This is a genomic window from Niallia sp. FSL R7-0271 (genome assembly GCF_038005785.1).
GTDB lineage: Bacteria > Bacillota > Bacilli > Bacillales > Cytobacillaceae > Niallia.
In genome coordinates, this window is sequence record NZ_JBBOTZ010000001.1 from 15001 (window position 1) to 72671 (window position 57671).

At 39.3% G+C, this 57671-nt stretch carries 55 protein-coding genes, 4 tRNA genes, 5 rRNA genes, 1 other RNA gene and 1 other annotated feature (1 of these 66 running past the window's edge); of the genes, 57 read left to right on the top strand and 8 right to left on the bottom strand.

Going from position 1 to position 57671, the window contains the following annotated elements; genetic code table 11:
- Positions 1-536 (top strand): 23S ribosomal RNA (locus MKX82_RS00060) (it extends 2400 nt beyond the left edge of the window).
- Between the two features lie 116 nt (positions 537-652).
- Positions 653-769: ribosomal RNA gene (gene rrf, locus MKX82_RS00065) — 5S ribosomal RNA — on the top strand.
- A gap of 58 nt (positions 770-827) precedes the next feature.
- On the opposite strand, the gene MKX82_RS00070 is transcribed toward rrf (MKX82_RS00065), so the two are convergent.
- Positions 828-1778, bottom strand: coding sequence for a YaaC family protein (locus tag MKX82_RS00070; RefSeq protein ID WP_341074442.1), 951 nt, complete (start codon positions 1776-1778; stop codon positions 828-830).
- Between the two features lie 113 nt (positions 1779-1891).
- Here MKX82_RS00070 and guaB point away from each other — a divergent pair, with 113 nt between their 5' ends.
- The 5 genes from guaB to MKX82_RS00095 all read left to right on the top strand — a co-directional run bounded on the left by guaB (position 1892) and on the right by MKX82_RS00095 (position 7646).
- The gene (gene guaB / locus MKX82_RS00075; protein WP_192486479.1) at positions 1892-3358 is read left to right on the top strand and encodes an IMP dehydrogenase; all 1467 of its coding nucleotides are present in this window, start codon (positions 1892-1894) and stop codon (positions 3356-3358) included.
- Between the two features lie 163 nt (positions 3359-3521).
- Positions 3522-4853 carry a serine hydrolase gene (locus tag MKX82_RS00080; RefSeq protein WP_311315985.1) on the top strand — a complete coding sequence of 444 codons (1332 nt, stop codon included), beginning with the start codon at positions 3522-3524 and terminating at the stop codon, positions 4851-4853.
- Positions 4854-5212: 359 nt separating this feature from the next.
- Positions 5213-5800: a pyridoxal 5'-phosphate synthase glutaminase subunit PdxT gene (pdxT, locus tag MKX82_RS00085; protein WP_192486477.1), complete on the top strand. Its 588-nt coding sequence runs from the start codon at positions 5213-5215 to the stop codon at positions 5798-5800.
- Between the two features lie 61 nt (positions 5801-5861).
- Positions 5862-6088, top strand: a binding site (T-box leader).
- 81 nt (positions 6089-6169) lie between these two features.
- On the top strand, positions 6170-7444 hold the full coding sequence (gene serS, locus MKX82_RS00090) for a serine--tRNA ligase (protein ID WP_192486476.1): 1275 nt from the start codon (positions 6170-6172) through the stop codon (positions 7442-7444).
- Between the two features lie 109 nt (positions 7445-7553).
- A tRNA-Ser gene (locus tag MKX82_RS00095) sits at positions 7554-7646 on the top strand.
- A 111-nt stretch (positions 7647-7757) separates the two neighbouring features.
- Here MKX82_RS00095 and MKX82_RS00100 read toward each other — a convergent pair.
- The 4 genes from MKX82_RS00100 to MKX82_RS00115 form a co-directional block, all read right to left on the bottom strand.
- Positions 7758-8426: a deoxynucleoside kinase gene (locus tag MKX82_RS00100; RefSeq protein WP_192486475.1), complete on the bottom strand. Its 669-nt coding sequence runs from the start codon at positions 8424-8426 to the stop codon at positions 7758-7760.
- Positions 8404-9063 carry a deoxynucleoside kinase gene (locus tag MKX82_RS00105; protein ID WP_192486474.1) on the bottom strand — a complete coding sequence of 220 codons (660 nt, stop codon included), beginning with the start codon at positions 9061-9063 and terminating at the stop codon, positions 8404-8406. The genes MKX82_RS00100 and MKX82_RS00105 overlap by 23 nt, the downstream gene beginning before the upstream one ends.
- Positions 9064-9224: 161 nt before the next feature.
- Entirely contained in the window at positions 9225-10508 is a 1284-nt protein-coding gene (locus tag MKX82_RS00110; protein ID WP_192486473.1) for a glycoside hydrolase family 18 protein, read from the bottom strand.
- Between the two features lie 39 nt (positions 10509-10547).
- Positions 10548-11111, bottom strand: a complete 564-nt coding sequence (locus MKX82_RS00115; protein ID WP_192486472.1) for an isochorismatase family cysteine hydrolase — start codon at positions 11109-11111, stop codon at positions 10548-10550.
- 117 nt (positions 11112-11228) lie between these two features.
- Here MKX82_RS00115 and tadA point away from each other — a divergent pair, with 117 nt between their 5' ends.
- The 12 genes from tadA to rrf (MKX82_RS00175) all read left to right on the top strand — a co-directional run bounded on the left by tadA (position 11229) and on the right by rrf (MKX82_RS00175) (position 21025).
- Positions 11229-11747, top strand: a complete 519-nt coding sequence (tadA, locus tag MKX82_RS00120; protein ID WP_341079333.1) for a tRNA adenosine(34) deaminase TadA — start codon at positions 11229-11231, stop codon at positions 11745-11747.
- A gap of 77 nt (positions 11748-11824) precedes the next feature.
- Positions 11825-12089: signal recognition particle sRNA large type (ffs, locus tag MKX82_RS00125), an RNA gene on the top strand.
- A 160-nt stretch (positions 12090-12249) separates the two neighbouring features.
- Positions 12250-13965 carry a DNA polymerase III subunit gamma/tau gene (gene dnaX / locus MKX82_RS00130; protein WP_233319453.1) on the top strand — a complete coding sequence of 572 codons (1716 nt, stop codon included), beginning with the start codon at positions 12250-12252 and terminating at the stop codon, positions 13963-13965.
- A gap of 85 nt (positions 13966-14050) precedes the next feature.
- Positions 14051-14371, top strand: coding sequence for a YbaB/EbfC family nucleoid-associated protein (locus tag MKX82_RS00135; RefSeq protein WP_233319451.1), 321 nt, complete (start codon positions 14051-14053; stop codon positions 14369-14371).
- A gap of 11 nt (positions 14372-14382) precedes the next feature.
- Positions 14383-14979 (top strand): recombination mediator RecR, encoded by a 597-nt coding sequence (gene recR / locus MKX82_RS00140; RefSeq protein WP_185764898.1) that lies wholly within the window; start codon positions 14383-14385, stop codon positions 14977-14979.
- Between the two features lie 18 nt (positions 14980-14997).
- Positions 14998-15216, top strand: a complete 219-nt coding sequence (locus MKX82_RS00145; RefSeq protein ID WP_233319449.1) for a YaaL family protein — start codon at positions 14998-15000, stop codon at positions 15214-15216.
- A 77-nt stretch (positions 15217-15293) separates the two neighbouring features.
- Entirely contained in the window at positions 15294-15557 is a 264-nt protein-coding gene (locus MKX82_RS00150; protein WP_341074448.1) for a pro-sigmaK processing inhibitor BofA family protein, read from the top strand.
- Positions 15558-15919: 362 nt separating this feature from the next.
- Positions 15920-17468, top strand: a 16S ribosomal RNA gene (locus tag MKX82_RS00155).
- An 83-nt stretch (positions 17469-17551) separates the two neighbouring features.
- Positions 17552-17628, top strand: a tRNA-Ile gene (locus MKX82_RS00160).
- Between the two features lie 22 nt (positions 17629-17650).
- A tRNA-Ala gene (locus MKX82_RS00165) sits at positions 17651-17726 on the top strand.
- 130 nt (positions 17727-17856) lie between these two features.
- A 23S ribosomal RNA gene (locus MKX82_RS00170) occupies positions 17857-20792 on the top strand.
- A gap of 116 nt (positions 20793-20908) precedes the next feature.
- Positions 20909-21025 (top strand): 5S ribosomal RNA (gene rrf, locus MKX82_RS00175).
- Together the 16S, 23S and 5S rRNA genes with 2 tRNA genes alongside form the textbook arrangement of a ribosomal RNA operon.
- A gap of 46 nt (positions 21026-21071) precedes the next feature.
- On the opposite strand, the gene MKX82_RS00180 is transcribed toward rrf (MKX82_RS00175), so the two are convergent.
- Positions 21072-21287, bottom strand: a complete 216-nt coding sequence (locus tag MKX82_RS00180; protein WP_282581411.1) for a sigma factor G inhibitor Gin — start codon at positions 21285-21287, stop codon at positions 21072-21074.
- A 177-nt stretch (positions 21288-21464) separates the two neighbouring features.
- Here MKX82_RS00180 and MKX82_RS00185 point away from each other — a divergent pair, with 177 nt between their 5' ends.
- The 10 genes from MKX82_RS00185 to rsmI all read left to right on the top strand — a co-directional run bounded on the left by MKX82_RS00185 (position 21465) and on the right by rsmI (position 28729).
- Positions 21465-22898, top strand: coding sequence for an aminotransferase class I/II-fold pyridoxal phosphate-dependent enzyme (locus MKX82_RS00185; protein ID WP_233318838.1), 1434 nt, complete (start codon positions 21465-21467; stop codon positions 22896-22898).
- 10 nt (positions 22899-22908) lie between these two features.
- Positions 22909-23547: a dTMP kinase gene (gene tmk, locus MKX82_RS00190; RefSeq protein WP_233318829.1), complete on the top strand. Its 639-nt coding sequence runs from the start codon at positions 22909-22911 to the stop codon at positions 23545-23547.
- A 105-nt stretch (positions 23548-23652) separates the two neighbouring features.
- Positions 23653-23982, top strand: coding sequence for a cyclic-di-AMP receptor (locus tag MKX82_RS00195; RefSeq protein WP_127742579.1), 330 nt, complete (start codon positions 23653-23655; stop codon positions 23980-23982).
- Between the two features lie 84 nt (positions 23983-24066).
- The gene (locus tag MKX82_RS00200) at positions 24067-24504 is read left to right on the top strand and encodes a YaaR family protein (RefSeq protein ID WP_233318827.1); all 438 of its coding nucleotides are present in this window, start codon (positions 24067-24069) and stop codon (positions 24502-24504) included.
- A gap of 13 nt (positions 24505-24517) precedes the next feature.
- Positions 24518-25525: a DNA polymerase III subunit delta' gene (gene holB / locus MKX82_RS00205; RefSeq protein ID WP_341074451.1), complete on the top strand. Its 1008-nt coding sequence runs from the start codon at positions 24518-24520 to the stop codon at positions 25523-25525.
- Complete coding sequence (locus tag MKX82_RS00210; protein ID WP_233318824.1) at positions 25518-26345, top strand: PSP1 domain-containing protein; 828 nt, start codon at positions 25518-25520, stop codon at positions 26343-26345. The genes holB and MKX82_RS00210 overlap by 8 nt, the downstream gene beginning before the upstream one ends.
- 12 nt (positions 26346-26357) lie before the next feature.
- Positions 26358-26735 carry a DNA replication initiation control protein YabA gene (gene yabA, locus MKX82_RS00215; RefSeq protein WP_233318822.1) on the top strand — a complete coding sequence of 126 codons (378 nt, stop codon included), beginning with the start codon at positions 26358-26360 and terminating at the stop codon, positions 26733-26735.
- Between the two features lie 132 nt (positions 26736-26867).
- Positions 26868-27611, top strand: a complete 744-nt coding sequence (locus MKX82_RS00220) for a tRNA1(Val) (adenine(37)-N6)-methyltransferase (protein ID WP_233318819.1) — start codon at positions 26868-26870, stop codon at positions 27609-27611.
- Positions 27598-27885 (top strand): GIY-YIG nuclease family protein, encoded by a 288-nt coding sequence (locus MKX82_RS00225; RefSeq protein ID WP_233318817.1) that lies wholly within the window; start codon positions 27598-27600, stop codon positions 27883-27885. Before MKX82_RS00220 ends, MKX82_RS00225 begins: the two co-directional genes overlap by 14 nt.
- Positions 27863-28729 (top strand): 16S rRNA (cytidine(1402)-2'-O)-methyltransferase, encoded by an 867-nt coding sequence (gene rsmI, locus MKX82_RS00230; RefSeq protein ID WP_233318836.1) that lies wholly within the window; start codon positions 27863-27865, stop codon positions 28727-28729. Before MKX82_RS00225 ends, rsmI begins: the two co-directional genes overlap by 23 nt.
- 45 nt (positions 28730-28774) lie before the next feature.
- On the opposite strand, the gene MKX82_RS00235 is transcribed toward rsmI, so the two are convergent.
- On the bottom strand, positions 28775-29059 hold the full coding sequence (locus tag MKX82_RS00235) for an AbrB/MazE/SpoVT family DNA-binding domain-containing protein (protein WP_233318815.1): 285 nt from the start codon (positions 29057-29059) through the stop codon (positions 28775-28777).
- Between the two features lie 559 nt (positions 29060-29618).
- On the opposite strand from MKX82_RS00235, the gene metG reads away from it, so the two are divergent.
- The 28 genes from metG (at position 29619) to MKX82_RS00375 (ending at position 57118) form a co-directional block, all read left to right on the top strand.
- Complete coding sequence (gene metG, locus MKX82_RS00240; RefSeq protein WP_233318813.1) at positions 29619-31613, top strand: methionine--tRNA ligase; 1995 nt, start codon at positions 29619-29621, stop codon at positions 31611-31613.
- Positions 31614-31751: 138 nt separating this feature from the next.
- The gene (locus tag MKX82_RS00245) at positions 31752-32519 is read left to right on the top strand and encodes a TatD family hydrolase (protein WP_233318811.1); all 768 of its coding nucleotides are present in this window, start codon (positions 31752-31754) and stop codon (positions 32517-32519) included.
- Between the two features lie 238 nt (positions 32520-32757).
- Entirely contained in the window at positions 32758-33945 is a 1188-nt protein-coding gene (locus MKX82_RS00250) for a G5 and 3D domain-containing protein (protein WP_233318834.1), read from the top strand.
- A 263-nt stretch (positions 33946-34208) separates the two neighbouring features.
- Positions 34209-34769 carry a ribonuclease M5 gene (rnmV, locus tag MKX82_RS00255; RefSeq protein ID WP_233318809.1) on the top strand — a complete coding sequence of 187 codons (561 nt, stop codon included), beginning with the start codon at positions 34209-34211 and terminating at the stop codon, positions 34767-34769.
- Entirely contained in the window at positions 34762-35637 is an 876-nt protein-coding gene (gene rsmA, locus MKX82_RS00260; RefSeq protein WP_233318806.1) for a 16S rRNA (adenine(1518)-N(6)/adenine(1519)-N(6))-dimethyltransferase RsmA, read from the top strand. The genes rnmV and rsmA overlap by 8 nt, the downstream gene beginning before the upstream one ends.
- Positions 35638-35817: 180 nt before the next feature.
- Positions 35818-36696: a sporulation peptidase YabG gene (gene yabG, locus MKX82_RS00265; protein WP_192486456.1), complete on the top strand. Its 879-nt coding sequence runs from the start codon at positions 35818-35820 to the stop codon at positions 36694-36696.
- A 284-nt stretch (positions 36697-36980) separates the two neighbouring features.
- Entirely contained in the window at positions 36981-37244 is a 264-nt protein-coding gene (gene veg, locus MKX82_RS00270) for a biofilm formation stimulator Veg (protein WP_192486457.1), read from the top strand.
- 148 nt (positions 37245-37392) lie between these two features.
- The gene (locus MKX82_RS00275) at positions 37393-37572 is read left to right on the top strand and encodes a small, acid-soluble spore protein, alpha/beta type (RefSeq protein WP_192486458.1); all 180 of its coding nucleotides are present in this window, start codon (positions 37393-37395) and stop codon (positions 37570-37572) included.
- Positions 37573-37981: 409 nt separating this feature from the next.
- On the top strand, positions 37982-38851 hold the full coding sequence (ispE, locus tag MKX82_RS00280) for a 4-(cytidine 5'-diphospho)-2-C-methyl-D-erythritol kinase (protein WP_192486459.1): 870 nt from the start codon (positions 37982-37984) through the stop codon (positions 38849-38851).
- A gap of 58 nt (positions 38852-38909) precedes the next feature.
- Positions 38910-39734 (top strand): pur operon repressor, encoded by an 825-nt coding sequence (gene purR, locus MKX82_RS00285; RefSeq protein ID WP_192486460.1) that lies wholly within the window; start codon positions 38910-38912, stop codon positions 39732-39734.
- Between the two features lie 13 nt (positions 39735-39747).
- Positions 39748-40122, top strand: a complete 375-nt coding sequence (ridA, locus tag MKX82_RS00290) for a 2-iminobutanoate/2-iminopropanoate deaminase (RefSeq protein ID WP_192486461.1) — start codon at positions 39748-39750, stop codon at positions 40120-40122.
- 158 nt (positions 40123-40280) lie between these two features.
- A complete protein-coding gene (gene spoVG / locus MKX82_RS00295) occupies positions 40281-40571 on the top strand; it encodes a septation regulator SpoVG (protein ID WP_101658244.1) in 291 nt (96 codons plus the stop codon).
- Between the two features lie 308 nt (positions 40572-40879).
- Positions 40880-42250 (top strand): bifunctional UDP-N-acetylglucosamine diphosphorylase/glucosamine-1-phosphate N-acetyltransferase GlmU, encoded by a 1371-nt coding sequence (gene glmU, locus MKX82_RS00300; protein WP_192486462.1) that lies wholly within the window; start codon positions 40880-40882, stop codon positions 42248-42250.
- 100 nt (positions 42251-42350) lie between these two features.
- Positions 42351-43307 (top strand): ribose-phosphate diphosphokinase, encoded by a 957-nt coding sequence (locus MKX82_RS00305; RefSeq protein WP_341074474.1) that lies wholly within the window; start codon positions 42351-42353, stop codon positions 43305-43307.
- Between the two features lie 176 nt (positions 43308-43483).
- Entirely contained in the window at positions 43484-44122 is a 639-nt protein-coding gene (locus MKX82_RS00310; protein ID WP_192486464.1) for a 50S ribosomal protein L25/general stress protein Ctc, read from the top strand.
- 228 nt (positions 44123-44350) lie between these two features.
- The gene (gene pth / locus MKX82_RS00315) at positions 44351-44914 is read left to right on the top strand and encodes an aminoacyl-tRNA hydrolase (RefSeq protein WP_341074475.1); all 564 of its coding nucleotides are present in this window, start codon (positions 44351-44353) and stop codon (positions 44912-44914) included.
- A 97-nt stretch (positions 44915-45011) separates the two neighbouring features.
- On the top strand, positions 45012-45242 hold the full coding sequence (locus tag MKX82_RS00320; RefSeq protein WP_192486466.1) for an anti-sigma-F factor Fin family protein: 231 nt from the start codon (positions 45012-45014) through the stop codon (positions 45240-45242).
- 234 nt (positions 45243-45476) lie between these two features.
- A complete protein-coding gene (gene mfd / locus MKX82_RS00325) occupies positions 45477-49019 on the top strand; it encodes a transcription-repair coupling factor (RefSeq protein WP_233318802.1) in 3543 nt (1180 codons plus the stop codon).
- A gap of 415 nt (positions 49020-49434) precedes the next feature.
- Positions 49435-49971 (top strand): stage V sporulation protein T, encoded by a 537-nt coding sequence (gene spoVT, locus MKX82_RS00330; protein ID WP_192486470.1) that lies wholly within the window; start codon positions 49435-49437, stop codon positions 49969-49971.
- Positions 49972-50101: 130 nt separating this feature from the next.
- Complete coding sequence (locus MKX82_RS00335) at positions 50102-50482, top strand: GntR family transcriptional regulator (protein WP_341074478.1); 381 nt, start codon at positions 50102-50104, stop codon at positions 50480-50482.
- A gap of 2 nt (positions 50483-50484) precedes the next feature.
- Complete coding sequence (locus tag MKX82_RS00340) at positions 50485-51585, top strand: DUF1648 domain-containing protein (RefSeq protein ID WP_251648014.1); 1101 nt, start codon at positions 50485-50487, stop codon at positions 51583-51585.
- 126 nt (positions 51586-51711) lie between these two features.
- Positions 51712-53316 carry a putative polysaccharide biosynthesis protein gene (locus MKX82_RS00345; RefSeq protein WP_233318797.1) on the top strand — a complete coding sequence of 535 codons (1605 nt, stop codon included), beginning with the start codon at positions 51712-51714 and terminating at the stop codon, positions 53314-53316.
- 1 nt (position 53317) lies between these two features.
- Positions 53318-54790, top strand: coding sequence for a nucleoside triphosphate pyrophosphohydrolase (gene mazG, locus MKX82_RS00350; protein ID WP_237940516.1), 1473 nt, complete (start codon positions 53318-53320; stop codon positions 54788-54790).
- A 13-nt stretch (positions 54791-54803) separates the two neighbouring features.
- A complete protein-coding gene (locus MKX82_RS00355) occupies positions 54804-55061 on the top strand; it encodes an RNA-binding S4 domain-containing protein (protein ID WP_233318792.1) in 258 nt (85 codons plus the stop codon).
- Positions 55062-55203: 142 nt separating this feature from the next.
- Positions 55204-55506, top strand: a complete 303-nt coding sequence (yabP, locus tag MKX82_RS00360; RefSeq protein WP_233318790.1) for a sporulation protein YabP — start codon at positions 55204-55206, stop codon at positions 55504-55506.
- Positions 55503-56129 (top strand): spore cortex biosynthesis protein YabQ, encoded by a 627-nt coding sequence (gene yabQ, locus MKX82_RS00365; protein ID WP_233318788.1) that lies wholly within the window; start codon positions 55503-55505, stop codon positions 56127-56129. Before yabP ends, yabQ begins: the two co-directional genes overlap by 4 nt.
- Positions 56130-56147: 18 nt before the next feature.
- Positions 56148-56525: an FtsB family cell division protein gene (locus MKX82_RS00370; protein WP_237940518.1), complete on the top strand. Its 378-nt coding sequence runs from the start codon at positions 56148-56150 to the stop codon at positions 56523-56525.
- A 116-nt stretch (positions 56526-56641) separates the two neighbouring features.
- Positions 56642-57118, top strand: coding sequence for a S1 domain-containing RNA-binding protein (locus MKX82_RS00375; RefSeq protein ID WP_233318785.1), 477 nt, complete (start codon positions 56642-56644; stop codon positions 57116-57118).
- Between the two features lie 154 nt (positions 57119-57272).
- On the opposite strand, the gene MKX82_RS00380 is transcribed toward MKX82_RS00375, so the two are convergent.
- Positions 57273-57346 (bottom strand) — tRNA-Met (locus MKX82_RS00380).
- Positions 57347-57671: the final 325 nt, after the last annotated feature.

Here is a 57671-nt window from a genome sequence, read left to right on the forward strand (position 1 = left end):
CGAGCAGGGACGAAAGTCGGGCTTAGTGATCCGGTGGTTCCGCATGGAAGGGCCATCGCTCAACGGATAAAAGCTACCCCGGGGATAACAGGCTTATCTCCCCCAAGAGTCCACATCGACGGGGAGGTTTGGCACCTCGATGTCGGCTCATCGCATCCTGGGGCTGTAGTCGGTCCCAAGGGTTGGGCTGTTCGCCCATTAAAGCGGTACGCGAGCTGGGTTCAGAACGTCGTGAGACAGTTCGGTCCCTATCCGTCGTGGGCGTAGGAAATTTGAGAGGAGCTGTCCTTAGTACGAGAGGACCGGGATGGACGCACCGCTGGTGTACCAGTTGTCTTGCCAAAGGCATAGCTGGGTAGCTATGTGCGGAAGGGATAAGTGCTGAAAGCATCTAAGCATGAAGCCCCCCTCAAGATGAGATTTCCCATAGCGTAAGCTAGTAAGATCCCTGAAAGATGATCAGGTTGATAGGTTTGAGGTGGAAGCGTGGTGACACGTGGAGCTGACAAATACTAATAGATCGAGGACTTAACTAAAATAGGAAAGCGGAAGAAGCTTTGGCTTCTGCAGCTGGACATGAATGATTGCTTGGTTCTTGTTTTTCTTCGAAGATGATTTAGTTTTGAGAGAACAACTCATAAAAACATAATAGTCTGGTGGCGATAGCGAGAAGGTCACACCCGTTCCCATACCGAACACGGAAGTTAAGCTTCTCAGCGCCGATGGTAGTTGGGGGCTCTCCCCCTGTGAGAGTAGGACGTCGCCAGGCACTTTAAAAAAAGCATCTAGTTTAACTAGGTGCTTTTTGTTTTATTAGGAAATCTAAGCTACATTTTGTTTGCTAAAAATTGAAAGATAAGCTGAGGCCCCTTTTTGGCAGCTATTGATAAAAAGGATTCAATATATGGATAATCTTGATTAGGCATCGTCTTCATCAGTTCACTCCACCACTCTATTTCATACCTGGCAATCATGCTCAAATTATATAATAATAAATAATGCACAAGAATTTCAGGCAGCTGTACACTGCGTTTTTCTACCGGAATATAGTATTGAGCATCCGTTACATGGAAGTAGAACGGAGCAGCCGGCTGCAAGCTATCTGAAAAAGAAATATTAAGACTAGTTTTATTCGTGCTTATCCCCTTAATAGGATTTCCTAACTGGTCTTCTAAGTACTGCTGAAAACGGCCTTGACTCATAAAGTAACTATCTAGCACTTTAGAAGGGATGGTTGCTTCTGTACTGGAAAGGGTAACCGGCAAAAAGGTTGGACTTCCTGTGAATATATGGAATAAGTCATTAAGTTCAGGTATTTGTTTTAATAGTTCACCCATATTAAACTTCTCTCCTTCAATTGAAGGAAGCTTAAACATATTCTCCGACATACATGCAAATAATCCGTTTTTTTGAATTTTTATTTCATCCTTAAAAAATAAGTATTGTTGTTTTTTTCTTTTTCTTGTTGAGACACCATGAGCTAGTACAGAGGTACTGCTTGGATAGGCAGGATCTATTGTAAGGAGACAAGCTTTTATTAGATGAACAAACCCATAAAAAAGTAAAACTGGCTGGATATTTATTGGTGAGTTTAGGGCTTGTTGATAATAGAGCTTACCATGCTCAAGAAAATAAATAAATGGATAGCAGTTTTGATAGCTCTTCGTATCGACATCACTGGTATGTAGTAATTTATAGCATTTTTTTAGAAAAAGCTGGGAATATTCTGCGGAAAAAAAGCAGCTAAACGAGTCCCAGTCCTTATAAGAACTGTACATATGTTTGCCTCCTGAATTTTTTGAAAAATGAAACTTATTGAACTAACCTTGACAGTATTTTGTCCAATTGATAACCTACTAATAATATTTTTTTACTAATTGGAGGCGTTAAAATGTGGGAAAGTAAATTTGCTAAAGAAGGTTTAACCTTTGATGATGTTTTATTGATACCTGCCAAATCAGAAGTATTGCCAAGAGATGTAAGCTTAAAAGTAGAATTGGCGTCTAATTTAAAATTAAATATCCCATTGATTAGTGCGGGTATGGATACTGTAACAGAGGCTGAAATGGCAATCTCAATCGCTAGACAAGGCGGAATGGGAATCATTCACAAAAATATGTCAATTGAACAGCAAGCTGAGCAAGTAGATAAAGTTAAACGCTCTGAGAGTGGTGTAATTACTGATCCATTTTTTCTAACTCCAGACCATCAAGTATTTGATGCAGAACATCTGATGTCAAAATATCGCATTTCAGGTGTACCTATCGTTAATAACCATGATGAGCAAAAACTTGTAGGTATCATAACAAACAGAGACCTTCGTTTCATTGAAGACTTTTCCATTAAAATTAGTGATGTAATGACTAAGGACAACTTAGTAACGGCTCCAGTAGGTACAACATTAGAGGAAGCAGAAAAAATTCTGCAAAGACATAAAATTGAAAAGCTGCCTCTTATCAATGAAGAGGGCGTTTTGAAAGGCCTTATTACAATTAAAGATATTGAAAAGGTTATTGAGTTCCCTAACTCTGCTAAAGATGCACAAGGTAGATTGCTTGTAGGTGCTGCTGTAGGCGTAACGAGCGATGCTATTAAAAGGGTTGAGCTTTTAGTTAAGTCCCAAGTAGATGCTATCGTTATTGATACTGCTCATGGACATTCTAAAGGTGTTCTAGACGGTATTAGAGATATAAGGAATGCTTTCCCTGATTTAACTATTATCGCTGGGAATGTAGCTACTGCTGAAGGTACAAGAGCACTTATAGAAGCAGGAGCAGATGTGGTGAAGGTAGGAATCGGACCAGGATCAATCTGTACGACTAGGGTTGTTGCAGGTGTTGGTGTTCCACAAATTACGGCAGTTTATGATTGTGCAACAGAAGCTAGAAAACACGGTAAAGCAATCATTGCTGACGGAGGAATTAAATATTCAGGAGATATCGTAAAAGCACTGGCTGCTGGCGGACATGCTGTTATGTTGGGAAGCCTTCTTGCTGGGGTATCTGAAAGCCCTGGAGAAACGGAAATATTCCAAGGCAGACGCTTTAAAGTATACAGAGGTATGGGTTCTGTATCAGCAATGGAAAAAGGTTCTAAAGACCGCTACTTCCAAGAAGATAACAAAAAATTTGTTCCAGAAGGTATTGAAGGGCGACTTCCATATAAAGGACCTCTTTCTGATACAATTTATCAGCTAGTAGGCGGTATCCGTTCTGGTATGGGATATTGTGGTGCGAAAGATCTTCTTGATTTGAGAGAAAATACACAATTTGTAAAAATGACAGGCGCTGGTTTAAGAGAAAGCCATCCGCATGATGTTCAAATTACAAAAGAAGCTCCAAACTACTCTATTTCTTAAGTAGTTTTGCAATTGTTACGGAATATTACAATAGATGGTGAACTCTATCACCGTCTATTTTTTTTGTTTTTTTTATGGTAAACTGTACAAGGGAAATTCTTAATTTAAAAAAATAATTTAAAGTTTAATAGATAATAATAATGTGTTGGAGGTTTTATCATTGATGCAATTAAAAAAGTGGACGCTGTATGTACTTATGGCCGTGCTTTTCGTGAGCACCGTTGCTGCAGGTCTACCGCAACAAGCAAAGGCAGCTGAGAATGAGGATACTTTAGGATTGGAAGCTGGTGCAGCTATACTAGTTGATGCTGCCACGGGGGAAATATTATACGAAAAGAACGCAGATAAACTAATGGGTGTAGCATCCATGTCAAAAATGATGACAGAATATATTGTCCTTGAAGCAATAAAAGAAGGAAAAATTAGCTGGGATCAAAAGGTTAAAATAAATAATTATATTCACCGTTTATCTGGTGCTCCTGGTCTTTCTAACATAGGATTGACAGAGGGGGAAGAATACACTGTAAAAGAGCTTTACCAAGCGATGGGTATATTTTCTGGCAATGCTGCGACAGTAGCATTGGCTGAACTAATTGCTGGAACAGAAAAAAACTATATTAATGTTATGAATGAAAAGGCAGAGGAGCTCGGGCTTAAAGATTATAAGTTTGTAAACTCATCTGGATTAAATAACAGCGACTTATTGGGCAATCACCCTGCAGGCAGTGAAACAGATGAAAATGAGATGTCTGCGAAAACTGTTGCATCACTTGCTTATCACTTGCTGAATGATTACCCTGAAGTGCTGGAGACATCTGGCATGCCAAGGCTAAAATTCCGTGATGGTAGAACATATGATAACTTTAACTGGCTGTTGCCTTCTTTGGTGTTTGGATATGAAGGAGCAGATGGTCTTAAAACAGGTTCTACAGATTATGCAGGCTACAATGTAACTGCAACAGCTAAACGCGGAGATCAACGTGTTATTGCAGTAATTATGAAGAGCGAAACGAAAAACAGCCGTTTCACAGACGCAACTAAACTGTTGAATTATGGCTTTAACAATTTCAGCACAGAAGAGATTCTTCCTGCGGGTTACACAGTAAAGGGAAATGAATCTGTTAAAGTAACAAAAGGTAAAGAAGACTCTGTAAAAATTCAAACAAGCGATGCTGTTAATTTAGTGATTAAAAAAGAAGATAAAGAAAACTATGTGGCAAAGCTAGTATTGGATGACAAAAAGTTAAACAGCAAGGGTGAACTGGCTGCTCCAGTCAAAAAAGGTGATAAGGTTGGTTATATTACTTTAGAGACAAAGGATGGAAAAGCAGTTCCGTTCTTAACTAGTGATGGATCAGAAAAGGCAAGCGTTGATGTTGTTGCTGCCGAAACAGTTGAAAAAGCAAACTGGTTCGTATTAGCAATGCGTGGCGTAGGTTCATTCTTTGCAAATATTTGGGATAGTGTTTCATCCACAGTAAAAGGATGGTTTTAATAAAAAAAGAAATGGTTCCTGTCTTGACAGGAACCATTTTTTATTGTTTATTTTCATTAGGGAAATTTATACAATACAAATCATATTCTTTTGGTTAATTAAGCAGGCTCTGCGAATAGAAGGCGGAAATAGGGGGCTTTGAATGATTATAGCTACGGAGAAACTGGCAGATAACCATAAGTACATTGTAGTTCGGGATGTTATTAACACAGAATATATAAAAATTCGCTAAAGCCTTAGAACATTACCAAGATGAAGATCTGAAAAAAACTGATTACAGCTATTTGGCGATGAGATTGTAAGTTTGGGGACCAGAAGCGTACATGAAGGAGCATAGCTGGTAATAAGGAGATAAAACTATGACAGATATAAAAGTAGGTGTTCTTGGCCTTCAGGGAGCTGTTAGAGAACATATGAATGCAATAGAAGCTAATGGAGCAACGGCAGTTCTTGTGAAAAATAAAGAAGAACTGAACGAGGTTGACGGTTTGATTATTCCAGGCGGCGAAAGCACAACAATGCGTCGACTTATTGATAAGTATGATTTTATGAAGCCTTTAAAGAAGTTTGCTGAATCAGGAAAACCGATGTTTGGGACATGTGCAGGCTTAATCCTTTTAGCAAAATCAATTGAAGGTTATAAAGAGCCCCATATCGGCGTTATGGATGTTCATGTGGAAAGAAATTCTTTCGGCCGTCAAGTGGACAGTTTTGAAGCAAATTTGGATATAGCTAATGTAGCTGAGGATTTCACTGCTGTATTTATAAGAGCACCGCATATTGTAAGTGCAGGTGAGAATGTGGAAGTACTTGCTAAGCATAACGGCAGGATTGTAGCAGCGAGAGAAGGACAATTTCTTGGTTGTTCCTTCCATCCAGAGCTGACACAAGATCACCGGTTGACAGGATATTTCATTTCTATGGTAGATGAATCAAAAAAGAACTAATTTGTATATAGTGGTTGAACTTTGTTCATAATTATAGTACGATGAAAAAAACTTTTATATGACATCTACACTGATAGGAATCAGTAGCAGGAATACATTATTCTAAAGAGAGCCGATGGCTGGTGTGAATCGGTGAATAAAGCCTGTGAATCCATCCTAGAGTAAAAACAAGGAAAGCCATGTAAGATGGCAAGTAATTGTTTTCGGCTAAAAACCGTTATGTATTTAAGGTGGAAAGCATATTTGCTTTCAACTAGGGTGGCAACGCGGGTAACTCTCGTCCCTTTTTTGGGGACGGGAGTTTTTTGTGTTCTGCTAAAGGGTTTATCGTTTAGAGCATATAGCTAAAAAAGCAAGGAGGAAGAATACATGCTTGATATTAAGTTTGTACGTGCTAATTTTGAATTTGTAAAAGAACAGCTTCAGCATCGAGGCGAAGATCTGTCTGAATTGGATCATTTTGAGGAGCTTGACACAAGAAGAAGAGAGCTGATTGTAGAAACAGAACAACTAAAAAGCAGAAGAAATGAGGTATCCCAACAAGTTGCTGCACTTAAGCGTGAAAAGAAGGATGCTGAATCTTTAATTTTGGAAATGCGTGAAGTTGGTGACAAAATTAAAGGATTTGATGATGAGCTTCGCCAGGTTGAAGAGAGACTGCAGGCAATTATGCTCGGAATACCAAACCTTCCCCACGAAAGTGTACCTGTTGGTGAAACAGAGGATGATAATGTAGAGATCAGAAAATGGGGAGAGGTAAGAAATTTTGATTTTGAACCGAAACCACATTGGGATGTAGCGACAGAGCTGGATTTACTTGATTTCGAAAGAGCAGCAAAAGTTACTGGAAGCCGTTTTGTGTTTTATAAAGGGCTTGGTGCCAGACTAGAAAGAGCACTATTTAACTTTATGCTCGACCTTCATACAGAAGAGCATGGCTACAAGGAAGTTATTCCTCCATTTTTAGTCAATAGAGCAAGCTTAACAGGAACAGGGCAGCTTCCTAAATTTGAAGAAGATGCGTTCTTGATTGAAAAAGAGGATTACTTCCTAATCCCTACATCTGAGGTGCCTGTAACTAACCTGCATCGTGATGAAATATTAGATGGTGATCAGCTGCCAATCAAATATGCTGCTTTCAGTGCAAACTTCCGCTCTGAAGCTGGGTCTGCAGGAAGAGATACAAGAGGGCTAATCAGACAGCATCAATTTAATAAAGTAGAATTGGTTAAGTTTGTTAAACCGGAAGATTCTTACGAAGAGCTGGAAAAACTGACAGCAAACGCAGAGCGAGTATTACAGCTATTAGGCCTGCCATATCGTGTTTTAAGCATGTGCACAGGTGATTTAGGCTTTACAGCAGCGAAAAAATATGATGTTGAAGTATGGATACCAAGCTATGGTTCATATCGAGAAATTTCTTCTTGCAGTAACTTTGAAGCATTCCAAGCAAGAAGAGCAAACATCCGTTTCCGCAGGGAAGCAAAAGGCAAGCCAGAGCATGTTCATACACTTAATGGTTCAGGCCTTGCAATAGGGCGTACAGTGGCAGCAATATTAGAGAATTATCAGCAAGAGGACGGCAGTGTAGTGATTCCAGAAGTACTGCGTCCATATATGGGAAATAGAGAGGTTATAGGCTGATTAATTGGGCATTATAAAATATATAGAAGAAGCGAATGCTTCTTCTATATATTTATTGAATAAATGTTGACAGTAAAAGCTACATATGATATATTGTTATCTGTCTGATGGAGGAATACCCAAGTCCGGCTGAAGGGATCGGTCTTGAAAACCGACAGGCGGGTCAAACCGCGCAGGGGTTCGAATCCCCTTTCCTCCTCCATAGTTATTTTACTAATATCGCGCATAAATATTGGAGATATAAAAGTCTGCTGTTTACAGCAGGCTTTTTTTGTTTTCCTATATAAAAAAAGAAGAGGAATAATCCTCTTCTTTATCTTTTTACAAGATTCTTTTGCTGAAGAATAACAGATATCTTCTCAATTATCGGTTCGATAGCAGAACTTCCTTCTGTTGCATCATAGTCGTTTATGTTCAATCGCAAGACTGGACATGAACTAAAGGAATCAATCCACTTCTCATAGCGAGTATGCATTTCTTGCCAATACTCTACAGGAGTTTCTTTTTCCATAGTCCGTCCTCGTTTGTCAATTCTCGTAAGTATGTCATCTAATGAACCTTCTAAATAGATCAGCAAGTCTGGATGCGGGAAATATGGTGTCATTACCATTGCATCGAACAAGCTTGTATATGTTTCGTAATCTGTTTCAGACATTGTGCCTTTTTCATAATGCATTCTTGCGAAAATACCTGTATCTTCGTAAATAGAACGGTCCTGAATAAAACCTCCGCCATATTCAAAGATTTTCTTTTGTTCTTTAAACCTTTCTGCCAAGAAGTACACCTGCAAATGGAAACTCCATCTACTGAAATCTTGATAAAATTTATCTAAATATGGGTTCGTATCTACCTTTTCAAAAGATGTGCGGAATTGAAGTGCATCAGCAAGAGCATTAGTCAATGTGGACTTGCCGACACCGACTGTTCCGGCAATTGTAATTACAGAATTGCTTGGAATATTATATTTCGTGCGTAGGTTCATGTGTATAGGCTCCTAATTTTAATGTTTGCTTCACTTTATCTATAATAGTTTCAAGATCAGCTTTATTTTTCACAAAGTCTAATGTATCGCCATTGAATGACAGCACCGGGATATGAGGATGCTGTTCTTGGTACTGCTCCATCACTTCATGATAATCGGTTGATAATTGCTCTAAATAAAGAGGGCTAATATTTTTTTCAATATCTCTATCCCTTTGTTGGATACGGTCCATCAGAGTATCTAAACTAGCATGTAGATAGATGATAATGTTTGGCGCAGGTAAATCCTCTGTTAAAACATCATATATACGTATATATTTTGTTAGTTCTTTCTCTTGTAGTGTTCTCTTTGCGAAAATTAAATTCTTTAATATATGATAATCAGCTACCACGGGAATATTCTTGTCCAAGTAATGGGATTGAATATCATTAAGCTGTTTGTATCGATTACATAAAAAGAACATTTCCGTTTGGAAGCTCCATTCATCAATGTTCTCGTAAAATTTACCTAAAAAAGGGTTTTCCTCGACTATTTCCTTTAATAGATGATATTGAAAATGTTCAGAAAGCAGCTTCGCTAAGGAAGTTTTTCCAACACCAATAGGACCTTCTACTGTAATAAAAGGGATATTGTTCAATGCTTGTCCCTCCTGATTTATAAAATATGATAAAAAAAGACATATGAAGTCATTTTAACACATGAAAAGCGGTTATGGACATTAACTAGTGTTAAATAAAAGTGCATATTATTTCCTGGAAAAAGGCTGCCTAACAAGAGGCAGCCTTTGAAGTGTAGTGGTTATCTTTTTGTGACGTTAAAGTTATCTGATATGAGCAGCCAGTTTTGCGGAAACGATAGTCCGAGCTTCCAATAACTTACACCTCTGATATTCAATTCCTTTACTAGATCAAATTTTGCCTGTATAGACCTAGCATCTTCAAACCATACTTCATGCTGCCTTCCTTGTGCATCTGTATAGTTGAAGTGAGGCGCCTGTGCATTTGTATCGTAAAGGATAGCAACATTATTGTCAGCTGCCAGTTGAATGGCGCTCTGAGGACTTAAAGCTTTTGCGACTGAACCCTGTACAAAAGGAAGTGTCCAGTCATACCCGTAAAGGTTTTGACCCATCATTATTTTGTTGGAGGGCATCTCGGTAATGGCATATTCAAGGACATTGCGCACTGGGCCAATGGGAGATACTGCCATAGCTGGTCCGCCGCTGTAGCCCCACTCATATGTCATTATTACAACAAAGTCGACAATTTGCCCGTGAGCACGGTAATCATGAGCTTCATACCATTTTCCTTTCTGCCCAGCGCTGGTTTTAGGGGCTAGAGCAGTGGAAAGCAGCCAGCCTTCCTGTGAGAAACGGGCTTTGGCTTTACGTAAAAACGAATTATAAGCTTCCCGATCAGCAGGACGCAAAAACTCAAAATCAAAATGAATGTCTCTAAAGCCATATTTTTTAGCTGTTGACACAATATTATTTAAAAAGGTATTCTGGATGGCTTGATCATTTAATAATATTCGGCCAAGCTCATCACTGAACTGGTCATTCTCTTGATTTGTGATAACCATCATCAGTACATTATTATTATTTGCTGCAATAGTAGGGAAATTATTAAGTAAAGGTTCCTTCAGCTTGCCATCTCTTAACGCTTGGAAGCTGAAAGGTGCGAGATAGGTGAGATAAGGTGCTGCTTCCCTTGCGGAAGACTCAAGAACAGGAGCTACAGTTGTTCCTCTAGGTTCAACATATGCATTAAACTCTCCTGCGCGTTTAGTTTGCTGTGGTATATATAAACGGTAACCTACTGTTAAAGGACTGTTTGGCGAGATTCTGTTGACGCTGGCAAGCTGTTGATAGGAAATGCCAAATCTCCTTGAGATAGACCATAAGCTGTCCCCTGGCTGCACCCAATAAAACCGCCCGACAATTGGAATAACTAATGCTTGACCTATGACGAGCTTATTAGGGTTAGGCAACTCATTTGCCTCTGCTATATTAGCTGCAGTAGTTCCATAAGCTTGAGCAATGCCTGTCAATGACTGGTTTGCCTGCACAACATGTATTTGCATGGGAAATCCCCTCCTGCTGTTAAAATTACTTATTGCAGTTTATGTTTGAAGTGGGGACGACATGATATTATTTTTTTCATACTTAAATATTTTTGCTTTCATTACGTTCTTCATCATTGTTAAAGCATAAACATTGTCTTTTTCATCGACAGAGGCGATGGCATTGTCAGGAACAATAATAGAGTATTCTCGCATATAAGCATCATTAGCTGTAAATAGGACACAAATATTGCCGGCAATGCCTGTCAGGATAAGCTCATCCACCTTAAGCTGATGGAGAAGTGTGTTTAATGCAGTGCCGTAAAAGGCGGAATGCTTCGGTTTTATTAAAAAGTAATCTGCCTTTTGTGGTGCAATCTTCTCAAGGATGTTGTGGCTGTATTCATTAGAACAATAATCAATGATACTGTTTATATCTGCTTTCCATAAGCTATAATGGTCATTGATATAGATTACAGGAATATTGGACTTATAACAGTACTTCTTTAAAGCAAAAATGTTTTCTGCAATTGCAGCAGCTTTTTCAGCCAAAACTTTTCCATGCTGAAATTGGAAGTCATTAATCATATCAATTATTAAAAGTGCCTTAGATGAAGTGCTCATAGTAACCTCTCTTTATTTAGTTATTAGGAATGATGACATTAGTTTAAGTAACTTTGTGAAAATAAATTACAGTTGGCAAGAAAAATGACAGTATGCACAGGGTGATGAAAAGTGGAAATAGAAAAAAATGATAGATATTTCATGCAGATAGCTATAGAGGAGGCAAAGAAAGCAGGAGCTATTGGGGAAGTGCCGATAGGAGCTGTTATTGTACTCGATGGAGAGGTTATTGCAAAAGCGCATAACTTGCGCGAGGCAGAGCAAACTGCAATTGCTCATGCTGAGCTTCTGGCAATAGATATAGCTTGCAAAGAGACAGGAAGCTGGAGGCTGGATAATGCAGTGCTCTATGTTACTTTAGAACCGTGTGCTATGTGCTCAGGTGCTATCATACTCTCAAGAGTTAAAAAGGTAGTATTTGGTGCAAGTGACCCTAAGGGGGGTTGTGCTGGTACTTTTATGAATCTTCTTCAGGATGATCGGTTTAATCACCAATCTGAAGTAGTATCAGGAGTGCTCAAGGAGGAAACAGGAGAGCTTTTGACTAACTTCTTCCGTGAACTTCGTACAAAAAAGAAAGCTGAAAAGAAGAAGAAGAAGGCTGAAATAGAAATTACAAAAATTAACAGCTTATAATTATTGCTTTTTTGTTTGAATATAAGTATACTTAGTTTGTGTCCAAGATGACACATTAAAATTTGGTATCAAGTTTGTCGTGCTAAGCGGGGAGGTAGCGGTGCCCTGTACTCGCAATCCGCTCTAGCGAGGCTGAATTCCTTTCTGAGGCTAGTGTCCTGTAGGGTCTGCCTTAAGCAAGTGGTGTTGACGTCCGGGTCCTGCGCAATGGGAATCCATGAACTATGTCAGGTCCGGAAGGAAGCAGCATTAAGTGGACACCCCCATGTGCCGCAGGGTTGCCTGGACTGAGCTAACTGCTTAAGTAACGCTTATGGGAGCTAGTCGACGAAAGGTGCACGGCAGTTTAATATTATAATTAAAAGACTCATTCTTCTAAAAGAGTGAGTCTTTTTGATTATATAGTTTTGGATACATAACAATAACAATGTCCATTGTTTTAATGTAAAAATATAATTAGATAAGATATAATAATGAGAGCAGATAGAAAGGAGGGCGGACGATGAATTATCAAGCATTATACCGAGTATGGAGACCACAGCAGTTTATTGATGTAGTAGGTCAGGAACATATAACGAAAACACTCCAAAATGCCCTTCTTCAGCAAAAAACAACTCATGCATATTTGTTCTCTGGACCAAGGGGTACTGGTAAAACTAGTGCGGCAAAAATTTTAGCAAAAGCAGTCAACTGTGAAAGAGCACCAATCAGTGAGCCTTGTAATGAATGTGCCGCCTGTAAAGGAATTACGGATGGTTCCATACCGGATGTAATAGAGATAGATGCTGCTTCGAATAATGGAGTAGAAGAGATAAGAGATATAAGAGATAAAGTAAAATACGCTCCAAGCTCTGTTCCGTATAAAGTTTATATAATAGATGAAGTTCATATGCTCTCTATTGGGGCATTTAATGCTTTGTTGAAAACACTTGAGGAACCTCCTAAGCACGTTATTTTTATATTAGCTACTACAGAGCCACATAAAATTCCATTAACAATCATCTCTAGATGTCAGCGCTTTGACTTTAGACGAATTACTGCCCACTCTATTGTAAAGAGAATGAAGCTAATTATAGATGAATCCGGCATTTCATGTGACGATAAGGCGTTGCAGATGATAGCAAGAGCGGCTGATGGCGGTATGCGGGATGCATTAAGCCTGCTTGATCAAGCCATTTCCTACAGCCAGGAAAGTGTCACTGTGGAAGATGCGCTTACTGTGACTGGGGCTGTTTCCCAAGGGTTTCTTAACGACTTAGCGAAAGCAGTCTATGAAAAAGATACGGTTAAAGGATTACAATCATTAGATGAACTCCTATTTTCAGGGAAAGACCCCTCAAGGTTTATTGAAGACTTTATCTTCTTTTACAGGGATATGCTTCTATATAAGACAGCACCAAACTTAGAAGAGTCATTAGAGCGGGTTATGCTTGATGATGAGTTCAGAAACTTGGCTGACTCGTATGGACAAGAACAAATTTATGAATTGATTGGTTTGCTGAATAAGACGCAGCAGGATATGCGCTGGACTAATCATCCTAGAATTTTCCTAGAGGTAGCAATTGTTAAATTGTGTCAAATGGCTATCTCTTCTCCAACACAAGACACAGGAGCCTTTTCGAACACGGAAATACAAGGGCTTATTTCAAAAATAAACAGTCTCGAAGAGGAACTTGCAAGAATTAGGCAATCAGGAGTAACAAGTTCAGCCGAGGAAGCTGCACCACAGAAAAAGGTGAGAGCAACTCGGAAAGGATTTCAAGCGCCTACTGGTAAAATTAATGAGATACTTAAGCAGGCAACGAAGCAAGAACTCCAAAACATTAAGAGTAATTGGGGTAATATGCTTGGACAGCTTGTTAAAAACCAGATGAGATCTCAAGCTGCTCTTTTAAATGAAGCCGAACCTGTTGCTGCATCTACGGACTCAATCGTTATCAAATTTAAATATGAAATCCACTGTCAAATGGCTTTGGATAATGTTAAATTTATAGAGACAATCACGTTATCTCTTCAGCAGCTGCTAGGCAGAAGGTATAAATTAGTAGGTGTCCCTGAAGAACAATGGCTAAAAATAAGAGAAGATTTTTTAAGCAGTTCCCATCATGCAGGATCCGATGAGGAAAATGAGGGAAATCACGTAAATCAGGCAGATGACCCAGTAGTTGCAGAGGCAAGAAAACTATTTGGTGAAGAATTGCTTGAAGTGAAGGACTGATTGTTGAACGACAGGAGAAATTTGCATATTATATTAAATATGCAAAAGGAATAAATAACTTTAAAATGAAAATGGAGGAATTCTTATGCGCGGAATGGGTAATATGCAAAATATGATGAAGCAAATGCAAAAAATGCAAAAGAAAATGGCGGAAGCTCAAGAGGAACTTGGAGAAAAAAGAATTGAAGGTTCTGCTGGCGGCGGAATGGTAACAGTAATCGTTACAGGACATAAAGAAATAGTGGATGTAGTAATCAAGGAAGAGGTTGTAGATCCAGAAGACGTAGAAATGCTCCAAGATCTTGTGCTTGCAGCTACAAATGACGCATTGAAAAAAGCGGATGAGCTAACAAACTCAACAATGGGGCAATTTACAAAAGGACTTAATCTTCCTGGAATGTTCTAAGGAGGAGTTTCATGCATTATCCTGAACCAATATCAAAGCTGATAGACAGCTTTATGAAATTGCCAGGAATCGGCCCGAAAACGGCTGCTCGACTGGCGTTTTTTGTATTAAATATGAAAGAAGATACTGTTCTAGATTTCGCAAAAGCACTAGTCAATGCAAAACGAAATTTAACTTATTGTTCCGTATGCGGTCATATAACGGATCAGGACCCATGTTATATATGTGAGGATACTAGAAGAAATCGTAAGATAATCTGTGTAGTTCAAGATCCGAAAGATGTCATCGCCATGGAAAAGATGAAGGAATTTGACGGATTGTATCACGTTTTGCATGGTGCTATCTCACCAATGGATGGTATTGGTCCAGAGGACATTAATGTTCCATCTCTCATCAAGCGTTTGCAGGAAAGTGATGTAGAAGAGGTAATTATGGCTACTAACCCAAATATAGAGGGAGAAGCAACCGCTATGTATATCTCCCGTCTGTTAAAACCATCGGGGATTAAGATAACAAGGATAGCGCATGGCTTACCTGTAGGCGGAGATCTGGAATATGCAGATGAGGTTACTTTATCTAAAGCGCTTGAGGGCAGAAGAGAAGTATAATCAGAGGGAGGATAAAGTATGCTTTTTCGCCGAAAAGGAAAGTTGAGAAAAGAATTCGATGAGAAGTTATTAGTTCAGTTTCATGAAACAAAAAAACACTGGCTAAAAGAAAAGTCGATACTCGAAAAAAGCTTTGACCCTTCTGATGAGGTCATTTGTGCTGCAAAACTGACTGAAGCAAAGTATTTCTTTCTTTTTAAAGAGGCTAAAGAGAGAAATGTTAATTTAATGAAATAATAGAAGCACTCCCTAGTTCTTTTTTGTGGTAGTTGGACATACCTTTTAATACAAAAAGAACTAGGGAGGTTTTGTTTGTGAGCCCAGTTGTCATTATTTCTATTATCAGTGGTTTGATTGTCCTTCTTCTGATAATAGGTACTCCCATTAAACCATTGCGTTTTGTAGGACAAGGGTTGATTAAAATTGTAATAGGTGCTCTTTTCCTTTTCTTCCTCAATGCTATTGGGACTAAGTATGGCATACACGTGCCGATCAATATTGCGACATCTACTGTTTCTGGAATTTTAGGTATTCCAGGTGTCGTTGCACTTGTAGCAATTCAACAATATATATTATAAGGGCAAGTTAGTATAAAGAGCAGACTGCTAAGTTTTAGCTGTCTGTTTTTTATTTAACGTCTATTATAAATAAATGTTTAAAAAGTTTAAAAAAGATGTTGACTAGGAAATAACATGCTGGTAATATTATAAAAGTCGCAGCAAGCAATTAATAACTAGTTAAAAATTATTAATTTATCTGTTGACATTTATAATATGTAAATGATAATATATAAAAGTTGCTTCTGATAGCAACGAAAAAATTGCTCTTTGAAAACTGAACAAACAAAACGTCAACAATAATCGTTTTTATAACTTGCGTTATAAAGATGAAAACAAAGTAACAAAAAGCTAGAGTTTAGCAAATGAGCTAATCTTACTCTTTATCGGAGAGTTTGATCCTGGCTCAGGACGAACGCTGGCGGCGTGCCTAATACATGCAAGTCGAGCGGACTTAAAAAGCTTGCTTTTTAAGTTAGCGGCGGACGGGTGAGTAACACGTGGGCAACCTGCCTGTAAGACTGGGATAACTTCGGGAAACCGGAGCTAATACCGGATAATCCTTTTCTACTCATGTAGAAAAGCTGAAAGACGGTTTACGCTGTCACTTACAGATGGGCCCGCGGCGCATTAGCTAGTTGGTGAGGTAACGGCTCACCAAGGCGACGATGCGTAGCCGACCTGAGAGGGTGATCGGCCACACTGGGACTGAGACACGGCCCAGACTCCTACGGGAGGCAGCAGTAGGGAATCTTCCGCAATGGACGAAAGTCTGACGGAGCAACGCCGCGTGAGTGATGAAGGTTTTCGGATCGTAAAACTCTGTTGTTAGGGAAGAACAAGTACGAGAGTAACTGCTCGTACCTTGACGGTACCTAACCAGAAAGCCACGGCTAACTACGTGCCAGCAGCCGCGGTAATACGTAGGTGGCAAGCGTTGTCCGGAATTATTGGGCGTAAAGCGCGCGCAGGCGGTCCTTTAAGTCTGATGTGAAAGCCCACGGCTCAACCGTGGAGGGTCATTGGAAACTGGGGGACTTGAGTGCAGAAGAGAAGAGTGGAATTCCACGTGTAGCGGTGAAATGCGTAGAGATGTGGAGGAACACCAGTGGCGAAGGCGACTCTTTGGTCTGTAACTGACGCTGAGGCGCGAAAGCGTGGGGAGCAAACAGGATTAGATACCCTGGTAGTCCACGCCGTAAACGATGAGTGCTAAGTGTTAGAGGGTTTCCGCCCTTTAGTGCTGCAGCAAACGCATTAAGCACTCCGCCTGGGGAGTACGGCCGCAAGGCTGAAACTCAAAGGAATTGACGGGGGCCCGCACAAGCGGTGGAGCATGTGGTTTAATTCGAAGCAACGCGAAGAACCTTACCAGGTCTTGACATCTCCTGACAATCCTAGAGATAGGACGTTCCCCTTCGGGGGACAGGATGACAGGTGGTGCATGGTTGTCGTCAGCTCGTGTCGTGAGATGTTGGGTTAAGTCCCGCAACGAGCGCAACCCTTGATCTTAGTTGCCAGCATTTAGTTGGGCACTCTAAGGTGACTGCCGGTGACAAACCGGAGGAAGGTGGGGATGACGTCAAATCATCATGCCCCTTATGACCTGGGCTACACACGTGCTACAATGGATGGTACAAAGGGCAGCAAAACCGCGAGGTCGAGCCAATCCCATAAAACCATTCTCAGTTCGGATTGTAGGCTGCAACTCGCCTACATGAAGCTGGAATCGCTAGTAATCGCGGATCAGCATGCCGCGGTGAATACGTTCCCGGGCCTTGTACACACCGCCCGTCACACCACGAGAGTTTGTAACACCCGAAGTCGGTGGGGTAACCTTTTAGGAGCCAGCCGCCTAAGGTGGGATAGATGATTGGGGTGAAGTCGTAACAAGGTAGCCGTATCGGAAGGTGCGGCTGGATCACCTCCTTTCTAAGGAAAAATGGAATTCGTTCCATTCACAGATTGTTGATGATTTTGTTGTTCAGTTTTGAGAGAGCAATGCTTTCTTATATGGGCCTATAGCTCAGCTGGTTAGAGCGCACGCCTGATAAGCGTGAGGTCGATGGTTCGAGTCCATTTAGGCCCACCATATAACATAAAGTAAAGATGAAGGGGCCTTAGCTCAGCTGGGAGAGCGCCTGCCTTGCACGCAGGAGGTCAGCGGTTCGATCCCGCTAGGCTCCACCAATTTTTTTTGTTCTTTGAAAACTAAATCATATAGAAGAAAAACCAAGAAAGAAACCGAGTAATCGCCATCTTAGATTCTCTATTTAATAGAAGAATTTCAGGGTAAAGAGTAACATCTTTAGCCGAAACAAGTTAAGTTAGAAAGGGCGCACGGTGGATGCCTTGGCACTAGGAGCCGATGAAGGACGGTACTAACACCGATATGCTTCGGGGAGCTGTAAGTAAGCTTTGATCCGGAGATTTCCGAATGGGGGAACCCACTATCCGTAATGGGATAGTATCGTTACTTGAATACATAGAGTAACAGAAGGCAGACCCGGGGAACTGAAACATCTAAGTACCCGGAGGAAGAGAAAGCAAACGCGATTCCCTGAGTAGCGGCGAGCGAAACGGGATTAGCCCAAACCAAGAGGCTTGCCTCTTGGGGTTGTAGGACACTCTACATGGAGTTACAAAGGAACGGGGTAGATGAATAGGTCTGGAAAGGCCAGTCATAGAAGGTAAAAACCCTGTAGTCGAAACTTCGTTCCCTCCTGAGTGGATCCTGAGTACGGCGGGACACGTGAAATCCCGTCGGAAGCAGGGAGGACCATCTCCCAAGGCTAAATACTCCCTAGTGACCGATAGTGAACCAGTACCGTGAGGGAAAGGTGAAAAGCACCCCGGAAGGGGAGTGAAATAGATCCTGAAACCGTGTGCCTACAAGTAGTTAGAGCCCATTAATGGGTGATAGCGTGCCTTTTGTAGAATGAACCGGCGAGTTACGATTACATGCGAGGTTAAGTTGAAGAGACGGAGCCGCAGCGAAAGCGAGTCTGAATAGGGCGTAATAGTATGTGGTCGTAGACCCGAAACCAGGTGATCTACCCATGTCCAGGGTGAAGTCCAGGTAACACTGGATGGAGGCCCGAACCCACGCACGTTGAAAAGTGCGGGGATGAGGTGTGGGTAGCGGAGAAATTCCAATCGAACTTGGAGATAGCTGGTTCTCTCCGAAATAGCTTTAGGGCTAGCCTCAAGGTAAGAGTATTGGAGGTAGAGCACTGTTTGGACTAGGGGCCCCCATCGGGTTACCGAATTCAGACAAACTCCGAATGCCAAATACTTATCCTTGGGAGTCAGACTGCGAGTGATAAGATCCGTAGTCAAGAGGGAAACAGCCCAGACCACCAGCTAAGGTCCCAAAGTATACGTTAAGTGGAAAAGGATGTGGAGTTGCTTAGACAACCAGGATGTTGGCTTAGAAGCAGCCACCATTTAAAGAGTGCGTAATAGCTCACTGGTCGAGTGACTCTGCGCCGAAAATGTACCGGGGCTAAACGTATCACCGAAGCTGTGGATTGACATCTAGTGATGTCAGTGGTAGGAGAGCGTTCTAAGGGCGTTGAAGCTAGACCGTAAGGACTGGTGGAGCGCTTAGAAGTGAGAATGCCGGTATGAGTAGCGAAAGATGAGTGAGAATCTCATCCACCGAATGCCTAAGGTTTCCTGAGGAAGGCTCGTCCACTCAGGGTTAGTCGGGACCTAAGCCGAGGCTGAAGAGCGTAGGCGATGGACAACAGGTTGATATTCCTGTACCACCTTATGAATCGTTTGAGCGATGGGGGGACGCAGGAGGATAGGGTAAGCGTGCTGTTGGATTAGCACGTCCAAGCAGTTAGGCTGGTAATGAGGCAAATCCCATTACCGTGAAGGCGGAGCTGTGACGGCGAGGGAAATATAGTACCGAAGTTCCTGATTCCACACTGCCAAGAAAAGCCTCTAGCGAGATTCAAGGTGCCCGTACCGCAAACCGACACAGGTAGGCGAGGAGAGAATCCTAAGGTGAGCGAGAGAACTCTCGTTAAGGAACTCGGCAAAATGACCCCGTAACTTCGGGAGAAGGGGTGCTCTTTTGGGTGCAAGCCCGAGAGAGCCGCAGTGAATAGGCCCAGGCGACTGTTTAGCAAAAACACAGGTCTCTGCGAAGCCGTAAGGCGAAGTATAGGGGCTGACACCTGCCCGGTGCTGGAAGGTTAAGAGGAGGGGTTAGCGTTCGCGCGAAGCTCTGAATTGAAGCCCCAGTAAACGGCGGCCGTAACTATAACGGTCCTAAGGTAGCGAAATTCCTTGTCGGGTAAGTTCCGACCCGCACGAAAGGTGTAACGATCTGGGCACTGTCTCAACGAGAGACTCGGTGAAATTATAGTACCTGTGAAGATGCAGGTTACCCGCGACAGGACGGAAAGACCCCGTGGAGCTTTACTGTAGCCTGATATTGAATTTTGGTACAGCTTGTACAGGATAGGTAGGAGCCTTGGAAGCCGGAGCGCCAGCTTCGGTGGAGGCATTGGTGGGATACTACCCTGGCTGTATTGACATTCTAACCCGCACCCCTTATCGGGGTGGGAGACAGTGTCAGGTGGGCAGTTTGACTGGGGCGGTCGCCTCCTAAAAAGTAACGGAGGCGCCCAAAGGTTCCCTCAGAATGGTTGGAAATCATTCGTAGAGTGTAAAGGCACAAGGGAGCTTGACTGCGAGACCTACAAGTCGAGCAGGGACGAAAGTCGGGCTTAGTGATCCGGTGGTTCCGCATGGAAGGGCCATCGCTCAACGGATAAAAGCTACCCCGGGGATAACAGGCTTATCTCCCCCAAGAGTCCACATCGACGGGGAGGTTTGGCACCTCGATGTCGGCTCATCGCATCCTGGGGCTGTAGTCGGTCCCAAGGGTTGGGCTGTTCGCCCATTAAAGCGGTACGCGAGCTGGGTTCAGAACGTCGTGAGACAGTTCGGTCCCTATCCGTCGTGGGCGTAGGAAATTTGAGAGGAGCTGTCCTTAGTACGAGAGGACCGGGATGGACGCACCGCTGGTGTACCAGTTGTCTTGCCAAAGGCATAGCTGGGTAGCTATGTGCGGAAGGGATAAGTGCTGAAAGCATCTAAGCATGAAGCCCCCCTCAAGATGAGATTTCCCATAGCGTAAGCTAGTAAGATCCCTGAAAGATGATCAGGTTGATAGGTTTGAGGTGGAAGCGTGGTGACACGTGGAGCTGACAAATACTAATAGATCGAGGACTTAACTAAAATAGGAAAGCGGAAGAAGCTTTGGCTTCTGCAGCTGGACATGAATGATTGCTTGGTTCTTGTTTTTCTTCGAAGATGATTTAGTTTTGAGAGAACAACTCATAAAAACATAATAGTCTGGTGGCGATAGCGAGAAGGTCACACCCGTTCCCATACCGAACACGGAAGTTAAGCTTCTCAGCGCCGATGGTAGTTGGGGGCTCTCCCCCTGTGAGAGTAGGACGTCGCCAGGCACTTTAAAAAAAGCATCTAGTTTAACTAGGTGCTTTTTGTTTTTTATTAAGCTTGGCGCCTTTGCATGGCATAATGAGCATCTTTTAACTTATGAATAAAAAATTTATATTTTGTATCACTTGTCTTCGTATTCAACATTTCATGTTCACATTCAGTACAAATCAGTGACTGATACAGATGTATACCTGTTATTTTTTGCTGATCGCAAAATAAACATTTCTCCACATAAGGCTGGATGATTTTCTGCGAATTTATACTCACTGGCTCCACCTCCCTAAAAACAGTCTTGCCAATAATAAATACATGCATACAAAATTCAGATAATTTTAAATTTACCTTTACTTTAAAATAGGTGGCTAAAACACGCATTTTATTCATAGTCAGGCAATGGTACAATAAAATAGAGTTAAAAGGAAATGAGGAAGAACAGTGCATGAAATGACGCCTTTATATAATAGATTGGAAGAGTTTATTCAGAATAAACCTATTTCTTTTCATGTCCCAGGGCATAAAAATGGTTCTTTAATGGACAAACATAACTTGTTAAAGAATGCATGGAACTTTGATGTAACAGAGCTTAACGGGCTAGATGACTTGCATTCAGCAAGTGGGGTAATATTGGAGGCAGAGAAACTGCTAGCAGCTTTATATAACACAAAAAAAAGCTTTTTTTTGGTTAATGGCTCAACAGTAGGCAATTTAGCTATGATTATGTCTGCTGTGAATGAAGGAGACCAAATCCTTGTACAAAGGAACAGTCATAAATCTATTATGAATGGCATTAAACTCACAAAGGCAAAACCTATTCTGCTTAATCCGAGCTATGATTTAGAGTGGAAAGTAGAAGGGACTGTTTCATGTGAAACAATTTTAGAAGCAATAAAAAAATATCCGAGTGCAAAGGTTCTTATTCTCACCTCACCCAATTATTATGGAATGATTGGAGAGTTAGGAAGAATAATTGAAATAGCTCACAAGCATGGGGTAACAGTATTAGTAGACGAGGCTCATGGAGCCCATTTTGCTGGCTCAGCTCACTTTCCTCCGTCTGCTGTAGAATTAGGCGCGGACATAGTTGTCCAATCTGCACATAAAACACTACCTGCATTAACGATGGGTTCATATCTCCATTTCAACTCAGAACGGGTTTCTTTAAATAAACTGCAAATGTATTTAAGCATCCTTCAGTCAAGTAGCCCATCTTATTTAATTATGGCATCCCTTGATTTGGCGAGAAGTTATTTGGGTACTTATAAGGAAGAAGACTTTATATACTTATTAGAAAAGCTTCAAAAGTTTAAAGCTGAATTGTCAACATTAAGTCAACTGAAAGTAATGAATTATGGAAACAAAGCTGGTGACCCTCTAAAATTAACTATTCAAAGCAGGTGTAAGTTAACAGGTTTTGAACTTCAAGAGAAGTTTGAGGAAGCTGGAGTCTATTGTGAAATGGCTGATTTACATAATGTCTTGCTTGTATTGCCTTTGCTGAAGAACAAGATGTCATATCCTTTTGAAGATGCTTTTGAGAAAATTAAGAAGGCTGTAAGTCCATATAAGGCGTTGAATTTGCCAGTGGAGGAAGATAAAGGTGCAGCTATAAATCTATATACTAATATAGTAGAATTAAAGATAAATGAATTGGAGCAACCTAAGTACTCTAAACACGAAATTTTATTAGAAGATTCAATAGACAAAATTAACGCAGATTCTATTATCCCTTATCCACCAGGTGTACCATTGCTGATGCCGGGAGAAGTAATTACTGGTAAACATATTGAAACATTAAAGGTGCTTGTAGCTAATGGCTGTAAGTTTCAAGGGAATTCATCTATATATGAAGGCAGAATTGCAGTTTTTATAAAGAAGTAAGGAGAATAACATGACAAGAGGTATTTTTATAACAATGGAAGGGCCAGAGGGCGCCGGAAAAACAACCATTTTAGAGATGCTGTATAAACACTACAAAGACAAAGGCATCAAGATTGTAAAGACAAGAGAGCCTGGAGGAATTAGGATTGCCGAAAAAATCCGCGAGATTATATTAAACCCTGACCATACAGAGATGGATGGAAGGACAGAGGCGTTATTATATGCTGCTGCTAGAAGACAGCATTTAGTTGAAAAGGTTATACCAGCATTAGCAGAAGGCAGTATTGTTCTTTCTGACCGCTTCATAGACAGTTCTCTTGCTTATCAGGGTTATGCCAGGGGGATAGGCATAGAAGAAATATGGAAGATAAATGAGTTTGCCATTGGCGGTGTAATGCCTGATTTAACCCTGTATTTTGACCTTGATCCAGAACTAGGGCTAGCAAGAATAAATAAATCAAATGAACGGGAAATAAATAGGCTTGATCTAGAGCAATTGGATTTCCATAAGCGTGTCCAAGCAGGATATTACAAAGTTATCGAGAAGTTTCCTGAAAGGCTGCATAAACTAGAAGCTTCACAAAGCATAGAGGATGTATTTGAACAAGCTCAACAAGCCATTAATCAGGTATTGAACAGAAACAGGTAAAGTGAGCTTTCATTTTTCCATTTATATATGCCTGTTTAATTATTTATTGTTATAATAGGAAAAAGCAGTAATTCTGGTAAAACTATAATAAAGGGGTTGGATAAAATGAAGTTAATTTTAACAGTAATCCAAGATAAAGACAGTGCTAAGTTATTGAATGCCCTTGTAGAACATAACTTTAGAGCTACTAAATTAGCTAGTACCGGGGGATTTTTGAAATCTGGGAATACAACCTTTATGATAGGGACAGAAGATATACGCGTGGAAAAAGCTTTGCAAATAATAAAAGAAAACTGCCAATCACGTGATCAGTTAGTTGCCCCTGTTTCACCTATGGGAGGAAATGCTGATTCGTATGTACCGTATCCTGTTGAGGTGGAGGTAGGTGGAGCAACTGTATTCGTGCTGCCTGTTGAACAGTTCAAGCAATTCTAAGGCTTAAGAATATGGTTGGAACTTAAATATATTACCTCTATATATAAAGGATATTTTTAATGATGCTTTTATCGGAGGAAAAAAATGAAAATAAATAAAGACATTCGTGTGAGTACAGATGCTACTAAGCAAGAGATAAAAAGCGGACAAGTGGAAACGAAATTTAGGGAGCTTGTCACAAGGCAGAGTGAAAAGCTTCAATCTGGTCAACTGCAAACATTGATAAAGAGTATAGATGATACTGGCAACAGATTGGGCAGGTCACAAAATCTTAAGGATTTAAACAAGTTCAAATCGCTGGTCAAGCAGTTTGTAAAGGAAGCAGTAGATTACGGCATCGGATTGAAAAAAGATAAATCATGGGATCACTTCGGACAAGGCCGAGATTTGAGTGTTGTTCAGGTTGTGGATGAAAAGCTTGTCGAGCTTACTGAAGAAGTGATGAGTAAAGAAAAAAACAGCCTGAACATTTTAGGGAAAATAGGAGAAATTAAAGGCCTATTAATTAATATATATATGTAAGAGAGTGATCGTGTTGATAAAAACATGGGAACAGCTTGAACAGGAGCAGCCAATTGTTCTAAGAATGGTCCGAAACAGTCTGAAAAAGGACCGACTTGCACATGCTTATCTGTTTGAAGGAATGAGAGGAACTGGCAAAAAGGAAGTCAGCCAAATTCTTACGAAAAGCATACTTTGTACAAGGTTAATAGACGGTTATAAGCCTTGTGAGGAATGCTCTAATTGCAAACGAATAAATAACAGCAACCATCCGGACGTACATATTGTCGAACCGGATGGTTTGTCCATAAAGAAAAACCAGATTCAAAGCCTGCAGGAGGAGTTCTCCAAAACAGGGGTAGAATCAAAACAGAAGATTTATGTAATTGTACATGCTGATAAAATGACTACGAATGCAGCAAACAGTCTGCTGAAATTCCTGGAAGAACCACATGCAGAAACTACAGCAATCCTTTTGACTGAACAAATACATCAGATTCTCCCGACCATTTTATCGAGGTGCCAAGTCTTATCCTTTACTCCTCTTTCCCCAATAAAAATGCAGGAGCAGCTTATAGCAAATGGAATGAAAGCAAGTGGAGCGCCATTAATTGCGCAGATCACTAATGATTATGATGAAGCGTTTCGACTAAGTTCTGATGAATGGTTTGTACAAGCGCAAAAAATAGTGGTAAAATTGTATATGACTCTTAAAGGAAATCCTTTAGAAGCATTAGTTTCCCTTCAAAGAGAGTGGTTTGTTCATTTCAAAGAGAAAGATCAGTATGATAGGGGATTGGATTTACTGTTGCTGCTGTTTAAGGATTTATTATATATTCAACTAGGCAAGCAGGAGCAAATAGTCTATATAAATGATCGGCAACAGTTAGAAGAGCTTGCGCTTAAATCATCATCCCAAATGCTGACAGAGCAAATGACGTCCATCTTTGAAGCTAAACGAAAGCTGCAGGGTAATATGAATCCACAGTTATTGATGGAACAGCTTGTATTGAAGCTGCAGGAGGGATCTTCAGTTGTATAATGTTGTAGGAATCCGCTTTAAAAAAGCTGGAAAAATATATTACTTTGATCCGAATGATATGGATATCCAAAAAGGGGATTTCGTAATCGTAGAGACAGTGCGTGGAGTGGAATATGGAAAAGTTGTCATTGCTCCCAAGCAGGTTGACGAAAATGATGTAGTCTTACCTCTTAAAAAGGTACTCCGAGTCGCGGATCAGAAAGACCAATTAATTGTAGAGGAAAACCGGATTGCGGCAAAAGAAGCATATGAAGTTTGTTGTGAGAAGGTCAATCTGCATGAGTTAGATATGAAGCTTGTAGATGTAGAATATACATTTGATCGCAATAAAGTAATTTTTTATTTTACCGCAGACGGCAGAGTCGATTTTCGTGAACTCGTAAAGGATCTAGCTTCGATTTTCAGGACTAGAATTGAGCTGCGCCAGATTGGTGTTCGCGATGAGGCAAAAATGCTGGGCGGCATCGGTCCATGTGGTAGAATGCTTTGCTGTTCAACATTTTTAGGCGATTTTGAGCCAGTATCAATTAAAATGGCTAAAGACCAAAATCTTTCCCTAAATCCAACCAAAATATCAGGACTTTGCGGCAGACTTATGTGCTGTCTTAAATATGAGAACGATGAATATGAGTCTGCAAAAGAACAGCTTCCAGATTTGGGTGAGTGGATTAATACACCTGATGGAAGAGGTAAAGTAGTAGGTTTAAATATATTAGAACGTGTACTCCAAGTGGAAATTTCTGAACAAGAACGAGTGCTTGAATATACATTAGAAGAAATACTGCAAAAAGATACTGTTTCAGTTCAATCCACGGACTAATGAGGTGGCAGAGTGGATAAAAAAGAAATTTTTGATTCAGTAATTAATATGGAGAGTCAAATCGGCCATTTATATCAGCAATTAGGTGAGCTAAAGCAGCATGTGGCAGAACTGATTGAAGAAAATAATACATTGAAGCTGGAAAACGAAAATTTAAGAAGACATTTGGAGAGCCAGTCACAAAAAGAGAAGGAACAAAAGGAACAGACGAAAAAGAAAAATCGAAAGTCCACCAAGATTTTGGAAGAAAAGAATATGGATATTGGCGAAGGATATGACAATCTAGCGAGGCTTTATCAAGAGGGTTTTCATATTTGTAACCTTCATTTCGGAAGTCCAAGAAAAGATGGAGATTGTTTGTTCTGTCTATCCTTCCTTAATAAAAAATAGGGTGTGTCCTTCTAAATAGGGCACCCTATTTTTTTAGCTGTTAATGATTACAGCAAGATAATTAGAGAATGATTATGATAATATTTGCTTAGGCTAGTATTATGGAATACATATATAGATGGAGGTAACAAATTGGTTCAGCTAGTAGGAGATGAAAGGCTTGATTACTTGTTGGCAGAGAAGCTTAAGATTATTCAAAGTCCAACTGTGTTTTCGTTTTCTTTAGATGCCGTATTATTGGCAAACTTTGCAACTGTTCCTATTGCGAAAGGAAAAATTGTAGATCTTTGCAGTGGAAATGGTGTAATTCCGTTATTTTTAAGTTTGAGAACGAGAGGCTCTATAATAGGAGTGGAAATTCAGGAACGGTTATATGATATGGCTTGCAGAAGTGTTGCCTATAATAACTTAGAAGAAAAAATAAAGATGGTAAATGGTGATATTAAAGAAGCTCCTGCGCAGCTTGGGTTTGAAAAATATGATGCTGTTACTTGCAACCCTCCGTATTTCCAAACAGATTCTGTTGATGAAAGGAATACAAACGAACATTTGGCTATTGCACGACATGAGATTCTTTGCACGCTTGAGGATGCAATTCGAGCTGCAAGTCAGCTTGTTAAGCAGGGAGGAAAGGTTTCATTTGTGCACAGACCAGGAAGACTGCTTGATATTATTACATTAATGAGAGCATATCGACTAGAGCCAAAGCGGATAAGGTTTGTATATCCAAAGGAAGGAAAAGAAGCAAATATCCTGCTAGTCGAGGGAATAAAGGATGGCAAGCCGGACTTGAAAATACTGCCCCCTTTATATGTGTATAAAGGGTTAAATGAGTATACAGAGGAAATGAGCCGAATTTTGTATGGAGACAGCTAATCATTATTTTTATGTCTTACTTTGCAGAGATAATACTTATTATGCTGGATACACAAATAATCTGGAAAAACGCATTAAAACACATAATGAAGGAAAAGGCGCCAAGTATACTAGGGCAAGAAGGCCAGTCCAGTTAATTTATAAGGAAGTTTTTGCAGATAAATCTCAGGCTTTGAAGGCAGAATATGCTTTTAAACAATTGAGCAGGAAAGAAAAAGAGTCTTATATGAGGAAGGAAATTGGTGTTGAACATGTGGCAGCAAAAAAGCTATAAGAATGATAATGGTCTTCTTTATTTAGTCCCTACTCCAATAGGCAACTTGGAAGACATGAGTTTTCGGGCTGTAAGAATTTTGAAAGAAGCAGATGTAATTGCAGCAGAGGATACGAGGAATACAAAGAAACTGTGCAATCATTTTGAAATAACGACCCCAATCGTAAGCTATCATGAACATAATAAAGAAACGAGCGGCCGCAAGCTGATTGAATCATTGCAAGCTGGTAAAACAATAGCCTTAGTCAGCGATGCTGGAATGCCAACCATCGCAGACCCTGGGTATGAGCTTGTAGTGGCAGCAGTAGAAAGCAAGCTTCCTGTCGTTCCACTGCCTGGTGCAAATGCAGCCTTAACTGCTTTAATAGCATCAGGTTTGCCGACACACCCTTTTTATTTCTATGGTTTTCTTAACCGACAAAAAAAAGAGAAGAAAAAGGAGCTAGAGGCGTTAAAGAAAATTTCTGGAACTGTATTGCTATATGAATCTCCTCACAGGTTAAAGGAAACCTTACAGTTGATTAGAGAAATTCTCGGCAACAGAAATATCTCCCTTTGCAGGGAATTAACAAAAATCTTCGAGGAATTTATCAGAGGAACAGTAGATGAAGTTATCGAATGGGCAAATTCAGATGAGATACGAGGCGAATTTTGCATCGTTATTGAAAAGGGAGCTGCAGAAGAGGATCAGGACGAGCAATGGTGGATGAACTTAACAATTGTTGAGCATGTAAATCATTATATTGAAACAGATGGCCTGCAGGCAAAAGAGGCAATTAAGCGTACAGCTGTCGACAGAAGCATGCCTAAGCGGGAAGTATACCAAGAATATCATATAGATTAAAAAAAGCATGGAGCTCATCCCTTGAGCTGCCATGCTTTTTTATTATTACTTAGAAAGTTCAAACGAACTTTTGATTTCATTTATAAGCTGTTCTGCACCTTCACGGCTTAGGATTAGTTTACCGCCTGCTAATGACAGGTTATCATCAGAAACTTCACCAGTAACTTGGCAAGTCATGTTAGGTTTATATTTTTTCAAGATGATTTTTTCATCATCCACATAAATTTCTAAAGCATCTTTCTCAGCAATTCCTAATGTACGTCTTAATTCGATAGGTATTACAACACGACCTAATTCGTCAACTTTACGAACAATTCCAGTAGATTTCATTTCCTTTTCTCCTCCCGATGAACCTTATATATATTTTTTTCGCTAATATTCGACAAATTTCTTTGTTTGTATATATAATACCAGCCATTCCCATATACGTCAATTATTTTATTTTTAAATTGAGATAATTCCATGAAAAACCTATATTTATAGGTTAAACAGCATATTATATATACTTTTAATACCAAAATAAGTGTATAAATGTAAAATGAATTAGAGCCAAAATTGAGAAATGTATTAAAGAGAATTCGACAAAACTCAACATTTTAATGTCGAATCAGCCATTCATTATAGTGAACAAAAATGAGGAGCAGAGAAGCATGCGGCCAGTTGCAAAAACTTTGGATTTTGGGTATATTTTGATGGTATGTAAGGGCACAATGGCAATGATTAGCTGCCATTTTTTATGGCATTTCTTCATTATGTAAGGAAGTCTACAAATATACCATAAAATTTCCGATGCAATTATATGTCTTGTAGTTTTAAGATTAGTGTAAGTATTGATACAATAAGAATTATGCATATTACATAGCATTATTGAATTAGGAGGGAAAAAACGTTGAAAGAGCAAGAAACTTTCTATATAACAACCCCAATATATTATCCTAGCGGGAATCTTCATATTGGACATGCATACACAACGGTTGCTGGGGATGCAATGGCTAGATATAAGCGATTAAAGGGCTTTGATGTTCGTTATTTAACTGGGACTGATGAGCATGGCCAAAAAATCCAGCGAAAAGCAGAAGAAGCAGGTATTACGCCTCAACAATATGTAGACGGAATTGTTGCAGGAATAAAAGAACTTTGGGATATGATGGATATCTCATATGATGATTTCATCCGTACGACAGAAAAAAGACATACAGAAGTAGTTAGCAAAATGTTCCAAAAACTTGTCGATCAAGGTGATATTTACTTGGATGAATATCAAGGATGGTACTCTGTTTCTGATGAAACATATTATACAGAACTTCAGCTTGTAGACCCTGTATATGATGAAAATGGTAAAGTCATCGGCGGAAAAAGCCCTGACAGTGGTCATCCTGTGGAGCTTGTAAAAGAAGAATCCTACTTCTTCCGTATGGGCAAGTATGCAGATCGACTTCTGAAGTTTTATGAAGAGAATCCTGGGTTCATTCAGCCAGAATCACGCAAAAATGAAATGATTAATAACTTTATTAAGCCAGGCCTTGAAGATCTAGCTGTTTCCCGTACAACATTTGACTGGGGAATTAAAGTTCCTGGAGATCCAAAACACGTTGTATATGTTTGGATTGATGCGTTGTCCAATTATATTACAGCACTAGGATATGGTTCAGATAACGATTCACTTTATCAGAAATTCTGGCCTGCAAATGTCCATTTAGTTGGGAAGGAAATCGTACGTTTTCATACAATTTACTGGCCAATCATGCTGATGGCATTAGATTTGCCGCTTCCTAACAAAGTGTTTGCTCATGGTTGGATTTTGATGAAAGACGGAAAGATGTCCAAATCAAAAGGCAATGTTGTTAATCCGGTAACATTAATTGAAAGATATGGACTTGACGCATTGCGTTATTATTTACTTCGTGAAGTGCCATTCGGTTCTGACGGTGTATTCACTCCAGAGGGATTTGTTGAAAGAGTGAATTTTGATTTAGCGAATGATTTAGGAAACCTGTTAAACAGAACAGTTGCTATGATCAACAAGTATTTTGACGGAGTTATTCCTGAATACAAAGGTTCTGAAGGTGGCTTTGAAAAGTCACTAGTAGAAGCTCATCAGGAAACGAAAGCACTGTACGAGAGTCATATGGATAATATGGAGTTTTCGGTTGTGTTAACGAATTTATGGCAGCTTGTCAGCAGAAACAATAAATATATTGATGAAACTCAACCATGGGTATTGGCGAAGGAAGGAAAAACGGATGAGCTTGCAACAGTAATGGTTCATCTAGCTGAATCCTTAAGACGTATTGCTGTCCTTTTAAAACCATTCTTAACAAAAACACCGGATAAGATCTTCCAGCAGCTGAATGTTCAGGAAGAACAGTTAAAAACATGGGCAAGCCTTGACCAGTTCGGTGTAATCCCTGCAGGAACAAAGGTAGAAAAAGGAGAACCTATCTTCCCAAGACTTGATATCGCAGAGGAAGTAGAATACATCAAAAAAGAGATGCAAGGACCTGCTGCTGAAGAGAAGAAGGAATCACAGCCGGCTGAGAAGCAAGAAGTTCCTGAGTCGGAAGAAATTACTATTGATGATTTTATGAAAGTGGATTTACGAGTAGCGCAAGTTCTTCAGGCAGAACCTGTGAAAAAAGCAGACAAGCTGCTGAAGCTTCAACTGGATTTAGGTTATGAGCAAAGACAAGTAGTCTCAGGTATTGCTCAATATTATAAACCAGAGGAATTAGTCGGCAAAAGAGTAATTTGTGTTACAAATTTGAAGCCTGTTAAGCTGAGAGGAGAATTATCTCAAGGTATGATTCTTGCAGGTAGCCAAGATGGTGTTCTAGCACTTGCTTCTGTTGCTGAATCGCTTCCATTAGGCTCAAAAGTTAAATAAAAACTGGTTGAAAAACATAGGAATTGCACTTAAGATGCATATTTCTATGTTTTTCTTTCAAAATAGAGGATATTTAGTCAGCAAGTTGGGGAATAGAAAATAAACATGAATAATTATGGATAAAGAAAGGGTTTCAATATGTTATTTGACACACATACACATTTAAATGCAGAACAATTTAATGACGATTTAGAAGAAGTAATCGGCAGGGCAATGGAAGCTGGAATGGAAAAAATGATCGTAGTCGGCTTTGATCGTCCAACGATTAAAAGGGCCATGGAATTAATCGAGCGTTATGATTTTATATATGCAAGTGTCGGCTGGCATCCTGTTGATGCAATTGACATGACTGAGGAAGATTTAGAATGGATTGAATCATTGGCTAAACATCCAAAAGTTGTAGCAATTGGGGAAATGGGCTTAGATTATCACTGGGATAAATCACCAAAAGATGTCCAAAAGGAAGTATTCAGAAAGCAAATTCACTTGGCAAAAAAAGTGAAGCTTCCAATTGTTATTCATAACAGGGAAGCAACTGCTGATATTGTTGAGATTCTCAAGGAAGAAGGCGCAGCGGAAGTTGGTGGAATTATGCACTGCTATGGAGGAAGTGTCGAGACTGCAAAGGAATGCATCGACATGAATTTTTATATTTCATTAGGTGGGACTGTCACTTTTAAAAACGCTAGAAAGCCGAAGGAAGCAGCAGCAGCAATTCCGTTGGACAAGCTGCTTATTGAGACAGATTGCCCTTACCTTGCGCCAACACCACATCGCGGCAAAAGAAATGAACCAAGCTATGTGAAGCTTGTAGCAGAAGAAATCGCAGCAATAAAAGGAATTAGTTATGAGGAAGTTGCTGCCAAAACAACAGAAAATGCAAAAAAATTATTCGGCATAAAATGATAAGAGATGGTGTCGAATCATTGAAAAGCTTGTCCTAATATTACTTTGTTCTAAGAAGTTCTACATTGCTTCCTTTTCTCATAGAATGTTCATGTCGAGATTTCTTTCTTTCCTTTCATGGAGTTTTTTTGCATAATAGGAGATACGTTCAAAGAATGTAGAAGGGTTGACAGCAGACACGATACTCTATATAATCACTCCGAGAGAAAAGGAGGCGTTTTTCATCGTAATCCAAAACATGAAAAGCCTGTTTTCCAAGTCTTTGAGCAGAAAGAAATGGCCCATTATTATTGCTAGCTTCATAGTTTTTCTAAGTGGTTTAGGATTTGTTGTTTACGAATCAACGAAAAAAACTGTGGCGCTGTCATTAGATGGGAAAGAGAAGGTCATCGAAACGCACTCATCCACTATTCAAGATATATTTGATGAACTTGATATTGCCATACGCTCAGAAGATGAGGTGTTTCCCACGTTAGACACAAGAGTGGCTGACGAGATGGAGGTTGTTTGGAAGCAAGCAAAACAGGTTGAATTGAGCAAAGACGACGAGAAGAAAACGGTATGGACAACAGCAGAAACGGTTAAGGAGTTTCTCGAGGAACAAAAAATCTCTTTGAATGAACACGATAAGATCAATCAAAAGCAGAATAAGCATATAAAGAACAATATGGAGATTGTTGTACATACTGCATTTCCAGTTACACTAGTAGACGCAGGATCGAAAAAAGAACTATGGTCCACTTCGACTACGGTCGCTGACTTTTTAAAACAACAGGAGATATCACTTACGAAATTAGACCGAGTTGAACCAGATCTAAAGGAAGTAGTGAACAAGAAGGACGTTGTAGAAATTACACGTATAGAAAAGGTCACCGATGTAGTGGAACAACCGATTAATTATGCTGTTGTTACCCAAAAGGATGATAGCCTTGAAAAGGGAACAGAAAAGGTACTAAAGGAAGGTAAAAACGGTCTAAAGTCTAAAACCTTCGAAGTTACTTTAGAAAACGGCAAAGAAGTTTCGAGAGAACTGCTTAGTGAAAAAGAAGTTAAGGAAAAACAGGACAAAGTAGTTGCAGTAGGCACAATTGAAGTTACGCAAATTGCTTCCCGCGGTGAAGATGCCAGCGAAGAAGGCACAGAACTTTACGTTAACTCAACAGCTTATACAGCCAGCTGCAATGGATGCTCGGGACATACTGCTACTGGAATTGACCTCAAATCAAATCCGAATGCAAAAGTAATTGCGGTTGACCCAAGTGTTATTCCGTTAGGAACAAAGGTATATGTTGAAGGCTACGGATACGCGGTAGCCGGTGATACAGGCGGTGCTGTGAAAGGTAAGAAAATCGACGTCTTTTTCCCGACGAAGGCAGAAGCCTATCGATGGGGAAATAAACAGGTAAGAATTAAGATTTTGAAGTAACCTTTTTTAAAGCTTCTTACATGCATGTGTTTGTTAGTGTCTGCAAAAACCTAATACACATTGAACATCTACTATTAGCACATCTTTAACAGAGGAGTTATTCCTCTGTTTTTTTCTTTTGAACGGATTTTGTTGAAAAGAAAAATTTGAGCTATAATAACCTTTAGAATTTCATTTAACTCTTTTCTATAATATATAGACGTTTATTGTTACAAAAATGTTTCATTTTTTTTGCAAAACTTAATTTTTTTTTTGGAGGCTTCATGAAACTTAGAGAAATCATTGTAGTGGAAGGAAGAGATGACACTACCGCTGTCAAAAGAGCAGTCGATGCTGATACAATTGAAACAAATGGTTCTGCCATCAATAAGGCAACAATTGAGGCAATAAAGCTGGCTAATGAAACGAGAGGAGTCATAATACTGACTGATCCAGACTTTCCTGGCCAAAAAATAAGAAATACAATAGAAAAGCACATACCTAATTGTAAACATGCATTCATTGCAAAGGAAAAGGCATTGCATAAGCATGGAAAGGGTGTTGGTGTAGAACATGCCTCAGTGGAAGTGATTAGAGAGGCGCTCAAAGAAGCCCATCACATGGAAGAAAGCATTATAGAGCAAATTACTAAAGAGGACTTACTAGATGCACAGCTGATTGGCGGACCTGGATCGAAGGAACGAAGAGAAAAGCTGGGCAAGATATTAAAAATAGGGTATACAAATGGCAAACAGCTTCATAAAAGGCTGATGATGTTTAACATCTCCAAGCAGGACTTTGCAGCAGCGGTTAATGCTATTTGGCAGGAGGAAAAAGATGTATAAAGATATAGCAACACCAGTAAGAACAAAAGCTATCTTAGAGAAATATGGATTTTCTTTTAAAAAGAGTCTTGGTCAAAACTTTTTAATTGATACGAATATATTAAGAAATATTGTAGACCATGCAGAGTTGTCGGAGTCTTCAGGTGCAATTGAGGTTGGACCAGGAATTGGTGCATTAACAGAACAGCTGGCAAAGCGTGCAAAAAAAGTTGTTGCCTATGAGATTGACCAGCGTCTGTTGCCTATTTTGAGCGAAACGCTTGAGCCATATCCGAATGCTAAGGTGATCCATTCGGACGTACTGAAGGCAAATGTAAAGGAAATGATTGAGGAAGAATTCGCAGGTATTGATGATATTATGCTTGTGGCTAACTTACCTTATTATGTAACTACTCCAATCATTATGAAAATTTTGGAGGAGAACTTGCCGCTGCGCGGAATTGTCGTGATGCTCCAAAAGGAAGTAGCTGACCGTATATCAGCTCGTCCAAGTACGAAGGAATATGGTTCCCTATCAATAGCGATTCAATATTACACAGTTCCAGAGGTTGTAATGATCGTGCCTAAGACAGTATTTGTACCACAACCGAATGTCGATTCTGCTGTCATCAGGCTGACGATTAGGGAAAAGCCTTTAGTTGCAGTTAAAAGTGAGGAATTCTTCTTCCGAGTGACTAGAGCTAGCTTTGCTCAACGGAGAAAAACCATTTTAAATAATTTAACAAGCCAGCTTGAAAATGGTAAGGAGAAAAAAGAAGCGATTATAGCTGCCCTTGAAACTGCTGGAATTGAGCCTTCCAGACGAGGAGAATCTCTTTCTATTGAAGAATTTGCTGCACTTAGCGATGCGCTGTATGATTCGTTTTAAACCGTTAATAAACATTGAAGGACCGGCCCTTTTAATTGAGGGGCCGGTTTCTTTTTTATAGGTGACAGGTGAGGGGGTAAATTGTTCCTCACATCTTTCTGGACTTTTGCATAGTTTAATGAGAGGTAGATAAGAAACATTAGCCCATTCATTAGGCAGGGCGTACTGGAGTGACGACTAGTGAGCATAAACATCATGGATATCGTCGGCAGAAAATCCTATCATTGTGATTTAGCTTTTCGAATTATTGATATAAAGGAAGAAAATGGACGCAAATATGCTGTTTTGTATGGGGAGGATTTCCGTCTCATTGCAGACGCTCCTTTTGATGACTTAATTTCTATCAATAAGCCGATGCAGAGAAAGATGGCGCAAGAGATTCAATTTTTAGAGGAACAATCATTAGCACTATTTAGGCAGGATGTAAACCTGCTGAAAAGGAAACAGGAGTATTCTTCTACAGATGCTTACAGTAAACCAATTAACTATTTTCAAATGCCTGGGAAGGTATTGCATTTGGATGGAGATCCTAACTACTTGAAGAAATGCCTTGATCTATATGAAAAAATAGGAATTCCTGTAACAGGGGTTCATTCTAATGAGAAGGAAATGCCGGGTAAAATCGGGAAGCTCCTTGAGTATTATCGGCCGGATATACTTGTAGTAACCGGCCATGATGCTTATTCTAAGTCATTAGGAGACAAGAAGGACATAAATGCGTACCGCCATTCTAAATATTTTGTGCAAACAGTTATGGAAGCAAGGCGGAGAGTTCCACATCTGGATCAGCTTGTAATTTTCGCAGGAGCTTGCCAATCGCACTTTGAATCCCTTATACATGCAGGAGCAAACTTTGCAAGCTCTCCTTCAAGGGTCAATATTCATGCTCTAGACCCTGTGTATATTGTAGCGAAAATAAGCTATACACCATTCATGGAAAGGGTAAACGTTTGGGATGTGCTGCGAAATACGCTCACAGGGGAAAAAGGGCTTGGTGGTATTGAAACAAAGGGAGTGCTGCGCACAGGCATGCCGTTTAACACGAATGCATCTGAATAGTCTAAGGACTTAAGAAAAGTGTATAATACAGAAAAATCACGATATAGATAACAGGTTTTCTCGAAAAGAGGGAGCTTGTTTTTTTTATTTAGAAAGGCTCCTTTATAAAAAAAACTTTAATACATAATTATGGTAGAATGGGAAAAAATAAAATTGTTGAAAAATAGAAGAAAAATAAGAATAAAAAATATTGACAACTTCTAAAAGAGACTGTTATAATTTATATTTTTGTTTGACTCTATTGTGTCAGTGTGATATACTTTACACAGTGAGGTGGACCGAAAATGGCAAAAACATTATCAGATATAAAAAAAGCTCTTGATTCGAATTTAGGGAAAAGATTGATGCTGAAGGCTAATGGCGGTCGTCGTAAAACGATTGAACGTTCAGGTGTATTGGCTGAAACATATCCCTCTGTGTTTGTGGTAGAGTTAGATCAGGATGAAAATGCATTTGAACGGGTATCGTACAGTTATGCAGATGTTTTAACAGAAACGGTTCAAATTACCTTCTATGAAGATACATCAGGACAAGTTGCTCTAAGCTAATATATATTGTAGAGACTAGCAGTTACCACGTGGTTGCTGCTTTTTTCATGGGGAAAATCTGTGATAACTGGAAATAGAAACAGTACATGAAAAAAAAACAGGGTTACATACTATAACTACCGTGAATAATGAAAGGAGAGGTTTAAGGTTGAGTAGACGAAGAGGAATTATGTCAGAAGGGCTAAAAGAAGAAATTGCAAAAGAACTAGGTTTTTATGATGTTGTCCAAAAGGATGGATGGGGCGGCATCCGAGCTAAGGATGCTGGGAACATGGTCAAGAGGGCAATTGAAATCGCTGAGCAGAGTCTTCTAAATAATCAAAAGTGAATTTTGATTCCTTTAAATTAAATCCTGTTTACAAAAATTAACTATCAAGGATTTATTCACGGCATCAGGTTTAACTCTGCACCCTTTTCACTATAGGGAAGGGTGTAGGGTTAGGTCTTTTTTTGCACCTTTTTTCTAACAAGTAAAAAAGCTAGGAAACGAGCGGAAAAAACATAAATGATTCTTAGTATTTTGCTTTAAATGACATATTTTATGGTAAAATCACTATAGCCATAAAATGCTGTGAATTTATTCATTAAACATAAAGCAATCAATAGTTTGCTTCTTTGTTTTTTGTTTCATACATAGAAGAATTGGGTTATTATATCAGTCATTCTTTTTATTTCCTATTGTGTGGTACAATAGGACGAAAAAGCGGACTTATGAAAATGTTAAGTAGGTGGAAATATTGAAGCTTTTGGTGAAGGCACCAGCTAAAATCAACTTATCGTTGGATGTATTGAGTAAAAGGCCGGATGGCTATCATGAGGTAGAAATGATCATGACAACCATTGACCTTGCAGACAGAATTGAACTTATTCTGGAAGAGAAGGATTCCATAAAGATAAATTCCCTTAATCGATTTGTACCCGATGACCAAAGGAATCTTGCTTATCAAGCAGCAAATCTATTAAAGAAAAAGTTTAATGTTAAAAAGGGAGTTACAATTAAAATTGAAAAGAACATCCCGGTTGCAGCAGGACTTGCAGGGGGAAGCAGCGATGCTGCAGCAGTATTGAGGGGTCTAAACAAGCTGTGGGACCTTCAATTGACCCTTGATGAGCTTGCTGAGATTGGAGCGGAAATCGGCTCTGATGTGAGCTTTTGTGTATATGGGGGCACGGCCCTCGCAACTGGCAGAGGAGAAATGATTAAGGAAATCCCTGCTCCGCCTATTTGCTGGGTAGTGTTGGCCAAGCCCTTTATAGGCGTGTCTACAGCGGATATTTACAAAAAGTTGAATGTCTCGCAAATTAATCACCCTGATACTGAAGGTATGATTGAGTGCATTCGCACAGGCGATTATGAAGCAATGTGCAATAATGTCGGGAATGTACTAGAAGATGTAACGTTAAATCTGTATCCTGAGGTGGCTCAAATAAAGGACCAGATGAAAAAGTTCGGGGCAGATGCAGTATTGATGAGCGGCAGCGGTCCGACTGTCTTTGGATTAATCCAGCATGATTCAAGAATGAACCGTGTATATAATGGATTAAGAGGTTTTTGCGACCAAGTATTTGCAGTCCGCATGATGGGGAATCGTCATACCCTTGATTAAATCCGTATAATACTGTAATATTAACTGTAAAATATTCGGATTTTTGGAGGTTCGCCTTATGAAATTTCGTCGTAGTGAACGTTTAATAGACATGACGAATTATTTATTAGAGCATCCAAGGCAATTAGTTTCCTTATCTTATTTTTCCGAAAGGTATGGTTCTGCTAAATCTTCCATCAGTGAAGACTTAGCGATAATAAAAGAAACCTTTGAGGAAAGAGGAATAGGGATTCTGCAAACATTGCCAGGTGCTGCAGGTGGCGTGAAATATCACGCTAAAGTTAATGAAGAGGAAGCAAAAGCATTCATAGAGGAGCTCTGTCAATTAATAATGAAACCTGACAGGCTGCTTCCTGGTGGATATCTTTATATGACAGATATTCTGGGAGATACGGCTCTTGTACAAAGGGTAGGGAAAATCTTTGCGTCTGCTTTTGCTGAAACAAATATTGATGTTGTCATGACAGTGGCAACAAAAGGGATCCCGCTTGCCTATGCTGTTGCTTCATTCTTGAATGTTCCAGTTGTGATGGTAAGAAGGGACAGTAAAGTAACGGAAGGATCAACAGTGAGCATTAATTATGTATCAGGCTCATCCAAGCGGATTCAAACGATGGTTCTTTCAAAACGAAGCTTAGAGCAAGGCTCCAACGTACTTATTGTCGATGATTTCATGAAGGCAGGCGGCACAGTGAATGGCATGATCAGCCTATTGGATGAATTTAATGCTAACGTTGCCGGTATTGCCGTATTGATTGAGGCGGAAGAAGCGGAGGAAAGGCTTGTTGATGATTATTTGTCATTGGTAAAACTTTCTGGTGTTGATGTTAAAGAAAAGAAAATATCTGTTGAAGTTGGAAATTTTTTTGATAAGAACCAATAGGGGGATAATGAAAATGAAAATTGTACAAACAAATGATGCGCCAGCAGCAATTGGTCCATATTCTCAAGGAATTATTGTCAATAACATGTTCTACAGCTCCGGCCAAATCCCTTTGACTGCAGAAGGAGAATTAGTTACTGGTGACGTACAGGAACAAACACACCAAGTATTTAAAAATCTTGCAGCGGTACTGAAAGAAGCAAATGCTTCTTTTGAAACTGTCGTGAAAGCTACTGTTTTCATTAAAAACATGGATGACTTTGCAGCAATTAATGAAGTGTACGGTCAATATTTTAATGTACATAAACCAGCACGTTCTTGTGTAGAAGTAGCAAGATTGCCTAAAGATGTACTAGTTGAAATTGAAGTAATCGCATTAAGTAAGTAACTTTAGGTAGGAATATGTTAGTTTTTGTAACTAAAGTTAGCGTTTTTTAGGATTTTATCTTAAATATTCTAAAAAATTTTGCTGATTAAGAAGGAGTTATGGAAATTCTGTTGAATTACTTAACTAGATTTTATCTTCTAGTAAAGGTGGTGAACAGAATGGAAGTAACTGACGTAAGACTACGCCGAGTCAATACGGATGGACGAATGAGAGCCATTGCCTCTATTACTCTAGATAATGAGTTTGTTGTTCACGATATTAGGGTCATTGACGGAAATAACGGTTTATTTGTCGCAATGCCTAGCAAACGGACACCAGATGGTGAATTTAGGGATATTGCTCATCCGATTAACTCCGGGACAAGAGGTAAAATCCAGGAAGCTGTTTTAACAGAGTACCACCGTTTAGGTGAATTAGAAGTTGAATTTGAAGAAGCTGGTGCTTCCTAAAGAATAATGAGCAGCTAGAGCCTACTTCCGAAGAGTAAGGCTCTTTTTTTGCGACTACAGATAGTTGAAGCATAATTTTATATAGATATAGAAATAATTTGCACATGTGAATTATTACAGTGGAAAAAAGGTAAGCGGATTCTTAGCATCCGTAAGAAAAGTAAATAAAAAAATCATTGATGAGAAACCCTTATACACCTTATTATTTCAGCTGTTTTTCATATATTTGGATACAAACATTCCTTGAAATCATGCTGTAATTAGGATATATTTTTAATGGATAAAAAGGTTAAATTGGAGGCCCGTTAATGATAAATCGATACGCAGTGATTTTGGCCGCAGGACAAGGAACAAGAATGAAGTCTAAGCTATATAAAGTGCTTCATCCAGTTTGCGGCAAGCCGATGGTGCAGCATGTAGTCGATCAAGTATCAAAGCTTCAAATGGAGCGTATTGTAACTGTTATAGGCCACGGTTCGGATCAAGTTAAAGCACAGCTTGGAGATAAAATCAGTTATGCTTATCAGGCTGAACAGTTAGGAACTGCACACGCAGTTATGCAGGCTAAGGAGTTTCTTCAAGATAAAGAAGGAGTCACAGTCGTTGTTTGCGGCGATACACCTTTGATTACATCGGAGACGTTAGAGGCTCTTTGCAGTTATCATTTAGAAGTTTCCGCTAAAGCAACAGTATTGACTGCAGTTGCAGACGACCCGACAGGTTATGGACGGATTGTACGGAACGATATTGGTGAAGTTGAAAAAATTGTTGAACATAAAGATGCTTCGGATGACGAAAAGAAAATTGTCGAAATAAATACTGGTACGTACTGTTTTGATAATGCAGCTCTGTTTGAGGCATTGAATAATGTCACAAATGAAAATGCTCAAGGGGAGTACTATTTGCCTGATGTCATTGAGATTTTCAAAAAACAAGGTGAAATAGTATCTGCATATAAGACAGAGGACTTTAATGAGACGATTGGCGTGAATGACCGGATTGCATTGGCTGAAGCTGAAAGACTCCTTAAGAAACGTGTCAATGAAGCTCATATGCGCAATGGTGTCACGATTGTAGATCCATCAAATACTTATATCGGCACAGATGTTACGATTGGAAATGATACGGTCATCTTGCCAGGCACAATAATTTCAGGGCAAACAGCTATTGCTTCCGATTGTGTTATTGGACCAAATACGGAAATAAGCAATTGTGTTATTGGAGAAAATACTGAAATCAGGCAATCTGCTGCATTTGACAGCAAAATTGGTTCGAATGTAAATATTGGACCTTTCGCCCATATCCGTCCTGCCTCCGCTATAGGTGATGACGTGAAAATAGGTAATTTTGTTGAAATCAAAAAGGCGGAATTTGGGGACAGAAGCAAAGCTTCCCATTTAAGCTATATCGGTGATGCGACAGTTGGCAGTGATGTCAATATAGGCTGTGGTACGATAACAGTCAATTACGACGGCGAAAATAAGTTTTTGACAACCATAGAAGATGGTGCATTCATTGGCTGTAATTCCAATTTGATAGCACCAGTCAAAGTAGGCAAAGGAGCTTACGTTGCAGCTGGTTCTACTATTACAGATGATGTTCCAGCGGATGCGTTATCCATTGCACGGGCCCGACAAGTTAATAAAGATGAGTACGTGAAAAAGTCAAAGCAAGATTGAAAGAAGTAAAAAGTGGAATAAGAGGGAATTAATCCTGTCTTATTCCTTGCTGAAATTAGGACAAGCTATTAATTAGGAATAAAGCCAGTGGAGGTTCATCATGCTAGTTAAAAATACAGATCCAAACTTAAAGGTATTTACCTTAAATTCCAATCCGGCGTTGGCAGCGGAAATTGCCAAAACAATCGGCGTAGAACTAGGTAAGTGCTCTGTTACACGTTTCAGTGATGGAGAAATTCAAATCAATATTGAAGAGAGCATTCGTGGTTGTGATGTTTATATTATTCAATCAACAAGTTCTCCTGTAAATGAGCACATCATGGAGCTTCTTATCATGATTGATGCTTTAAAACGCGCTTCTGCTAAAACAATTAACTTGGTAATACCTTACTATGGTTATGCACGTCAAGATCGTAAAGCTCGTGCACGTGAACCAATTACAGCTAAGCTGGTAGCGAATCTGTTGGAAACTGCAGGAGCTACTCGTGTTATAACGTTAGACTTGCATGCACCGCAAATTCAAGGATTCTTCGATATTCCTATCGATCACTTGATGGGTGTGCCAATTTTAGGTGAATATTTCAGCAAAAGGGAATTCGACGGCGATATTGTCATCGTATCACCAGACCATGGCGGTGTAACAAGAGCTCGTAAGCTTGCAGAGCGTCTTAAAGCACCAATTGCTATCATTGATAAACGACGTCCTAAACCGAATGTGGCTGAAGTCATGAACATCGTCGGAAATATCGAAGGAAAAATTGCTATTCTTATTGACGACATCATTGACACTGCTGGCACAATTACTCTTGGAGCAAATGCTCTTGCTGAGAATGGAGCGAAGGAAGTGTACGCTTGCTGTACACACCCTGTTCTGTCTGGACCTGCCATGGAAAGAATTAAGAATTCAAAAATAAAAGAGCTTGTAGTTACAAACTCTATTGAGCTTTCAGAAGAAAAGCTTACAGATAACGTAATTCAACTTTCTGTAGCAGAATTGCTTGGAGAAGCAATAATCAGAGTTCATTCCGATCAGTCAGTAAGCTATCTTTTTGATTAAGAAATATGTCGCTCTCTGTTAAGGGGAGCGACTTATTTCTATTGGGATATTGGTCTTCTGTATTCTTTCACTCTTAGGAAAAAATTACCTAGTTACTAACTAGTATGTTTAAAATAGCTAGTTTTAGGGAATTTTTTATATATAGTGATTTGAATATAATGGAGGCGAATTTTATTATGAGTGCAACATTACAAGCAAAAAAGCGTACGGTTTCTAAGCATTCGGTGTTAACGGATTTAAGGACTAAAGGAGACATTCCAGGCGTGGTTTATGGTTCCAAAGTGGACAGCACATCTATTACGCTAAATGAAGCGAACTTTTTAAAAGTATTGAAGGATGTTGGACGCAATGGAGTTATTTCCTTGGATGTCGATGGTGATAAGCACAATGTTGTGCTGAACGAATATCATTCTGATCCGATTAAACGAACAATTCTACATGTTGACTTTTTAGCGGTTGATTTATCAAAAGAAATAACTGCAACAGTCAGAATCAATCTTACTGGCGAATCAAGCGGCGTAAAGGATGGCGGCGTTCTGCAGCAGGCGCTGCATGAAGTCGAAGTAACAGCAAAGCCTAACGATATTCCTGCTGCTATTGATATTGATATCAGCAGCCTGCAGGTTGGCGAAACGCTATCTATCTCTGATATTAAAGGATATGACAATCTGGAAATTAACCATGAGGCAGATGAAACCATTGCTTCCATACTTCCTCCAAGACAAGAGGAAGAAATAAGCACTGGTGAGCAGCAAGATGGTGGAATTCCAGAAAATGTAGAAGGCAGAGAAACGACTGTTGAGGAAACAGATTAATTTTTAGGTAATATGGACCTTTTGTATGTATTTAATGATTAAATGCTTAAAAAAGGAAGGTATGCATTAAATGGATGTAGAATATCAAATAGGATGGCAAGTTGTGCTTGTTCCTATTTGATATATACATACAAGCTGTGATAATCAATAATGGAGGCTTGGCCGATTGAGAAGTTATTGGCAAGCCTTCTTTTTCTGTATATAAACAAGAATAAAAGGGTGAATTTCATGAAATTGGTAGTAGGCTTGGGCAACCCAGGAAAGCAATACGAAAAAACAAGGCATAATATTGGCTTTGAAGTTATAGATTATATATCTAAAGAGTATGGAATCCCTTTGGATAAATCTAAATTCAAGGGACAATATGGCATCGGGATGATTAATGGAGAAAAGGCAGTACTGTTAAAGCCGCTGACGTACATGAACTTGTCTGGGGAATCCATCCGCCCAATCATGGACTATTATGATATTAAAACAGAGGATATCGTTGTAATATACGACGATTTAGATTTGCCTGTCGGCAAAATAAGATTGCGACAAAAAGGAAGCTCTGGCGGACATAATGGGATTAAATCGACGATTGCGCATACAGGCACTGAAAAATTTAATCGTATTCGTGTCGGAATTGACAGGCCCCAGGATGGGATGAAAGTGACAGATTATGTTTTAGGAAGATTTACGAAGGAAGAGCAAGAGGCTTTGGAAATCATTGTGAAGAAATGTTCTGATGCTTGTGAACAGTGGATGAAAGAACCATTCCTGCAAGTGATGAATATATATAATATCCAGTAAGCGTTTTAAGGCCGCTGTGCTTTTAGATTCTTAAGTATAACTTCCCTCCAAAAGGTAAATACTAGCACTAGTATAAAGCTTTAAGGAGGCCTGCTTTATGGCTATACATTATAATTGCCGTCATTGTGGAGTAAAGATAGGAAGTATTGAAGCGAAGTCTGTTGAAACTTCCCGGCTGGGCTTTGATATCTTGACAGAACAAGAAAGAGCAGAGATGATAAATTACAGCGGGTCAGGCGATATTCATATCAAGTCCATTTGTGAGGATTGCCAAGAATCATTAGCTAAAAATCCAGGTTATTATGAAACCGATTATTTGATTCATTAATGTTATGAAAGCATTTCATGGCGAAAGAAGCTTTGGAGCGATTCCAAAGCATTTTTCCGTTTGCTTGTTTACAGAATTTTGGAGATTTAATGTAATATAATATTATTGATCTAAACAAAAAAATTATAAATAGATAAACAGGCTTCAAGGGGCAGATAAAATGTATGATAGGTGTAATTTGTACGAAAAAACTAGATTGTTTTTTCATTTTTTAAGTAGGGAGGGAATCTTCTATTGTTAGGCCTAAAAAAATTATTCAATAAACAGGAAGACATTAAAAATGTCATGTCTGGTGTTGAGGCGGGGTTGAAGGAACAAATAGTTTCTGGTTTATCTAACTCTGCAAGAACACTATTTATGACTTCTATATATGAGCAAACAAAAAGACCAGTGGTTGTAGTAGCACCAAATCTGCTTCAGGCACAAAAACTTTATGATGATATAACTAATGTAGTGGACGAGAAGGAAGTATTCTTGTACCCTGCCAATGAGCTTATAGCTGCTGAAATTAGTATCTCCAGTCCAGAATTAAAGGCACAGCGGATTGAAGTGCTGAACCACTGGACAAATGATAAAACAGCTAAAGGGATACTGATTGTCCCTGTTGCGGGTTTGAGAAAGATGCTTCCACCAAAAAGTCTGTGGCAAGCACAGCAAATTGAACTTGAAGTCGGTAAGGATATTAATCTGGAAGAGCTCATCCAACGCTTTGTTACGACTGGATATGTACGAACAGATATGGTTTCTGCCCCTGGTGACTTCAGTTTAAGAGGGGGTATATTGGATATTTATCCTTTAACTGAGGAGTATCCCCTACGTATGGAATTGTTTGATACAGAAATTGATTCTATTCGAACATTCTCACTAGAAGACCAGCGTTCAAAAGAGAAGCTCTCTTCCATAACAATTGGTCCAGCAACAGAGGTTATTATTGATACAGTTGAGCTGGAGGCTTTTGCAGCAAAGGTCGAGACTGGCTTGGCAAAAAGTCTGAAAAAGATTAAAGATGAAAAGACGAAGACACTGCTTGCACAGAATATAGGACATGAGATTGAGCAGCTGAAAAATGGCCAGAAGCCGGAGCAGCTCTATAAATATTTATCTCTTCTATATCCTGATCATACAAGTTTGATAGACTATTTACCAAAAAATGGTCTGGTTTTTATTGATGAAATTAGTAGAGTTCAAGAAATGAACGATACATTGGAGAAGGAAGAGGCTGATTGGTATACTGGCCTGCTGAATGAAGGGGAAATCATTCATGACATGAAGCTTTCGCAAAATGTCCAAGATTTGCTTCATAAGGCTGTGCAGCCAATTGTTTATATGTCTTTATTCCTGCGCCATGTTCCGAATACAAATCCGCAGAATATCATTAATGTTACGTGTAAACAAATGCAAAGCTTCCACGGGCAAATGAATGTGCTTAAATCTGAGATGGATCGTTGGAAGAAGAATAAGTACTCTGTCCTTGTTTTAGCGAACAATCAGGAAAGGTTAGAGAAGCTAGAACAAGTGCTTCAAGATTATGATATTCAGGCAGATATTCAAACAGACAATGACAGGATTGCGACAGGCAAAATTCAGCTGCTGGAGGGAAGCCTTCAGTCTGGCTTTGAAATGCCATTATTAAAGCTTGCTGTTATTACTGAGGAAGAGCTATTTAAGACTAAAGTGAAAAAATCATCTGCACGGAGGCAAAAGCTTTCTAATGCAGAAAGAATAAAGAGCTATTCTGAGTTGAAAATTGGCGATTATGTTGTGCATGTAAATCACGGGATTGGTAAGTACTTAGGAATTGAAACATTGCAAATTAATGGTATTCATAAAGATTACCTCCATTTACGCTATCAAGGCAGCGACAAGCTGTATGTTCCTGTTGATCAGATAGACTTAGTGCAAAAATATGTAGGGTCAGAGAGCAAAGAGCCAAAAATATATAAATTGGGCGGCAATGATTGGAAGAAGGTTAAGAAGAAGGTTGAATCATCTGTTCAGGACATTGCTGATGATCTTATTAAGCTATATGCAGAGCGGGAAGCAGCCGTCGGCTATGGTTTCTCTCCAGATGGAGAAATGCAGCGGGAATTTGAATCATCCTTTGCATACCAAGAGACAGAAGATCAGCTACGCTCTATCCATGAGATCAAAAAGGATATGGAAAGAGAACGTCCAATGGATAGACTGTTATGTGGAGATGTTGGCTATGGGAAAACGGAAGTTGCCATTCGTGCAGCCTTCAAAGCAATTGCAGATGGAAAGCAAGTCGCTTTTCTTGTGCCTACAACCATCTTAGCACAGCAACATTATGAGACTTTGAGAGAGCGATTCCAGGATTATCCGATTGAAATAGGATTATTAAGCAGATTTAGGACAAGAAAGCAGCAGACAGACACTATTAAAGGGTTAAAAGCAGGCACCTTTGATATCGTTGTGGGAACACATCGTATTCTTTCAAAGGATATTACTTATCGTGATTTAGGTTTGCTGATCATTGATGAAGAACAGCGTTTTGGTGTTACGCATAAAGAAAAAATCAAGCAGCTAAAAACTAACGTAGATGTTCTGACATTAACAGCAACTCCTATTCCGAGAACGCTGCATATGTCAATGCTGGGTGTGCGCGACCTTTCTGTTATTGAGACACCGCCGGAGAACCGCTTCCCAATACAGACATATGTAATGGAATATAACGGAGCACTAGTGCGTGAAGCGATTGAAAGGGAATTGGCACGTAACGGGCAAATCTACTTCCTGTATAACCGGGTTGAAGATATTGAACGGAAAGCAGAGGAAATATCGATGCTTGTCCCAGATGCAAGGGTAACATATGCTCACGGGCAAATGACCGAAAATGAGCTGGAATCGGTTATGCTCAGCTTCCTAGAGGGAGAGTTTGATGTGTTGGTTAGCACAACCATCATTGAGACAGGTGTAGATATCCCGAATGTAAATACACTAATTGTTCAGGATGCTGATCGCATGGGTCTTTCCCAGCTTTACCAGCTGCGCGGACGTGTGGGACGCTCAAACCGGGTTGCCTATGCATACTTTACTTACCGCAAGGATAAAGTTCTCACAGAAGTAGCAGAAAAAAGGCTGCAGGCAATCAAGGAATTTACTGAACTTGGTTCAGGCTTCAAAATTGCCATGAGAGATTTGACGATAAGAGGAGCAGGTAATCTTCTCGGAGCACAGCAGCATGGATTTATTGATTCAGTCGGATTTGATTTGTATTCTCAAATGCTCAAGGATGCTATTGAAGAAAGAAAAGGTACATTTGATGAGCAGCAGAAACAGACAATTGATCTAGATCTGGATATTGATGCTTATATCCCAGACTTTTATATTAGTGATGGTCAGCAGAAGATTGAAATGTATAAGAGGTTTAGAGGGGTTGCGTCCTTTGATGAGCTTTCAGAGCTTCAGGATGAAATGGTCGACAGATTTGGAGATTATCCATCTGAGGTTGCTTATTTGTTCAAATTGACAGAAATGAAGCTGTATGGAAAAGCTGCTGGAGTAGAGCTTATTAAACAATCGAAAGAAGAAGTTCTGATTCTATTGTCTGAGCATGGCAGCAGTTTAATGGACGGACAGAAGATTTTCGAGAAGAGTTCGAAGTTTGGCCGTATGATTGGTTTAGGAATGGATGGCAAAAAATTAAAAATCGTCCTCCATGTAAAAGGAATTGAAACAGATAAGTGGCTAAATGCTTGTTATGAAATGGTAGAGGCATTGAGCACATTTAAAAAAGAGCCTCAAGAGGCAAGCTGAAAATATGATAACTGAAAACTGTTTGGAGAGGGCATCATGCTTGTATCCAAACAGTTTTTTTGTCTTATTATGCCTATGCGCAGGTTTATCTAATATGGACAGGGGTAAAGAAAACCAGAGATATAATTGCTAAAAGGCAGCTTTTTAATGGATTCCGCTTTTTTGTCAAAGCAATGCCAATGTTTATGTTTTGTTTTGGAAAAAATGTCTTTAGCCGCAACTGTAAATTTTGCAGAAAATGTCCCGTGTTACCTAAGATGGTAATATTCACATCGAAGAGAAAATTTTACGTAGTTAATGCATAGAACTTTCCATATGAAAGATACTAAGTTTAAATATGGTAGCATTTCATATTTTACAGAAGAAATACTTACCAATATTAAAAAATCATCTGATGAAAGTGAGGCAACATGAAATGAAAGCAACTGGAATTGTGCGTCGAATCGATGATTTGGGTCGTGTCGTTATCCCAAAAGAAATCAGAAGAACTTTACGTATCCGTGAAGGAGATCCACTGGAAATATTCGTAGATCGCGATGGGGAAGTAATTTTGAAGAAGTATTCTCCTATTAGCGAGCTAAGTGATTTTGCTAAAGAGTATGCAGAAGCTCTTTATGATAGCTTAGGAAACTCTGTATTAATTTGTGACAGGGATACCTATATTGCAGTTGCCGGTGGGTCGAAGAAGGAATATTTAAACAAGAATATCAGTGAAGTTATTGAGAAGGCAATGGAGGACAGAGGATCAGTCCTTATTACACAGCAAGAGCAAATTGCACTCGTAGATAACAATACAGAAACTGTTTCTGCCTATACCATCGGACCAATCATTGCAAATGGTGATCCAATTGGTGCAGTTATCATTTTTTCTAAAGAAGGTACTCTTGGCGAGGTAGAAAAGAAAGCAGTAGAAACTGCTGCTGGCTTTTTAGCTAGACAAATGGAATCCTAATCTTAATATTGTTAAGGGCAGCTATATTGGCTGCCCTTTTTGTTGTTTTTAAAAGAAAATCAGCGTCTTGTTATATGAAGTGTAGAACAAATCTGTTATAATAAAGGTATAACAAGTAAGGAGAATAAAAATGTATATTAAATTAGACCCTCAATCAGACTTCCCTATTTATTCGCAATTAATACATCAATTAATGGAGGGAATTTTAAAAGGGGAATTAAAGGAGGGAGACATGCTTCCTTCTGTAAGGTCCTTAGCAGCTGACCTAGGTATTAACATGCATACAGTTAATAAAAGCTATCATGAGCTCGAAAAGAGAGGGATTATTCAAATTATCCCGAAATCAGGGGCGATTGTAAGACTTCAACATGCGAATACTGGGTCTGAGCATTATGAGCGGCTTGTTAGAGAAATGAAGCCAGTATTGCTTGAGGCAATGACATTAGGAATGGGGAAAGCAGAGATAAACGGTCTTGTAGAATTGCTGATCAATGAATATAAGGGGGAATAAACATGGAACAAGGAATATTTATAGTGTTAATGGTTTTTCAAACAGTGATGCAAAGTATTATCCCTGTTGTCATGAGAAAAACACATGTGTTTGGTGTGTATGTACCGGATGAGTATAAAGATGAAAAGAGGGTGCAGTTTTATAAAAAACTATATGTGATCAGTTACTCAGCCGGTTCACTGGCTATTATTGCTGGTTATGCAATATGGATGAATGAACTGAATCCAAGTGTTAGAGCAGCTTTAGGTATGGTGCTTCTATTATCTTCGATGCTTTGGGGACTAATCTTATATTTTTACTGCCATGGAAAGATGTCGGAGTTGAAGAAGCGTACAGGTTGGTCTGCCGCTTTAAAGGAAGTGAAGATTACAGACTTGAGCGTCAGAAAGCTCGACGAAATGCTGCCATGGTTTATAGTAGCTATGCCGATTCTTTTAACACTAGGTTTAAGTGTGCTTACCCTCACGCAATATACTCAAATACCAGACAGTATTCCAACCCACTGGGGAGCTAATGGTCAACCAGACAGTTTTACGGAAAAAAGCTATCTTTCCGTTCTTTCCCATCTGCTGCTCCTATTGGTTATGCAGTCCATGTTTGTTGCCATCCACGAATTTACTAGAAAATCGGGAATCAAGATTAGCGCTTCTAACAAATCTGGTTCTAAGACAAGGCAGCTGCTTATGAGAAAGTACAACAGCTGGTTTTTAGCGATCATCTCTTTAGTAATGACGGTATTGTTGTCCTTCCTGCAATTATCCATTATTTATCCCGGCATATTTGCCGAGACTCTAATGCTGTTATTCCCGTTAGCATTTCTAGCGGTAGTATTGATTGGGACTCTTGTATATGCAATTAAAGTAGGAAAGCTAAATGTGCAGCTTGAGGCATTGACAAAAGCTGACGTCACGAAGGAAGTTTCTGATTTTGACTCAGACTATCATTGGAAGGGAGGACTTTTCTATTTCAATAAAAATGATCCATCGTTGTTCGTAGAGAAAAGGTTCGGAATAGGCTGGAGCATCAACTTTGCACAACCGTTAGGATATGCCATCATTTTTGGACCTCTCATTCTTATTATAATTGTGACATCTTTTCTGTAACAGAAAAAAGGAAAATGCTTTTTCGCATTTTCCTTTTTTTAGCATTTTTTATGGGGTGTGCAAAGGCAACTAGGGTGGAATTGTGCTATAATACAAGCGAAACAGAAGATGGAAGGGGCCTTGCTTGTGCCTAAACAATCAAATAATTGGTTCACAGGTGCTATCATCCTGACAGTTGGAGCGCTTGTCGTAAAAATATTGAGCGCTGTATACAGAATACCCTTTCAAAATATAGTCGGAGATACAGGTTTTTATATATATCAACAGGTTTATCCAATCTATGGTGTGGCAATAGCTTTAAGTACATATGGATTTCCCGTTGTTATATCTAAGCTATATACAGAAATGAAATCAAAGGGCGATGTAATTGGACTGGAAGGACTTATTCGTTCCTCTTTTTTGCTTTTATACTCCTTGGGAATAGGCTCATTCTTGTTCTTATTCTTTGGAGCAGAGTATTTGTCAGCTGCTATGGGTGATGAAGAGTTAGCTATTCTGATTAAAGTGATATCATTTGCCTTTTTATTCACACCTTTTGTTGCTACATCTAGGGGATTGCTCCAAGGAGAAGGCAACATGGTTCCAACTGCTTTTTCTCAAGTTGCTGAACAGTTGATGAGGGTAGGCACCATTCTTTTTTGCTCCGTTTATTTCATAAGCAAAGGCTATTCGTTATATGCGGTTGGAGCAGGTGCGATGCTTGGCTCTGTAACAGGAGGTTTGCTTTCCTTTTTAGTGTTGTTTTACTTTTATAAAAAGCATCACTCTCTGCGTAGTATCTCGTCTGTTCGCAAATTATGGAACAGTGATAATAGAAAAATTATAAAAAGAATCATATATGAAGGAATTACTATTTCAATAAGCAGTATGCTGCTCATCTTATTACAGCTTGCTGACTCTTTAACAATTTATACTCAGCTTCTTTCTGCTGGAATTAATGAAGAAGAGGCAAAGGTGCTTAAAGGAATATATGACAGAGGACAGCCGTTAATACAGCTTGGGACAGTCATTTCTACTTCAATGGCTTTAACATTAGTACCATTTATTACAGGTGAAAGAATGAAAAAGGAAAAGAGCATTTTAGCTGAAAAGGTAAGATTTTCACTAGTGGTCAGCCTTTTCTTTGGGTTTGGTGCCTCCGTTGGTCTGCTAAGCATGATTAGTGAAGTAAACAGCATGCTGTTCCAAAATGAACAAGGGTCCCAGGTACTAGCGGTTTTATGCTTTGTCATTCTGCTTAATGCAATGATTGTTACATGTACTGCAGTACTTCAAGGATTGGGTTCTACTCTTTTCCCAGCTGTTATTGTTTTATTTGGGTTTGTCATTAAGTATGTGTTAAACGGCCCGTTTGTTTCTGCGTTTGGAACGAGCGGAGCAGCCTATGCGACTAACTTAACACTGCTTATCATTCTTGTATTAATGGCTGTTAAATTATATATGCTATTGAAAGTGCCGCTTGTAAATAGCAAGCATATAGTCATTATTTTGTTTGCGGCTATATGTATGTACTTATCTGTTGAAGGGTATATTCTTCTGACAGATATATTTATGCAAAGAGAAGACAGCCGTTTGCTGTCCGCATTTCAATCTCTGACGGGAGTAGTGCTTGGAGGATTTGTTTATGTCTTCCTCGTTCTTAGAGGCAATGTGTTTAAAGAGCAAGATTTGCTGGTATTGCCGTTCGGAAGGAAGTTAAGCTGGTTTTTACCTAAGAAAGGAAGAAAATAGCATGAGAAACATTGAAGTAATAGGACTAGGTGCAGGTGATATTGACCAGCTTCCGCTTGGTGTTTATAGAAGCTTAATGAATAATAAGCAAAAGGTTTATGTGCGTACGAAGGATCATCCTGTTCTTGCTGTACTTGAAGAAGAGGGCGGCGAATTTATTTATATGGATTATATATATGAGAAGCATGATCAATTTGACGCTGTTTATAGTGAAATCGTGGATGTTTTAATGGTAGAGGCAGAGAAAGAAGCTATCGTGTATGCAGTGCCAGGTCATCCTCTTGTAGCAGAAAAAACAGTTCAGCTCCTTATTGAAAAAAGTGAAAAGGGTGAGGTTAACTTAAAGATTGGCGGAGGTCAAAGCTTTTTAGATAATATCTTTCAAGCGTTGAAAATTGACCCTATCGATGGTTTTCAGCTACTGGATGGTACAGACTTGCGAAAAGATGAGTTGCAGTTCACGCAGCATCTTATCATTGGACAAGTGTATGATGCTTTTTCAGCATCTGAAGTTAAGCTTACCTTAATGGAAAAGCTTCCTTATGACTATCCTGTAGTGATTGTAACAGCTGCAGGCAGTGCGCAGGAGCGCATCAAGGAAATTGAGCTTCATGAATTGGATAGAGAGGTAGAGTTGAATAACTTAACATCGTTATATATTCCACCAGTGCAAGAGGAGCGAATGCTTTATAAACAGTTTGCAAAGTTGCGGCAGATTATTGCAACATTAAGAGGTCCCGAAGGATGTCCCTGGGATAAGGAACAGACCCACGAGTCGCTTAGAAAATATTTAATTGAAGAATCATTTGAACTTATTGAGGCAATCAATGAGGGTGATATCGATAATATAATAGAAGAACTCGGAGATGTATTGCTGCAGGTTATGCTTCATAGCCAAATAGGTGAAGATGAAGGCTATTTCTCCATTGATGATGTGATAGAAGGAATATCAGAAAAAATGGTGCGGAGACATCCTCATGTTTTTGGAAAAGAGAAGTTAGAAACAGTGGAAGATGTCTTGGATACATGGCAGCAAGCAAAAACTGCGGAAAAGCCAGAAAAGCAAGCTTCCTTGCTTGATGGGGTTTTAAGTAGCTCGCCTAATCTTTCCAGAGCTTATGATCTTCAAAGTAAAGCGGCAAAAGCTGGATTCGATTGGCCGGAAGTTGCAGAAGCTTGGGATAAAGTGAAAGAAGAAATGATAGAGTTCAGAGAAGAAGTAGAGAATGGGGCAAGTAAAGAAGAAATGGAAAAAGAATTTGGCGACATTCTGTTCTCGTTTGTAAATGTAGCTAGATATTACAAGATAGATCCAGAATTAGCTGTTTTCCGCACAAATCAAAAGTTCATCAGCCGTTTTCATTTTATTGAAGCAAAGGTTAAGGAATTGGGTAAGGAAGTGCAGGAGCTGCCATTAGAAATTTTAGATAGTTATTGGGAAGAAGCTAAACAGATGGAGAAAGAAAACAGATAAGGAGTGAATAGACATGCGATTAGATAAATTTTTAAAAATTTCCAGATTAATTAAAAGAAGAACATTGGCTAAAGAGGTTGCAGATCAAGGACGTATTCTTATAAACGGAATTCAGGCAAAAGCCAGCAGTAATGTTAAAGTGGGCGATGAACTGCAAGTCCGTTTTGGCCAAAAGCTAGTGACGGTCCAAATAGAAATACTGCAAGAATCTACAAAAAAAGAAGATGCGGCTAATATGTATAAAATCATTAAAGAAGAGACAGTATCCTAGTTTAACTAAAGGAATTACCGGGGAATAAAAGACAGAGTAACCAAGCGATCAATTTTTGGGAAAAGAGCTTGTTCTTTTTTCGACTCCCTCCTCATACACTTGTACAAATGATTGTACTTTTGTGATTGTGAGGGATAAGGATATGAACCAAAATTATGATTCCAATACTGCGAAAACGAGCAACATAGAGCATGATGTTATCATGAGAGGAAGAAGATTGCTTGACATTACAGGAGTTAAGCAAGTGGAAAGCTTTGATAATGAAGAGTTTTTGCTGGAGACAGTGATGGGTTTCTTATCTATTCGAGGACAAAACCTGCAAATGAAAAACCTGGATGTGGAAAAAGGGATTGTTTCTATTAAGGGCAAAGTGTTTGAATTGATTTATGTTGATGAACAAAGCGGAGAAAAAGCTAAGGGTTTCTTTAGCAAGATATTCCGATGACACTATCTACACAATTCATGACCATGCTGGCTATGGTTGGCATGGGTTTGTTTTTTGGGATAAGCTTAGATACGTATCAGTTCTTTTTGAAAAGAGCTGAAAGGAAAAGAACCATTGTCTTTTTCCATGACCTCCTTTTTTGGGTTTTGCAGGCTTTGTTAATATTTTATGTGCTATTTTTAGTGAACCAAGGTGAAATTAGAATCTATTTGGTACTAGCAGTGTTATTAGGTTTTGCAGCATACCAAGCCTTATTGAAATCAATTTATCTTTCGTTTTTGAAGCTTATTATTTCTGTTAGTGTCCGATTCTACCAGCTTACTGTCAAGTTAGTGGTAAATCTTATCTATAAACCTATAAAAACACTTCTCTTATTTATGGTTTCTGTGGTAATTTTCTTGTTAAAGGGACTTATGGCACTTGTCAACTTTATTATCAGGGTATTAAGATTTATTCTGAAGATAGTTTTGTTGCCGTTTAAATGGCTATTGTCCTTAATATGGCTGATTTTGCCGAAAAGGATTAAATTATTCGTCGAGAAATATTCTGGGAAATTGGCAGGATATTATACCATGATAAAGAAATATGTTAAGGAATGGATAAAAAATAGAAAAAAACAGTAAGGAAGGGAGGAGCAGAGTATGAGTGTATTAAAAAAAACAGATGTGACAAAATTACAAACAGAATATACAGTACAGCAAGAAGAACTGAGTATCAGTGCAGCAAGAAAAAAGAAGCTGTTGTTCCGAAGGTTAACTGCTTTCTCTATCTGTGCACTGGCTATCGGCTTTTTCATGATTTCAACACTCATATCCCAAAGCTCCACTTTGGAAGAAAAGGCTGCTGAAAAGGAAAAGCTTGATGGAAAGATCGCTATGTTGGAGAAGGAAGAAAAGCAGTTAAAGGAACAAATTGTGAAATTGAATGATGAAGATTATTTGGCCAAGCTTGCAAGGAAAGATTTGCTTCTTTCTGAAAAAGGGGAAATTATCTTCAGTATCCCAGATAAGAACGATTAAACAGGCGCTGATGGAAAATAATAAGGTCAACAGTTATATTGACACCCTTTTTTTTCATTTTGTATAATATAGTATAAGTATGATTTTTTATATCCTTAAGGAGGCAAAACTTTTTTATGTCAATCGAAGTAGGCAGCAAGTTACAAGGAAAGGTAACAGGAATTACTAATTTTGGTGCGTTTGTAGAACTCCCAGAAGGTGCAACTGGTCTTGTTCACATTAGTGAAGTCGCAGATAATTATGTAAAAGACATTAATGATCACTTAAAGGTCGGAGACGTAGTGGAAGTGAAAGTCATTAATGTGGAGAAAGATGGCAAGATTGGCCTGTCTATTAAAAAGGCAAAAGATAGACCGGAAAGACCAGAAAGACCAGAAAGATCCCATGATCGTGGGGAGCGCAGAGAGTCTAGAGGCGGCTACTCCAATAACGCATCAAGACCTCGCAATGCGAAATCGCATGATAACCGTGCTCCAAAGGAAAACTTTGAATCAAAGATGGCTCGTTTCCTAAAAGACAGTGAAGATCGGTTAGCTTCTCTTAAACGAAATACTGAGTCTAAACGCGGGGGAAGAGGCGCTAGACGAGGGTAACTTGCTGCTGAATTTTTTATAAAAAAGCAGGGTTTATCGTTCGTATATTCCCATAGCTTAAAGCAAGCCATAACGGCTTGCTTTTTTTGTTTTTTATTGTTAAGAACAGAACAAAAAAAGGACGATAGATTAATCTATCGTCCTTTTTAAAGGATAGCGGCGGAGGGGATCGAACCCCCGACCTCACGGGTATGAACCGTACGCTCTAGCCAGCTGAGCTACACCGCCATGTATGAAAGGCGCCTTAGGCACAAGATATATAATACAAACTTTTTCGATAAAAGTCAACTGCTTTTTTTTATGACAAAGTAAACATGGTGATTAATATAAAAAGTCGAAGCTGACACTCATTTTTTGACAAATAAAACAAGGCCTAGAAGATTACAGGAAAAGATAGGAGCAAGGTTATTCATGCAGTTAATGGTAAGCAAACACAGGCGCTGATTAGTTAATTATAATCTTTAGTCGAAAAGAGAAACAGGAGTATGTCAGCTATAGCTTTAGCGAATTTTGTTTAAATGCAAGAAATTGCTTGAAAGAAGTCGAGCGAAAT

Bases quoted from the DNA above. Each gene is read 5' to 3' on its own strand.
- rsmI (WP_233318836.1), top strand. From the start codon at position 27,863: ATGTGGCAGCAAAAAAGCTATAAGAATGATAATGGTCTTCTTTATTTA.
- yabP (WP_233318790.1), top strand. From the start codon at position 55,204: ATGAACCAAAATTATGATTCCAATACTGCGAAAACGAGCAACATAGAG.
- MKX82_RS00080 (WP_311315985.1), top strand. From the start codon at position 3,522: ATGCAATTAAAAAAGTGGACGCTGTATGTACTTATGGCCGTGCTTTTC.
- pth (WP_341074475.1), top strand. From the start codon at position 44,351: ATGAAATTGGTAGTAGGCTTGGGCAACCCAGGAAAGCAATACGAAAAA.
- MKX82_RS00185 (WP_233318838.1), top strand. From the start codon at position 21,465: ATGACGCCTTTATATAATAGATTGGAAGAGTTTATTCAGAATAAACCT.
- MKX82_RS00100 (WP_192486475.1), bottom strand. From the start codon at position 8,426: ATGAACCTACGCACGAAATATAATATTCCAAGCAATTCTGTAATTACA.
- MKX82_RS00375 (WP_233318785.1), top strand. From the start codon at position 56,642: ATGTCAATCGAAGTAGGCAGCAAGTTACAAGGAAAGGTAACAGGAATT.
- MKX82_RS00110 (WP_192486473.1), bottom strand. From the start codon at position 10,508: ATGCAAATACATGTTGTGCAGGCAAACCAGTCATTGACAGGCATTGCT.
- rnmV (WP_233318809.1), top strand. From the start codon at position 34,209: ATGAAACTTAGAGAAATCATTGTAGTGGAAGGAAGAGATGACACTACC.
- MKX82_RS00115 (WP_192486472.1), bottom strand. From the start codon at position 11,111: ATGAGCACTTCATCTAAGGCACTTTTAATAATTGATATGATTAATGAC.
- MKX82_RS00320 (WP_192486466.1), top strand. From the start codon at position 45,012: ATGGCTATACATTATAATTGCCGTCATTGTGGAGTAAAGATAGGAAGT.
- guaB (WP_192486479.1), top strand. From the start codon at position 1,892: ATGTGGGAAAGTAAATTTGCTAAAGAAGGTTTAACCTTTGATGATGTT.
- pdxT (WP_192486477.1), top strand. From the start codon at position 5,213: ATGACAGATATAAAAGTAGGTGTTCTTGGCCTTCAGGGAGCTGTTAGA.
- dnaX (WP_233319453.1), top strand. From the start codon at position 12,250: ATGAATTATCAAGCATTATACCGAGTATGGAGACCACAGCAGTTTATT.
- MKX82_RS00145 (WP_233319449.1), top strand. From the start codon at position 14,998: ATGCTTTTTCGCCGAAAAGGAAAGTTGAGAAAAGAATTCGATGAGAAG.
- spoVT (WP_192486470.1), top strand. From the start codon at position 49,435: ATGAAAGCAACTGGAATTGTGCGTCGAATCGATGATTTGGGTCGTGTC.
- mazG (WP_237940516.1), top strand. From the start codon at position 53,318: ATGAGAAACATTGAAGTAATAGGACTAGGTGCAGGTGATATTGACCAG.
- rsmA (WP_233318806.1), top strand. From the start codon at position 34,762: ATGTATAAAGATATAGCAACACCAGTAAGAACAAAAGCTATCTTAGAG.
- MKX82_RS00305 (WP_341074474.1), top strand. From the start codon at position 42,351: ATGCTAGTTAAAAATACAGATCCAAACTTAAAGGTATTTACCTTAAAT.
- yabQ (WP_233318788.1), top strand. From the start codon at position 55,503: ATGACACTATCTACACAATTCATGACCATGCTGGCTATGGTTGGCATG.
- tmk (WP_233318829.1), top strand. From the start codon at position 22,909: ATGACAAGAGGTATTTTTATAACAATGGAAGGGCCAGAGGGCGCCGGA.
- MKX82_RS00245 (WP_233318811.1), top strand. From the start codon at position 31,752: ATGTTATTTGACACACATACACATTTAAATGCAGAACAATTTAATGAC.
- purR (WP_192486460.1), top strand. From the start codon at position 38,910: ATGAAATTTCGTCGTAGTGAACGTTTAATAGACATGACGAATTATTTA.
- ridA (WP_192486461.1), top strand. From the start codon at position 39,748: ATGAAAATTGTACAAACAAATGATGCGCCAGCAGCAATTGGTCCATAT.
- MKX82_RS00250 (WP_233318834.1), top strand. From the start codon at position 32,758: ATGAAAAGCCTGTTTTCCAAGTCTTTGAGCAGAAAGAAATGGCCCATT.
- MKX82_RS00340 (WP_251648014.1), top strand. From the start codon at position 50,485: ATGGAACAAGGAATATTTATAGTGTTAATGGTTTTTCAAACAGTGATG.
- serS (WP_192486476.1), top strand. From the start codon at position 6,170: ATGCTTGATATTAAGTTTGTACGTGCTAATTTTGAATTTGTAAAAGAA.
- glmU (WP_192486462.1), top strand. From the start codon at position 40,880: ATGATAAATCGATACGCAGTGATTTTGGCCGCAGGACAAGGAACAAGA.
- MKX82_RS00310 (WP_192486464.1), top strand. From the start codon at position 43,484: ATGAGTGCAACATTACAAGCAAAAAAGCGTACGGTTTCTAAGCATTCG.
- MKX82_RS00355 (WP_233318792.1), top strand. From the start codon at position 54,804: ATGCGATTAGATAAATTTTTAAAAATTTCCAGATTAATTAAAAGAAGA.
- spoVG (WP_101658244.1), top strand. From the start codon at position 40,281: ATGGAAGTAACTGACGTAAGACTACGCCGAGTCAATACGGATGGACGA.
- MKX82_RS00335 (WP_341074478.1), top strand. From the start codon at position 50,102: ATGTATATTAAATTAGACCCTCAATCAGACTTCCCTATTTATTCGCAA.
- MKX82_RS00195 (WP_127742579.1), top strand. From the start codon at position 23,653: ATGAAGTTAATTTTAACAGTAATCCAAGATAAAGACAGTGCTAAGTTA.
- MKX82_RS00070 (WP_341074442.1), bottom strand. From the start codon at position 1,778: ATGTACAGTTCTTATAAGGACTGGGACTCGTTTAGCTGCTTTTTTTCC.
- veg (WP_192486457.1), top strand. From the start codon at position 36,981: ATGGCAAAAACATTATCAGATATAAAAAAAGCTCTTGATTCGAATTTA.
- MKX82_RS00225 (WP_233318817.1), top strand. From the start codon at position 27,598: ATGGAGACAGCTAATCATTATTTTTATGTCTTACTTTGCAGAGATAAT.
- MKX82_RS00235 (WP_233318815.1), bottom strand. From the start codon at position 29,059: ATGAAATCTACTGGAATTGTTCGTAAAGTTGACGAATTAGGTCGTGTT.
- recR (WP_185764898.1), top strand. From the start codon at position 14,383: ATGCATTATCCTGAACCAATATCAAAGCTGATAGACAGCTTTATGAAA.
- MKX82_RS00370 (WP_237940518.1), top strand. From the start codon at position 56,148: ATGAGTGTATTAAAAAAAACAGATGTGACAAAATTACAAACAGAATAT.
- MKX82_RS00200 (WP_233318827.1), top strand. From the start codon at position 24,067: ATGAAAATAAATAAAGACATTCGTGTGAGTACAGATGCTACTAAGCAA.
- MKX82_RS00135 (WP_233319451.1), top strand. From the start codon at position 14,051: ATGCGCGGAATGGGTAATATGCAAAATATGATGAAGCAAATGCAAAAA.